We start from the raw sequence: 47,965 nt of genomic DNA, 5'->3' as shown, positions 1-47,965 counted from the left end.
CCTCAAGTCGCTGCAGCGGGGTCTGGGGGGCGTCCTCCGGGCGATGCAGCATTGCGATGCCGGCCGCGGCTTTGGTGGCCGCGGTGAGCTTCTGGATCGTGAACCTGGCGTTCGTCTAGCGGGAGCGGGCTTCCTGCTGGGGGTCCGGGGGTCGTCCCCCGGGCGATGCAGCATTGCGATGCCGGCCGCGGCCCTGGTGGCCGCGGTGAGCTTCTGGATCGTGAACCTGGCGTTCGTCTAGCGCGCAGAACGAGAGCGGGCCGGCTCCCCCCACCCAGGGGGAGCCGGCCCTTTCTTTCTTTCGCCTTGCGGTGGCACCGCCATGCAGCACCGCAGGACGTTTACGACATCTCTTTAGCCGAAGCGGCCGGAGATGTAGTCCTCGGTCGCCTGCACGGACGGGTTCGAGAAGATCCGGTCCGTGTCGTCGATCTCGACGAGCTTGCCGGGCTGGCCGACCGCCGCGAGGTTGAAGAAGGCGGTGCGGTCCGAGACGCGGGCCGCCTGCTGCATGTTGTGCGTCACGATGACGATCGTGAAGCGCTCCTTGAGCTCGCCGATCAGGTCCTCGATGGCGAGGGTGGAGATCGGGTCGAGGGCCGAGCAGGGCTCGTCCATCAGCAGGACCTGCGGCTCGACCGCGATGGCGCGGGCGATGCACAGGCGCTGCTGCTGACCGCCGGAGAGGCCGGAGCCCGGCTTGTTCAGGCGGTCCTTGACCTCGTTCCACAGGTTGGCGCCCTGGAGGGACTTCTCCACGATGTCCGTGAGCTCGGACTTCTTGAAGGTGCCGTTGAGGCGCAGGCCCGCCGCCACGTTGTCGAAGATCGACATGGTGGGGAAGGGGTTCGGACGCTGGAAGACCATGCCGACCGTGCGGCGGACCGCGACCGGGTCCACGCCGGGGCCGTACAGGTTCTCGTCGTCCAGGAGCACCTTGCCCTCGACGCGGCCACCGGGGGTGACCTCGTGCATGCGGTTGAGGGTGCGCAGGAAGGTGGACTTGCCGCAGCCGGACGGGCCGATGAAGGCGGTCACGGAGCGGGGCTCCACGGTCATCGAGATGTCATCGATGGCCTTGTGGGCGCCGTAGAAGGCGGACAGTCCGCTGACGTCGATTCGCTTTGCCATGAGGGGTCACTTCGCTTTCATGAGTCGCGTCAGCGACCGGTCTTCGGGGCCTTCCAGCGGGCTATGCCGCGGGCCACCAGATTGAGGATCATGACGAAGGCGATCAGGACGAGCGCCGCTGCCCATGCCCGGTCGTAGGAGGCTTCACTGCCGACCTTGTACTGCTCCCAGATGTAGAGGGGGAGCGAGGACTGGGCGCCTTCGAAGGGGTTGCCGTTGATCAGCTGGGAGCCGAAGACCAGCAGCATGATCGGCGCGGTCTCACCGGCGATGCGGGCTACTGCCAGCATGACACCCGTGGAGATGCCGCCGATGGCGGTGGGGAGCACGACCTTGAGGATCACGCGCCACTTCGGCACCCCGAGGGCCAGGGCGGCCTCGCGCAGCTCGTTCGGGACGAGCTTGAGCATCTCCTCGGTGGAGCGGACCACGACCGGCATCATCAGGATCGACAGGGCCATGGCGCCGGCGAAGCCGGAGGGGCCGAAGCCGAGCATCAGGTTCCAGGTCGTCAGGATGAACAGACCCGCGACGATGGAGGGGATGCCGGTCATGACGTCGACGAAGAAGGTCACGGCCTTGGCGAGCGAGCCCCGGCCGTACTCGACCAGGTAGACGGCGGTCAGCAGGCCGATGGGCGCCGCGATCAGGGTGGCCAGGGCGACCTGCTCGATGGTGCCGAGCAGCGCGTGGTAGACGCCGCCGCCCTGGTCGAAGCTGGTCACGCCGTTCATGGAGTGGCTGAGGAAGTTCCCGTTGAGGAGCTTCACTCCGCGGCTGATCGTGGTCCACATCAGCGACAGCAGCGGGACGACCGCGAGGACGAAGCAGACCCACACGACGGAGGTCGCGACGCGGTCCTTGGCCTGGCGGCGGTTCTCGATCACCGCGCTGGCGGTGTACGTGACGGCGACGAAGAGCAGGGCCGCGATCAGGCCCCACTGGACCTTGCTGTGGAGGTCGAAGGCGACGCCGATGCCGCTGCCGAGGGCGATCGAGAGGACCGCGATGCCGGCCGGGGCCCAGCGCGGCAGGCCGCCTCGGGTGAGGCTGGTGGGGGCGGCGGACTTGCGGGCCCGGACGGGGCGCTGGTCCTGGAGTGCGTGGCTCATCAGGCGTTCGCCCCCGAGAAGTCCTTGCGGCGAGCGATGATCAGACGAGCTGCACCGTTGACCAGCAGGGTGAGCAGGAAGAGGACCAGACCGGAGGCGATCAGCGCGTCCCGGCCGAACTCGTTGGCCTCGTCGAACTTCGCGGCGATGTTCTGCGCGAAGGTGCCGCCGCCCGGGTTCAGGACGTGGAGCGAGATCAGGAAGCTCGGGGAGAGGACGGTCGCGACGGCCATGGTCTCGCCCAGCGCGCGGCCGAGGCCGAGCATCGAGGCGGAGATGACGCCGGAGCGGCCGAAGGGCAGCACCGACATCCGGATGACCTCCCAGCGGGTCGCGCCGAGGGCCAGTGCGGCTTCCTCGTTCATGCGCGGGACCTGGAGGAAGACCTCGCGGCTGACGCTGGTCACGATCGGCAGGATCATGATCGCGAGCAGGATGCCGACGGTGAAGAGCGAGCGGGCGACGCCGACCTGGGTCTTCTCGAAGACGTACGTCCAGCCCAGGAACTCGTCGAGCCAGAGGTTCAGGCCGTTCAGCTGCGGGACGAGGAAGAGCGCGCCCCAGATGCCGTAGATGATCGACGGCACGGCGGCCAGCAGGTCGACCACGTACGCGAGGGGGGCGGCCAGCTTGCGCGGCGCGTAGTGCGAGATGAAGAGGGCGATGCCGACGGCGATCGGAACCGCGATGGCCATCGCGATGATCGAGCTGACGACGGTGCCGAAGAGCAGGACGGCTATGCCGAAGACGGGCGGGTTGGCCGACGCGTTCCAGTCGAAGGTGGTGAGGAAGTTCCCCTCGTTCTTCGACAGGGCGATCGAGGCGCGGTAGGTGAGGAAGGCGGCGATCGACGCCATGATCACCAGGAGCAGGATGCCGGATCCCTTGGAGAGCCCGGCGAAGATCTTGTCACCGGCGCGGCCGGTGGACCCCTCGCTCTTGGAGATGACTGGCGGAGCCGTGTCTATCTGGGTGGGTGTGAAAGCCATGGTCTTTCCGGTCTGTGTGGGGGGCGGGCCCCCTGGCGGCGGTGCACCGGATTCCCCCGGACTTCGTCCGGGGGGCCCCACCGGGTGGAGTGGGGGAGGGTCCCCGGGTGTCGGCTGCCCGGACGGGGGCGGCCGACACCTCGGGGGTCAGGATTTAGCCGAGGGTCTTGATGACTTCGCGGACCTTGGCGTTGATCTCGGCCGGGATCGGCGCGTAGCCGTTCTCGAGGAGGACCTTCTGGCCCGCGTCCGAGGCGGCGTAGTTCAGGAAGGACTTCACGGTCGGGAGCGTCTCGGCCTTGTTGCCCTTGTCGCAGACGACCTCGTACGTGACCAGGACCAGCGGGTAGGCGCCCTCGGCCTTGGTGGTGTAGTCGAGCTTCAGGGCCAGGTCGGAACCGGTGCCGGCGACCTTGGCGGCGGCGATGGCCTTGGAGGCGTTCTCACCGGAGGCCTTGACCGGGGCGGCGGCGCCCGTGTTCAGGTCGACGGTCCTGATGCTCTGCGAGCTGGCGAAGGAGAGCTCGAAGTAGCCGATCGCGCCGTCGACCTGCTTGACCTGCGCGGCGACACCGGCCGAGCCGGAGGCGGCCTGGCCACCCGGAGCGGCCCACTTCTTCGCGGCCTCGTACGGCCAGGCGTCGGGCGCGGTGGCCTTGAGGTACTTGGTGACGTTCTCGGTGGTGCCCGAGTCGTCGGAGCGGTGGAAGGCCTGGATGGCGGTGGAGGGAAGCGTGACGCCCGGGTTCAGCTTCTTGATCGCCTCGTCGTCCCACTTCTTGATCTTGTCGTTGAAGATGTTGGCGATCGTGGCGGCGTCCAGGTTCAGCTTGTCCACGCCGGAGACGTTGAAGCCGAGGGCGACGGGGCCGCCGACCATCGGCAGGTTGATGCCCTGGCCACCGGTGCAGACCTTCTTCGACTCCTCGACCTGCTCCGGCTTCAGCGCCGAGTCGGAGCCGGCGAAACCGACGGTGCCCTGGTTGAAGGCGACGATGCCCTCACCGGAGGAGGAGGACTTGTAGTTGACCTCGACGCCGGAGCAGGCGGCCATGTAGTTCTTGATCCACAGCTCGACCGCGTTCTTCTGCGCGGAGGAACCCGAGGCCAGGAGCTTGCCCTTGGCGTCGTCGCACTTGATGTCGCCCGCGGCGGCCTGCGAGGGCTTCGTCGTGCCGTCCGCCGTCTTGGTGTTGTCGTCCGAGCCGCACGCCGTGAGGACCAGGGCGCCGGACACGACGAGCGCCCCGAGGGCGGAGGCACGAAGCATGTTCTTGCGCTGAAGCTTCACTTTCGGGTGTTCCTTCCAGAAGCCGCCGGCCGCTTTCTGTATCGGGGCGGCGTGCGAAGAGGACTACTACGTCGGTGTGCCCGGTGCGCCGCTCGACTTGCGGGCGCTCGCTCCGTGCACCACCGAAATTAGGCAGAACAGGTGAAGCAGCCGACCGGGGAGAGTGAACGGACGGTGAACCGTGGCGGACGACCCGGTGCGTTCCGACCGGTACGTACACAGCCGTAAGCGTCCGTTATCCCGCCGTTACCGTTGCGTGACCGCCGCGGGCTCCGGGAGCCAGATGTCCTGGAAGGCTGCCCGCGCCGCCTCGACCTCATGGCGCTGGTCCGCGTGCAGCACGCCCAGGGCGTACGCCGTCGCCGGGGCGATGCGCGGGGTGCGGGCCGCCGTCGCCGAGGCCGTGGCGGCCTCGGCCGCGTCGCGGTGGCGGTCCAGGGCCTCGCCCGCGGCCGCCAGCCGGGCCACGTCCCCGCCCAGCGCCTCCCGCGCATAGCGGTGGACCCGCAGCAGGCGGCGTACCTCGTGCCAGAGCCCGTCGTGGTCGCAGTCGTACGGGTGCGCGTGGTCGACCGGCGGTAGCGCCGCGACCGCCGCCGAGAGGCGGTTTTCGGCCACCTCTGCCAGCGGAACCAGGACCTCCGACACCCCGCCCCGGGCCGCGACGAGATTAAGCGGGACCTCCGACGCCAGCACCGCCACCGCGTCCGCCACCGCGTGGAAGCGGGCGGAGCCGAGGGCCTGGAGGGTGGCCGAGTGGGCGCGCGTACGGGCCAGGGTCAGCTGCCGCTCCAGCAGCGCGCCCGCCCGGGCGGAACCCACCGTGAGCGAGCCGGCGCCGCCCCGCGGAGCCGGGACCTCCTGGGCCGCGGACCCCGACAGCCGGTGCAGCGCGTCCATCAGCCGCGCCAGCCTGGCCGCGTACGCGTGCTCGTCGGCCAGCGTCGTCGACAGCCACACCAGCTCGGTGCGCAGCCCGTCCGCCCAGGACGACTCCGTCACCCCCCGGAAGGTGGCCAGCGAGCCGCTGATCCGGCGCGCGGCCCCCCGCAGGCCGCGCGCCGCCTCGCCGCTCTCCGCGGAGTCCGACATGCCCGCCGCGCCCGCGTCGTGCAGGCGCAGCGCGCGCAGGAACGCGGTGGCTTGGGTCGTCAGGTAGACGCCGAGCACGTCACCTGCGGTCGGGTCATGGTTTGGCTGAGCCACGCCGGCGCCTCCGGGCGTCTATGAGCATCTCCTGTACGTGCCGCAGCGGCTGGCCCTCGGAGTCCGTGCTGTGCCGGGTCCATTCGCCGTCCGGTCCCAGGTGCCAGGAGGAGGTGAGGTCGGACATGCCGGTCTCCAGCATCCGGTCCAGTGCCGCGCGGTGGGCCGGGTCGGCGACCCTGACCAGTGCTTCGATACGGCGGTCGAGATTGCGGTGCATCATGTCGGCGCTGCCGATCCACACCTCGGGCTCGCCGCCGTTGCCGAAGGCGAAGACCCGGGAGTGCTCCAGGAAGCGGCCGAGGATCGAGCGGACCCGGACGTTCTCCGAGAGCCCGGGGACTCCGGGGCGTACGGCGCAGATGCCGCGGACCCAGATGTCGACGGGCACGCCCGCCTGGGCGGCCCGGTAGAGCGAGTCGATGAGCGCCTCGTCGACGATCGAGTTCATCTTCAGGCGCACGTACGCGGGCCGGCCGGCCTTGTGGTGGGCGGCCTCCTTGTCGATCCGCGCGATCAGCCCGTCGCGCAGCGAGCGAGGGGCGACGATCAGTCGGCGGTAGGTCTCGCGGCGCGAGTAGCCCGACAGGCGGTTGAAGAGGTCGGAGAGGTCCGCGCCGACCTGCGGGTCGGCGGTGAGCAGGCCGAGGTCCTCGTAGAGCCGGGCGGTCTTGGGGTGGTAGTTGCCGGTGCCCACGTGCGAGTAGCGGCGCAGCGTGTCGCCCTCCTGGCGGACGACGAGCGAGAGCTTGCAGTGGGTCTTGAGGCCGACGAGCCCGTAGACGACGTGGCAGCCGGACTCCTCCAGCTTGCGCGCCCATTTGATGTTGGCCTGCTCGTCGAAGCGGGCCTTGATCTCGACGAGTACGAGGACCTGCTTGCCTGCCTCGGCGGCGTCGATCAGGGCGTCCACGATCGGGGAGTCGCCGGAGGTGCGGTACAGCGTCTGCTTGATCGCGAGGACGTCCGGGTCGGCGGCGGCCTGCTCCAGGAAGGCCTGCACCGAGGTGGAGAAGGAGTCGTACGGGTGGTGCAGCAGGACGTCCCGCTCGCGCAGGGCGGCGAAGATGTCGGGCGCGGACGCGGACTCGACCTCGGCGAGGTCCCGGTGGGTGCCGGCGACGAACTTCGGGAACTTCAGCTCGGGGATGTCCAGCGAGGAGATCCCGAAGAGGGCGGTCAGGTCCAGCGGGCCGGGCAGCGGGTACACCTCGGAGGCGTTGACCTTCAGCTCCTGCACCAGCAGGTCCAGTACGCCGGGGTCGATGGACTCCTCGACCTCCAGGCGCACGGGCGGGCCGAAGCGGCGCCGCATGAGCTCCTTCTCCAGGGCCTGGAGCAGGTTCTCCGCGTCGTCCTCCTCCACCTCGAGGTCCTCGTTGCGGGTTACCCGGAACATGTGGTGCGCGAGCACCTCCATGCCGGGGAACAACTCCTCCAGGTGCGCGGCGATGACGTCCTCCAGCGGGACGTAGCGCTGCGGGGAGGCCTCCAGGAAACGGGAGAGGATCGGCGGGACCTTGACCCGGGCGAAGTGGCGGTGGCCGCTGACCGGGTTGCGTACGACGACGGCCAGGTTCAGGGACAGGCCGGAGATGTACGGGAACGGGTGCGCGGGGTCCACGGCCAGCGGGGTGAGCACCGGGAAGATCTGGTTCCGGAACAGTGTGAAGAGGCGCGCCTGCTCCTTCTCCGTGAGGTCCGGCCAGCGGATGAGGTGGACGCCCTCCTCGGCGAGGGCCGGGGCGACGTCCTGCTGGAAGCAGGCGGCGTGCCGGGCCATGAGCTCGCGCGAGCGGGTCCAGATCAGGTCCAGCACCTCACGGGGGTGCAGGCCGGACGCCGAACGGGTGGCGACACCGGTCGCGATACGCCGTTTGAGGCCGGCCACACGGACCATGAAGAACTCGTCGAGGTTGCTGGCGAAGATCGCCAGGAAGTTCGCGCGCTCCAGCAGGGGCGTGGTGGGGTCCTCGGCGAGCTCCAGCACGCGCTCGTTGAATGCGAGCCAGCTGCGCTCCCGGTCGAGGAACCGGTTCGGCGGGAGCTCGTCGCCGTCCTTGTCCTCGTACGCGTCCAGATCGGCGTCGAGGTCCGGGTCGAGACCGACGTGGGGCCGGTGCGCGGCTATGGACCCCAGGCGCGGGGGGCCGGCGAGCGCGCTGACGGCGGCGGAGGTGTGAGACGGGTGCTGGGCGGGGACCTCGGTGGGGCCTGCGCTGGGCTTGTGGCTCATGACTCCATTCTTCCGCGCACGCGGGAGGACAGGCGCGTCGGACGTGTCGGCCGTCAGTCGGAGTCGGGGCTGCCGGGGCTGCATTCACGGAGCGTCGCAAGCGCGTCTGAATGCGCGGTTAATGGCGTGTGGCTTCCCGGGTCCGGCTGGTGCACTTGCCGGTGCGGTGGCTGCGCGGCGGGGGCGGGTGTCGGGGCCGGTGTGGGTGCCGGTGTGGGTGCCGGTGGTGGGTGCGGGTGGTGGGTGCGGGGGCCGGTGCGGCGCCGTTGCCGGGGCGCTGCCCCGGACCCCGCTCCTCAAACGCCGGAGGGGCTGGGGGTTGCCGGAGGGGATGGAGATCGTCAGCTTTCCGTGCGGTACATCAGGTCCACCTCGTGGGTGGTGAAGCCGAGGCCCTCGTAGACGCGCAGGGCCGCCGGGTTGTCGGCGTCCACGTAGAGCATCGCCGTCGGGAGGCCCCGGGCCGCGAGGTGGCGCAGGCCGATCGCGGTGAGGGCCTTGCCGAGGCCGCCGCCCTGGGCGCCCGGGCGGACACCGAGTACGTAGACCTCGCCGAGCTCGTCCTTCGCATGGACCTTCGTCCAGTGGAAGCCGATCAGCTCGCCGTCGCGCTCGGCGAGGAAGAAGCCGTCCGCGTCGAACCAGGGCTGCGCGATCCGGTCGTTGAGGTCCCGCTGGGTGAGCGCGCCCTGCTCGGGGTGGTGGGCGAAGGCGGCCGCGTTCGCCGCGAGCCAGGCGGTGTCGTCGGAGCCGGGTACGAAGGTGCGGACGGTCACGCCGGGCGGGAGGACCGGCTCGGGCAGCGGGTCGCCCTCGGCCAGCGGGCGGCGCAGCTGGCGCAGTTCGCGGAAGAGGGTCAGGCCGAGCACCTGCGCGAGGTGCCGCGCGGCCGACTTGCCGCCGTGCGCCCATACCCGGATCCGCTTGCCGGAGGCGGCCAGCAGGGCCGAGCCCAGGGCCCGCCCGTGGCCGCGGCCGCGCAGCGCGGGGTGGATGACGAGCTCGGCGGCCGGGGCCTCCACCGGGTCGGTGTCCTCCAGTTGCCCGTATCCGGCGAGCCGCCCGCCCTCGGTGAGCAGGAAGTGCCGGATGCCCTCGCGCGGCCCGCCGCGCAGCTGGAGCCGGCCCTGCTCGGACACGGCGGTGGTGCCGTCCGTCCGGGCCGCGTCCTCGATCAGGGCGAGGACGGCTTCGGCCTGGTCCTCCGTCAGCTCGTCGAGGGTCTCAATCTGCCGTCCCGGCTCCAGGGCCGCTGCTGCGTCAGTCATGTCATGAGCCTAGGCCGTCCGGTTCGGGTCAGGGAGGATCAGCCCGACGCGGGCCCTCCCTGACCCGAACCAGACGGCCTGTGACCGTGCGGGGTGGGCGGTGGAGCGTGGGCGCGGGGTCGGTCCGTCTTCTACGTGTAACCAGCTCGATACCCGTTCCCCCCTGTCGTGCTACGCGCGTTGACAATAGGCTGCGGCGGACCTACCGAGCAGTATCGCTGTCCACAAAGGGGATTAAATGTCAGCGACGCCACAACGGCACCGCCGAGCCCGCCGGTTGACCCTCACCGCCCTCGCCGTCACGGCCGGGGCCGGGGCCATGGTCGCCGCCGCACTCCCGGCCGGAGCCGCGAGTGGTGGCGGTGCCGCCGCCAAGCACCGGACCGTAGACGTGCAGCTGCTGTCCTTCAACGACTTCCACGGCACGCTGGAGCCCCCGCAGGGCTCCTCCGGCACCGTGACCGAGCGTCAGGCCGACGGCACCACCAAAGCCATACCCGCGGGCGGGGTCGAGTACCTCGCGACCAGCCTGCGCGAGGCCCGCAAGGGCCACGAGTACTCCGTCACCGCCGCAGCCGGTGACATGATCGGCGGCAGCCCGATGCTGTCGGGCATCTTCCACGACGAGCCGACCGTCGAGGCGCTCAACAAGCTCGACCTGGACGTCACCAGCGTCGGCAACCACGAGTTCGACGAGGGCAAGGCCGAGCTGCGCCGCATGGTGTACGGCGGCTGCCACCCGGTCGAGGGCTGCTTCGAGTACGGCAAGGAGTTCACGGGCTCCGAGTTCAAGTACCTCGCCGCGAACGTCACGGACGAGAAGACCAAGCGTCCGATGCTGTCGCCCACCTTCATCTGGAAGAAGGGGGACGTGAAGATCGGCTTCATCGGCGTCACCCTGGAGGGCACTCCGGACGTCGTCACCGCCGAGGGCGTCAAGGGCCTGAAGTTCGGCGACGAGGTCGAGACGATCAACAAGTACGCCGCCGAGCTGAACAAGCAGGGCGTGAAGTCGATCGTCGCGCTGATCCACGAGGGCGGTCTGCCCGCGAGCGGCGCCTACAACTACGACTGCGACGTCCCGGGCGCCGGCGCCGGCGTCTCGGGCGCGATCGTGGACATCGCCAAGAACGTGGACCCGAAGGTCGACGCGCTGGTCACCGGCCACACGCACCAGGCCTACTCCTGCAACATCCCCGACCCGGCGGGCAACCCGCGCACGGTGACCTCCGCCGCCTCCTACGGCCGGCTGTTCACGGACACCACCCTCACCTACGACCGCGCGACCAAGGACATCGTCCGTACCCCGGTCACCGCGCCCAAGCCGGTCAACAAGGTCGTCACCCGGGAGCAGCCCAAGGCCCCGGACATGACCGAGCTGGTCGACCGCTGGAAGGCGCTGGCGGCCCCGATCGCCAACCGCCCGCAGGGCTTCATCTCCGCCGACATCCCGGGCCGCGGCCTGGACGCGCCGGAGAAGCCGCTGGGCGACCTGATCGCCGACGCGCAGCTGGAGGCCCTGGCCCCGGCGGACAAGGGCGGCGCGCAGCTGGCCATCATGAACCCGGGCGGCATCCGCGCCGACCTCGCCTACAAGGCGGCGGGCGACGAGGGCGACGGCGTCGTGACGTACGGCGAGTCCTACACGGTCCAGCCGTTCAACAACATGATGAACATCGTGGACCTGACCGGCGCGCAGCTGATCACCGCGCTCCAGCAGCAGGTCACGGGCCCGGTCAACGGGGCCAACCCGAAGATCCTGCAGGTGTCGAAGGGCTTCACGTACACCCTCGACCTGACGAAGACCGGCGCGGACCGCATCGTCGTCGACTCGGTCAAGCTGAACGGTGCGGCGATCGACCCCGCCAAGACCTACCGGGTCGCGATGAACGAGTTCCTCGCGGGCGGCGGTGACGGCTTCACCGTCCTGAAGGAGCACAAGAACAAGCTGGTCGGCCCGTCCGACCTGGACTGCTTCAACGCCTACCTGATGAAGTCCACGGCCGCGACCCCGATCGCCCCGCCGGCGGCGAACCGGATCACGGTCATCAAGTAGTACCGGCGGCACCGCGTCGCACAGTACGCCCGAAGGGGCGGCGGGCCTCGGCCCGCCGCCCCTTCGGCGTTGTCACTTGTGCCAGAACAGGTGGTGGGTCACTCCGCTCGGGCTGGGCACGATGTCGACGTGGAACCGGTCGAGCAGCTCGTCGGGTGATTCCCAGAGCCGCGCCCCGGATCCGAGCTTCACCGGCGAGACCGCCACGTGCAGGGTGTCGACGAGGTCGGCGTCGAGGAACTCCCGGATGGTGGTGGCCCCGCCGCCCAGTCGGACGTCCTTGCCCCGCGCCGCCTCCCGCGCCCGTTCGAGGACGGTGGCCGGGTCGGCGTCGACGAAGTGGAACGTGGTGTCGGAGAGCGTGAACGAGGGACGCTCGTGGTGGGTCATGACGAACACCGGAGTGTGGAACGGGGGCTCGTCGCCCCACCAGCCCTGCCAGTCGAGGTCCTTCCAGGGCCCGCGCTGCGGCCCGAACTTGTTGCGGCCCATGATCTCGGCGCCGATGTTGTTCCGGAAGTCCCGCGTGAAGTAGTCGTCGAGGCCGCGGCTGCCCCCGGGTTCCGTGCGGTTGGGCCAGCTCGCGGTGGCGCCCGCCCAGGCGAACAGCTCTCCGGGATCGGCGTGGCCGAACGGTCTCTCCAGACTCTGGCCCTCACCGGCACCGAATCCGTCGCTGGAGACGTTGAAGTTCTGGACCCTCAGCAGCTGGTTCATGCGTTTCCTCCTGCGCTGTCGACGTCGACAACCATGGAGACTGCCCGGACCGGCCGGACTCATCGCTGCGGACGCGCCCGGGTAACCCGGTCGGCGGGCAGGGCCTGGTGCTGTGACCGGAAAGGTTCACCGGGTCGCGGCGCTCGGCACGGCACCTCGCCGCGTTGTCGGACCGCGCGAGTACGTCCAGTACGAGCCGCGGCCCTCCGCCTCGCGATGCACCGCACCGAACACCGCGCCCCGGCAAACCTTTCCGGCCACAGCACTAGAGGCCGGCCAGGAACTTCCCCACCGCCTCGTGGAACCCCTGCGGGTCCTGGAAGGGCACGAAGTGGTCGCCGTCCAGGGGTGCGTACGAGGTCCCCGGGCGCCGGGTGACCATCGAGGTGGCCACCGCTTGCGGGAGTGCCTCGCTGCGGGTGCCGTGGACGAGCAGCGCGGGGCAGTCGCTCGCGAGCCAGGCTTCCCAGTGGTCTCCGCGGCAGCCTTCGATCGAGTCGAGCTGGTCCTGCGGGTGGAACGGCAGGCGCCAGCCCGACCCGTCGGCGAGCGGGCGCAGCGCCTGCCCGACGATCTGGGCGCCCAGCGGTCCGGCGGCCTCCAGGAGTTCCTCGGGGGTGGCGGCGGTGTAGCGCATGCCGTGGAGGAAGCCGAACCAGTCGGATTCCGCGGGGTGGATCTGCACGGTGGCGTCCACGTCGATGAGCGCGGCGACCCGGTGGGGGTGGGCGGCGGCCAGGTGGACGGCGTTGAGCCCGCCGAGGCTGTAGCCGAGGACGGCCACGGGGGCCTGGAGGCCGAGGTGGTTGAGCAGGGCTACGGCGTCGGCGACGTAGCCCTCGCGGCTGTAGTCGGGGGCCCGGTCGGAATCGCCGTGGCCTCGCTGGTCGGGGGCGATGACCCGCCACTCCTCGCCGAGGGCCTCGGCGAGCCCGGCGAAGGCGGCTCCTTCGGACATGCCGCCGTGCAGGGCGAGCAGCGGTCGGCCGGTGCCGCCGAAGTCCAGGTAGGACAGGGTGCGGTCGTCGATCTTCATCTCGTTGCGCATGGCTTTGCCTCCCGTGGGTCCGTGGATCTTTCCGATGGCTGAAGCGTGCCAGCATTTGGGCAAGCGCGCAATACGTATGTCTAGCGCGCTCGCCCAAGAGGAGGCGGCCGCGGCTACCATCCCCGTATGGGAAATCGCGAGGACCTGCTGGCCGGAGCCCGGCGCTGCCTGGAGGAGAAGGGCTATCTCCGGACGACCGTGCGCGATATCGCCACGGCGTCGAACGTGAGCATGGCCGCGATCGGCTACCACTTCGGATCGCGCGACGCCCTGCTCAACCAGGCGCTCTTCGACGCCATGGCGGAGTGGGCCGCCGGATCGGGACGGCTCCTCGGGCAGGGCGACACCGCCGAGGAGCGCTACGCCGACACCTGGGACCGCAAGATCCGGGACTTCGGCGAGATGCGCTGGCTCTGGACCGCGTCCGTCGAGGCCTTCGTGCACGCCCAGTCCCAGCCGGAGCTGCTCGCGATCCTGGCCGAGGGGCAGCGCCAGAACCGGCGCATGGTGGCCGCCGGCCTGGCCGGGATGCCCGAGGAGGAGGTCGGCGAGGAGGACGTACGGTCCCTGGGCTCGCTGCACATCGCGCTGCTGACGGGGGTGATGGTGCAGTGCCTGACCGACCCGGAGCAGGCCCCGAACGGCCGCGAACTCGCCCAAGGGCTGCGCAGGATGGCGCAGTTGCTGGACGGTTGACGCCTACCGGTGGGTAGTAAATTTGAGGTGTCCACGCCATAATCCGGTCCCATCCACTGGGTCGGCAAAGGGGCGGGCATGGGCATGGACCGACGGGCGTTTCTGGTCGGAGCACTGGCTACGGGCGCTGCCCTCGGGCTCGCGACACCACCCGCCGCGGCCACCGCGCTCGGCACCCAGGACTGGATGGCCGGCCTGTCCGACTCCACCGCCCTCCAGCGGATGACCATCCCCGGCACGCACGACTCCGGCGCCCGCCAGGGCGGGCTCTACGTCGCCTGCCAGAACATCTCGATCGCCGAGCAGCTCGACTCCGGCATCCGCTTCCTGGACGTCCGCTGCCGGGTGACGGGCGGCTCCTTCGCCATCCACCACGGGTCCTTCTACCAGGGCCTGATGTTCGGGGACGTCCTCGTCGCCTGCTGGAACTTCCTCGCCGCGCACCCCTCCGAAACCGTCCTGATGCGCGTCAAGCAGGAGTACTCGACGGACAGCGACGCGACCTTCCGCGCCGTCTTCGACGACTACCTCGATAACCGCGGCTGGCGCCCGCTGTTCCGGATCGCCGACACCCTGCCCTCGCTCGGGCAGGCCCGCGGGAAGGTGGTCCTGCTCGCCGACAACGGCGGACTGCCGGGCCTGCGCTACGGGGACGGGAACGTCTTCGACATCCAGGACGACTGGAACGCCGAGCCCTTCGCCAAGCGCGGCAAGATCGAGAACCACTTCCGCAAGGCCGTCCAGCAGCCCGGCAAGCTCTTCGTGAACTACACCAGCACCTCGGCCTACATGCCGCCGCGCTGGAACTCCGACCGGCTGGGCCCGCAGGTGCACGCCTTCGTGGACGGCGGGGAGATGGCGGGCCGCACCGGGCTCGGGATCGTCCCGATGGACTTCCCGAACACCCGGTCCGGCCTGGTCGCCTCACTGATCCGGCACAACTGACGGCGCTGAAGGCACCGACGGCGCCGACGGCGACTCGGACGGCGGCGGCGTCGGCGCCCCCGGGATGCGGAGCACCGCCTCCGTGCCCGGGCCGCCGTCGGCGGCCGCCCGCAGCTCGGCGCTGCCGCCCGCGCGTGCCACCGTACGGGCCACGATCGACAGGCCGAGCCCGCTGCCGGGCAGTGCGCGGGCCGACGGGGAGCGCCAGAACCGCTCGAAGACGTGCGGGAGCTCCTCGGCCGGGATGCCGGGCCCGTGGTCCCGTACGGTCAGCTCGCCCGCCCGCAGCGTCACCTCGACCGCGCCGCCCGGCGGGCTGAACTTCACCGCGTTGTCCAGGACGTTGACCACCGCCCGCTCCAGCGCGGCCGCCTCGCCCCGTACGTACCAGGACTCCAGGTCCGAGCCGAAGGACAGCTCCGGACCGCGCAGCCGGGCCCGGGACAGCGCCGCCCCGGTGATCTCGTGCAGGGCCACCACCTGGAGCGGGCTCCCGGTCCCGGCATCCGGCCGGGACAGCTCCTGGAGGTCCCCGATCAGCGCGGCGAGCTCCGTCATCTGCGCCTTGACCGAGGCCAGCAGCTCCCGCCGGTCGTCGGGCGGGATGGCCCGGCCGGTCTCCTCGCTGCGAGCGAGGAGCTCGATGTTGGTGCGCAGCGAGGTGAGCGGGGTGCGCAGCTCGTGCCCGGCGTCCGCGATCAGCTGCGCCTGCCGCTCCTGGGAGGAGGCGAGGGCCGCGGTCATCGAGTTGAAGGACCGCGACAGGCGGGCGATCTCGTCGTCGCCCTCGTCGGGGATGCGGACGGTGAGGTCCTCGGTACGGGCGATGTGCTCGACGGCGTCGGTCAGTTCGTCGACGGGCTGCAGTCCCGTACGGGCCACCCACAGGCCGGCCGCGCCCGCGCCGACGACTCCGACGCCGGAGACGAGGAGCAGCACCCAGGCCAGGGTGGACAGCGGCTTGTCGACATCGGCCAGCGGCTTCGCCACGATCAGCGCGGCGGGCAGCTGCTCCACCACGGCGGGTTGGGCGTAGACGCGGACCGCGATCCCGTCGGAGGTGGTCGAGTCGTACAGGGCGGGGCCGCGCCGGCGCTGGGCGACCTCCAGGTCGGTCTTGGTCACCTCCAGGGTGTTCTTGCCGTCGATCCAGCAGTGCCTGCCGTCCGCCAGCACGATCTGGACCTGGGCGCTGAGGTTGTTGGCGGGCCGGTCCGGCACGGCGCCGCCCGGCACGCAGCCGATCTGCCCGTACACCCGGTTGGCCTGGGCCTCCGCGTTGGTGGCGCGCAGCGAGCTGTCGAGCTGGTCGCGCAGCTGGGCCCGGACCATCACCCAGGACACGGCGGCCACCGCCGCGACGGCCACCGCCACCGCGGTCGCCACCAGCAGCGCGAGGCGCGAGCGCAGGGGGAGCGCGCGGAACCTGGCGGCCGGGCTCATTCGGCTCACTCGGGCCCGCTCTCGCCGGCGCGCAGTACGTAGCCCACGCCGCGCACGGTGTGGACCACGCGGGGCTCGCCGCCGGCCTCGGTCTTGCGGCGCAGGTACATCACGTACACGTCCAGGGAGTTGGAGCTGGGCTCGAAGTCGAAGCCCCAGACGGTCTTGAGGATCTGCTCGCGGGTCAGGACCTGGCGCGGGTGCGCCAGGAACATCTCCAGCAGCGTGAACTCGGTGCGCGTCAGCTCCACGGGCCGCCCGCCCCGGGTGACCTCGCGGGTCGCGAGGTCCATGCGCAGGTCCCCGAAGGTCAGCGCGTCCTCGTGGCCGTCCTCGCCGCCGGTCCGCGGGGCGGCGTACGCGCTGCGGCGCAGCAGCGCGCGGACGCGGGCGAAGAGCTCGTCGAGCTCGAACGGCTTGACGAGGTAGTCGTCGGCGCCCGCGTCGAGGCCGGTGACGCGGTCGCCCACGGTGTCCCGGGCGGTGAGCATCAGGATCGGGGTGACGCCGCCGGCGGAGCGCAGCCGGCGGGCCGCCGTCAGACCGTCCATCCGGGGCATCTGGATGTCCAGGACGATCAGGTCGGGGGCGTACGAGGCCACCTTGTCGAGGGCGTCGAGCCCGTCGACGGCGGTCTGCACGTCGTACCCCTCGAAGGCGAGGCTGCGGCGCAGGGCCTCGCGTACGGCGGGCTCGTCGTCGACGACGAGGATGCGCTGCGGGTCGCCTTCGGCGGGATGCATGGGTGGTCCCCCTGGGTGATGGTCCTCGGTGCGGGCGGGCGTCTCCCAGCCTCGCACGACCGGCTAGTACGAGGTGCCGTAGCCGTTGGCGGTGGAGTTTCCGGTGCCGGAGGAGCCGGTGCCGCCGGGGCCGCCCTTGCGGAGGGAGTCCAGGTCGGCCTTGATCGTGTTGACCGGGATGGCGAAGCCGAGGCCGACGCTGCCGGCGGTGGAGCTGCCGTTGGAGGGGGAGTAGATCGCGGAGGGCATGCCCACGATCTCGCCGTTCAAGCTGACGAGGGCGCCGCCGGAGTTGCCCGGGTTGAGGGAGGCGTCGGTCTGGATGGCCTTGTAGGTGGCGGTGTCCGAGCCGGTCTTCCCGTTGAACTGCTTGCCGCCGAAGGAGAAGGGCCAGCCGTCCGTGCCCTGCTGGGGTGACTGGCGCTGCTCGGACTTGTCCACGGTCACCTCGCGGTTCAGCGCCGAGACGATGCCGCTGGTGACCGTGCCGGTGAGGCGGTCGGGGGAGCCGATGGCGACGACCTCGTCGCCGACCTTGACGTTGTCGGAGTTGCCGAACGTGGCGGCCTTGAGGCCGCTCGCGCCCTGGAGCTTGATGAGGGCCAGGTCCTTGTCGGGGTCGGTGCCGACGATCTTGGCCTTGTACTTCTTGCCGTCGCTCATCGTCACCTCGATCTCGGAGGCGCCGTTCACGACGTGGTTGTTGGTGACGATCTCGCCGTCGGAGGTGACGACGATGCCGGAGCCGGTGCCTTGGCCGGAGGCGGTACGGGTGTCGATGCGGACCACGGAGGGGCTGACCTGCTCGGCGACGCCGGAGACGGTGCCGTTGTTGGACTGCGAGACGTTGGTGCCGTTGACGCCGCCGCCGGCGGTGTTCTGGGTGCCCATCAGCTGCTGCACGGCGGCCGCGGTGCCACCTCCGACCACGGCCGCGGCGAGTGCCACGGCGGCCAGCAGCGCGACGGGCCGCTTCGCGCGGGGGGCGGGGGAGGCGGCGTGGGCGGGGCCGTGGGGGGCGGCGCCGGCGCCGGAGCTGACCGCCGCGGGGACGGTCTCGCCCTGGATCACCGGAGGCTGGTGCGCCTCGTGCCAACCGGGCGCGGCGGGCGGGTAGGAGGGCGGCGGCGGGTAGGACCCGGCGGCGGTGTCCTGTGCGAGCCGGTCACGTCCGCGCTGCCAGTCCTCGCCGAAGGGGGCGGGCTGCTGGGGGCGGTGTTCCTGGGGGTACTCGCCTTCGCGGCGGAAGCTCTCGGTCATGGCCACGACTCTGGTCGCCGTTCATGAGAGCTTCCTGAGCCTGGCCTGAGAAGCCCGACAGAACCGCGTATGCCCGATATAAGGCCGAGTCTGTTGCGAGTGCGGCGCCGCCGTTTTGGCTGATGCCGTCCGCCTGGCGGGCTGGATTGCCCGGAGGGCAATTTCAGCCTCGCCGGCGATTGAGGCGCGGGGTCGGGGGCGGAGCCCCAGGAGGCCGGGCCGCAGGCGGGAACGGGCTGGGCCCGGGAGGGTGGATCCGCTGACCGCCGGAGGCTAGCGGCAGCCGCAGGACCGGCGGATCACCAGCGCCGACGGGAACTGCTTCAGCCGCTCGCGCCGGGAACCCGCCACGCGCACGGAGTCGTCCAGGACGAGGTCCACGGCCGCGCGGGCCATCGCCGGACGGTCCGAGGCGATGGTGGTCAGGGGCGGGTCCGTGAGGGCCGCCTCCTTGACGTCGTCGAAGCCCGCCACCGCCAGCTCCTCCGGCACGTCGATGCGCAGCTCGCGCGCGGCCCGGAGTACGCCGATGGCCTGGTCGTCCGTGGCGCAGAAGATCGCCGTCGGACGGTCGGGCCGGGCCAGGACCTCCAGGGCGACCTTGTACGCGTCGTAGCGGTTGTACGGGGCCTCGATGAGGCGGCCCTCCACCGAGCGGCCGGACTCCAGCATGGCCCGGCGCCAGCCCTCGACGTGGTCGGCCACCGGGTCGCCGACCGACGGGGTGTTCTCGACCCCGCCGATGCAGGCGACGTACGCGTGGCCGTGCTCCAGCAGGTGCCGGGTCGCCATCTGGGCACCGCCGATGTCGTCGGTGATGACGGCGACGTCGTCGATGGCCTCCGGGCGCTCGTGCAGCAGCACCACCCGGGCGTCCCAGGCCTCGATCTCGCCGGCCGCCTGCTCGCTCATGCCCTGGCTGACCAGGATCAGCCCCGATACCCGCATCCCGAGGAAGGCCCGCAGGTAGTGGACCTCGCGCTCGGTGCGGTAGTCGGAGTTGCCGACCAGCACCATCTTCCCGCGTTCGGCGGCGGCCTGTTCGACCGCGTGCGCCATCTCCGCGAAGAACGGCTGACGGGCGTCCGGGACGATCATGCCTATGAGGTCGGTGCGCCGCGAAGCCATCGCCTGTGCGACCCGGTCCGGGCGGTAGCCCAGCTCCTTGATCGCGGCGAGGACACGCTCGCGCGTGGCCGGGGCAACCGGCCGGGGTCCGTTGTTGATGACGTAGCTCACGACGGCGGTAGAGGTACCCGCAAGTCGCGCCACGTCATCCCGCGTCACCTTGGCCACGTGCCGGAGTCTACGCGGGGTGACCTACCTCTGGGCAGGGCGTCCTGCCGAGTGGATGCTCACAGGGTCTTCGGCCGACCGGGTGACGGCCGCCGAGGCGTGCGCGGTGGCCTGCGCGGAGGCCTGGGCAGCGGCCTTCGCGGCAGCCTGGGCCGCGGCTTCCGCCGCCGCCCGCTCCACCTTCTCCGGAGTCACGAAGCGGTAGCCGACGTTACGGACCGTGCCGATCAACGACTCGTGCTCGGGGCCGAGCTTGGCGCGCAGCCGCCGTACGTGCACGTCGACCGTACGGGTGCCACCGAAGTAGTCGTAGCCCCAGACCTCCTGGAGCAGCTGCGCGCGGGTGAAGACCCGGCCCGGGTGCTGCGCGAGGTACTTGAGCAACTCGAACTCCTTGAAGGTCAGGTCCAGGACCCGCCCCTTCAGCTTCGCCGAGTACGTCGCCTCGTCGACCGACAGGTCGCCGTTGCGGATCTCCATCGGGGAGTCGTCCGAGCCCAGCTGCTGCCGGCCGGTGGCCAGCCGCAGCCGTGCCTCGACCTCGGCGGGGCCCGCCGTGTCCAGCAGTACGTCGTCGATGCCCCAGTCGGCGGTGACGGCGGCCAGGCCGCCCTCGGTGACCACGAGGATCAGCGGACAACCGGGTCCGGTGGAGCGGAGCAGCTGACACAGCGACCGCACCTGCGGCAGGTCGCGGCGGCCGTCCACGAGGATCACGTCGGCACCCGGGGTGTCCACGAGCGCCGGACCCTCGGCCGGGGCCACCCGGACGTTGTGCAGCAGCAGGCCGAGGGCGGGCAGCACCTCGGTGGACGGCTGCAGGGCATTGGTGAGCAGCAGCAGGGAGCTCATGCCCGACCACCTGCCCGGGTCGGACGGTGCTGCACGGATCGCTGGTCCATCACGTCGGTTCCTCCTCGGTCCCGTCGAGGACGTGCGCGGTACTGCTTCGTACGGTGTCGTTCTCGGTCCCGCCGGCGTCCTCGCGGCCCCGCGCCCTGGGGCCCGCGGGGACATCCGGTGTTCCCGTTTCGTTCAACGTGCTGAAAGCACAAAAGGACCCGGGGGCAACGTTGCCCGGATCCTCTCGCCGCCAGAATAGCCCACCGGCCCTTTCCGGGCCGAGGCCTCTTCCGCTTCCGATTCTGTGGTTCCTGCCACGCCGGCGCCCTGCGTATGCCCCGGTTTCACCAGATCGGCGGCCCGCCGAGCGGTGAGGGCGATCGTTCGGGGGATGCCCGGGCGCACCCGGGGCGCGCGGAAGCACGCCGGGGTCGGGCGCGCGAGGGGCCATCATGGAGGCCGACGGTAGAGAGCCGACGATAGGAGCTGCAGTGGCAACCGGAACCATCCGCTACTGGGCGGCGGCCAAGGCCGCGGCCAAGACGGCGGAGGAGCCGTACTCGGCGCGCACACTGGCCGAGGCGCTCGACGCCGTGCGGGAACGCCACCCCGGGGAGCTGACCCGGGTCCTGCTGCGCTGCTCCTTCCTCGTGAACGACGAGCCCGTGGGCAAGCGCCCGCACGATGCCGTCCTGCTGACCGAGGGGGGCACCGTAGAGGTGCTCCCGCCGTTCGCGGGCGGGTGAGCGGAAACCGATGAGCACGCCCGAGGAACAGCAGCAGCAACAGCAGCACCAAGAGCGGCAGCAGTCGCACCAGGACCCGTACGGGACCCAGACCTGGCAGTCCGACACCTGGGACACCGGCTACCAGCCGGTGCACCCGCCGCTGGGCGCGGTCCCGGGCCAGCCGGTGGCCCCGGAGGGCTGGTTCCGCGACGAGGCCCCGGCCGGCTCCGCCGGCGGGAGCGCGACGGATGCCCCGTGGCCGCAGGCACAGGCGCAGGCCCCTGCTTCCGCCCAGGCTGCCGGTCCGTGGCCGGACGGAGCCGGAGCCGTCTCCGGTTCGGCTGCCGGTGCGGGCGTCCCGTGGCCCGAAGGGCCGGCCGCAGAGGCCTACCCGGCCCGGCAGGCCCAGGACCCGATGCCGTACCAGCAGGCTCCGGCGGGGCAGCCCGCCGCCCCCGAGGGCTGGTTCCGGGACGAGGTCCCGGCCCCGGCCCCCGCGCGGGACTGGTCCCGGTCCGCCGCCCCGGCGTCCGCCGACGAGACCGCCTACCTGCCGCCGTACCCGGGCCCGGAGCCGTCGGCCGCCCTCCTGAACCCGGACTTCCCGCAGCAGGCCGCGGCCCCGGCCTCCGCCGCCGAGACCGCGTACCTTCCGCCCTACCCGGCCCCGGAGGCCCCGGCCGCGCAGGCCGCCGCCCCGGCCTCGGCCGAGGAGACCGCGTACCTGCCGCCGTACCCCGGCCCCGAGGCCCGAGCAGCCGCCCCGTACTCGGACTTCCCGCAGCAGGCCGCCCCGGCGTCCGCCGAGGAGACCGCCTACCTGCCGCCGTACCCGGGTCCGCAGGCGCCGGCCGGCGGCCCGTACCCGGACTCCGCGCAGCTGCGGGCCGAGGGGTCGGCCGTGCCCGAGGGCTGGTTCCGGGACGAGGTTCCCGCTCCCGCTCCCGCTCCGGACTGGTCCCAGGGCGCCGGGACGGTCGTCTCGGCTGACGAGACGGCGTACCTCCCGCCCTACCCGGGCCCCGGCATGGCGGAGGAGCAGCAGGAAGCCGCCCCCACCGCCGAGCCCGCCGCAGACGACACGGCCTGGTCGCCCCCCACCCTCGCCGGGAACACCCTGCGCGCCGTCGACCCGGCCCAGGCCCGCGCCGAGGGCCGGTCGCCGATCATCGACCCCGGGCCGCAGTCGGCGATCCTGACCGCCGCCCTCGGCCTGCTGCTGGCCCTCGCGGCCGTCCTCGGCCACTACGCCGTCCTCGTGCCGCTGGTCGCCCTCCAGGGCCTCACCGCGGCCGGCTGGTTCCGCCTCAACGGCATGTGGCCGGCCCGCCAGGGCATCGCGCTCGCCTTCGCCGGAGCGCTCGTCGCCGACGCCGCCGTGCTCGCGGTGGACGACCCGTACGGCCCCGGCGCGATCATCGGCACCCTCGGCGCGTGGGTGCTGATCACCCTCGTCCTCCAGCTGCGCAGCCACGCCGATCCCGACGAGCGGATGTACGGGCTGATGGCCTCGGTGGCCTCCGCCGCCCTCGCCATCGTCTGCGCGGGCTGGCTCGCGGCCGACACCGCCGCCGTCTCCGCGGGCGCGGTGGCCGTCGCCGTGGCCGTGTTCACCCGCGCCCTGCCGCTGCCCACCGCCCCCTCGGTCGGCGTCTCGCTGGCCGCGGCCGCGGGAGCGGGCCTCGTCGTCGGTGGGCTCACCGACGTCGGCGTGGGCGGGGCCCTGGTCGGGCTCGTGTCCGGGGTGTGCGCCCTGATCGGGTTGCGCGTGGCGGCGTACGACTACCCGTCGAAGTTCGTCCACATGACGGCCGGTGTCGCGCTGCCGCTCGCGGTGGCCGCTCCCGCCGTGTACCTGATCGGTCGGGTGGTGAGCTGATCTCTGCCCGACAACGGGCGTGGTCAACTAGGTCGAACGGATCGACAACCAGGGGGAGGGGCGCGTGCGGATTCTGCGTGTCGTCGTGATCATCGCGGTGGTGCTGGGGGCCCTGTTCACCGGCGTGGACCGCTGGGCGGTCAACTACGTCGAGAACCGGCTGGCGGACCGGATCCAGGCCCGGCAGGGCCTGGCCGGCAGCTCGGAGGTGGAGATCCGCGGCTTCCCCTTCCTCACCCAGGCGCTCAGCCACGACCTGGACCGGGTGGACCTGAAGCTCCGCGGTGTCGACGTGACGGCCGACGGGCGCAAGACGCGCCTCTCGGAGCTCGCCGCGAGCTTCCACGGGGTGAAGCTCGACGGGGACTACGGCGGCGGTACCGCCAAGCGGGCGGAGGGCTCCGCGCTCGTCTCGTACGCGGACCTCACGGCGGCCTCGCAGACCGGCGCGGCCCTGTCCTACGGCGGGGCGCCGGGGAAGGTGAAGGTCACCGTGGCGGTGGACGTGCTCGGCAAGACCCTCACCCGCAGCGTGGTGTCGACCGTCACCCTGGTGGACGGGGAAGGCGGAAAGGGCGGCAAGGTCGTCCGGGTGCGCGCCGACGAGGTGCCCGGCGAGGGCATACCCGGCCTCGAACGGCTGGTCCGCAAGCGGACCGACTTCGACCGCAGTCTCGACGGCGGCCTGCCTGCCGGGCTCCAGCTCACCGCCCTGACCTCGGACGAAGCCGGTCTGCACCTCGAACTGGGCGGTTCGAACGTGGTGCTGGCCGGATCGTGAGACGGAGCGGTCCGATCCGCAGAAGGACGGGCCGCCCAAGGGCTCCCCGGGGCGGCGCGGCGGCCGCACGGGGGACTCGTATCCCAGCATACGGACCATCCTGTCTCGGAATATGACACACCGGTGACAGGGCGGCTGATTCGTCCCTACGATCCATGCCTATGAAGCATCAGCAGGCGGACCTCACGAAGCGGCGGGCAGTAGACCTGTGTCGCGTCGCCGCCATGCTCTGTCGATCCATGTGACTTGTGAGCGATCCCGCTCCATACGACCGGACGACGGCCGCCAGACCGGCCCTTCCCGCGTGACCGCACCCGCCTCCTGAGCCCTGACGCCTCCCCGCGCAGGTTCAGAAGCGCACCCGTACGCACGCAGCAGCACCGCAGCATCCGTACAGCCCCGCCGCACACTGCCCCGGAGGAGAACACCATGAGCCGCAGCGACGTCCTCGTAGACGCCGACTGGGTCGAGGCCCACCTGAACGACGCCAACGTCGTCATCGTCGAGGTGGACGAGGACACGTCCGCGTACGACAAGAACCACATCACCAACGCCGTCCGGATCGACTGGAAGACCGACCTCCAGGACCCGGTCCGCCGCGACTTCGTGGACCAGGAGGGCTTCGAGAAGCTCCTCTCCGCCAAGGGCATCTCCAACGACGACACGGTCGTCCTCTACGGCGGCAACAACAACTGGTTCGCGTCCTACGCCTACTGGTACTTCAAGCTCTACGGCCACCAGGACGTCCGCCTCCTCGACGGCGGCCGCAAGAAGTGGGAGCTCGACTCCCGCGACCTGGTCGACGGCAAGGACGTCCCGAACCGCCCGGCCACCGAGTACAAGGCCAAGGCCCAGGACACCTCCATCCGCGCCTTCCGCGACGACGTCGTCGCCGCGATCGGCGCCCAGAACCTGGTCGACGTCCGCTCGCCCGACGAGTTCTCCGGCAAGCTGCTCGCCCCGGCGCACCTCCCGCAGGAGCAGTCGCAGCGTCCCGGCCACGTGCCGAGCGCCCGCAACATCCCGTGGTCGAAGAACGCCAACGACGACGGCACCTTCAAGTCGGACGAAGAGCTGACCGCCCTCTACGAGGCCGAGCAGGTCGACCTGGCGAAGGACACCATCGCCTACTGCCGCATCGGTGAGCGCTCCGCGCTCACGTGGTTCGTGCTGCACGAGCTCCTGGGCCAGGAGAACGTCAAGAACTACGACGGCTCGTGGACCGAGTACGGCTCGCTGGTCGGCGTGCCGATCGAGCTCGGCCCCAACAAGTAATCCCGCGGGCACGCGACGCCCTCGTAGTACGACCTCTCTAGGACAGGACAGAGAACATGTGTGGAGCACAGATCGGCGGGCCCGACCTCGCGACGCTGAAGCCCGGTGAGACCGCGATCCAGGGCCAGATCACCCAGGGCGGGGAGCCGGTGTCCGGCTACGTCCGCCTGCTGGACTCGACCGGTGAGTTCACCGCCGAGGTCCCGACCTCGGCCACCGGCCAGTTCCGCTTCTACGCGGCCCCCGGCTCGTGGACGCTGCGCGCGCTCGTCCCGGGTGCCAAGGCGGACCGCGCCGTCGTGGTCGCCGAGGCCGGCGGCGTGACGGACGTGGCGATCGCGGTCTGACGACCGTGCTCGCGCACTGAATGACCGGCCGAAGGGCCGCACCCCAGGGGGTTGGACGCCACTGGAACGGGGTGCGGCCCTTCGTGCCGTCCACGGCCTTGCCTTCGCCGGGGCCGGCTCTACGCTGGAGACATGTACGCCAGGCGCCGGCGCGTGTACTTCCTGCTCATGGGCGGATGCCTGTTCCTCTTCGTCTCCGCCTGGTCCTTCGTGCGCCTGCTGTCGGTGGAGGCCGCCGTGGCGCTGTGCGTGGTCGCCATGGTCATCCCGCCGGTGGCCGCCGTGATCGCCAACCGGCGCGGCCCGGACGACCGGTGGTGGGACGACCCCTCGGGCGATCCGAAGTCCGACGAGTGGTGGGACGAGTTGGATGGAAAACGGCGCCACGAGGAATGACGAGATAAGAATGTAATAAGCATTCATACAACCGCGTCCCCCTGGAACGGGTCATGGGTACGCACGGGTAATCAACCTGTGCCTCCAGTCCTGTGGGGGACTCCTTTGGAACACGAACAGACCATCCCCGAGCAGCGGAAAGAGGCGGAGAACGCACCGGAAACAGACACTCCGGACCAGCTCTCCACCCCGGCCGCCGGCCCCGAGGCCGATGTCGATGCCACCACTGCCGGTGCCGCCGGAGCAGTCCCGCGCCGTCGGCGCGGTCGTACGACGCTCCTGATCGCGGGCGCGGCCGTCCTCGGCGTCCTCGCCGGCGCGGTCACCGGCTACGCGGTCCAGTACCACCGCGAACCGACCGCGCTGCCGCCGCTGGCCCAGCAGAAGCTGGTGACGCCGAAGGCGCTCGCGCCGGACGACGCGACGACGAACAAGACGATCAACGCCAACCGCTGGCACAAGACCGACGACGACCTCAGCAAGCTGCTGATCGAGGCACCGAGCGGGGCCAAGGCGGTGGGCGCCGGCTACGACACCCTCGACTCGTTCTCGACCACCTTCGAGCGGCCGGACGGAGCCCTCCGCGGGTTCGCGAACGACGGCTTCCGGCGGATCGCGACGACGATGTGGCAGGACGACCGGGTCCTCGTCGAGGTCCGGCTGATCCAGTTCGACGACTTCTCCGGCGCCGACGACTACCAGAAGGAACAGGCCGGCTACATGCCGGAGAAGAAGTTCGCGGGCAACGACGGTGTCGCCATTCCCGGCATCTCCGCGGACCTCGGGCACGTGTGGGTCAACTCCGAGACCCACGAGAAGCCGGGCTACTACCCGGTCCGCGAAGCCCGGGCCCTCGTGCGCCGGGGCGACGTGGTCGTGGACATCTTCTACTACGACAACCGCGGCAAGATCGCCGAGGGCGATGTCATCGACCTGGCCAAGCGACAGCTGGAGCGACTGTGACCGAGCCGCAGAACGACAACACCCCGGCGCCGGTCCCGACGACCGAGGTCGCGGCCCCGGCCTCGGCCCCGGCCCCGGAGACGCCCGTGGCCCCCGTGGCCCCCGTGGCCCCCGCGGCTCCCGAGGTCCCCGAGGTCCCCGAGACCCCCGAGGCCCCCGTGGCCCCGGTCGAGGCCGGACCGGAGGCGGCCGCGCCGGTGAAGTCCGCGCGCGGGGTCAACCGCAAGAAGGCCGCCCTCATCGCCGCGGGCGTGGCCGTCGTCGTCCTCGCGGGCGCCGGCGTCTGGGGGGCCACCGCGATCGCGGACGCCGACCGGACCGCGCCCACGGCCTACTGGAACCCCCACGGCGTGACGTCGCAGGAGAAGGAAGAACCGGGACCCGTCCCCGCGAACGCCCTCTCGGGCAAACTGCTGCCCCTGCCGAGCGGGTTCTCGCTGGGCCCCGACCTCGGTGGCGACGGCAACAACTTCTTCGTCTCGGGCGAGAAGGCCGTCGAGGGCTTCAAGGAGGCCCGCAAGGGCCTGTCGAGCTCGGAACGCAAGAAGCGCGACGACATGCTGGCCGACCTCAAGCTCAAGGGCCTCGCAGGGCGCAGCTACACCAAGGGCAACGGCGACATGGTCACGGAGGTCCGCATCATGCAGGCCGACCCGCAGGCCCTGGGAACCTTCTCCGAGGTCTCCAAGAAGCTGATCGACCTCATGGCCGGCGACCGCGACGCACCGAAGGTGGACGGCTTCCCGGACGCCAAGTGCTCGCTGCTGCCCGTCGGCGAGGAGAAGGAGGAGAAGATCGACTCCCTCTACTGCGTTTCGGTCGAAGGCGACGTGATGGTCAACTTCCGTGCGTACGGGCCCAAGCCCGCCTTCAAGGCATCCGATGCCACCGCGTTCCTCAAGAACCAGCTGAGCCACCTGAAGTCCCCCGGGGAGTCCGCGTGACCGAGCAGAACACCACCGGACCCGCTCCGGAGGCTGTCGAGATCGTCGAGGCCCCGGCCCCGCAGGACGCCGTGCCCGCGCAGCAGCAGCCGCAGGCGCCGGCCCCGCAGGACGCCGTGCCCGCGCAGCCGCAGCAGCAGCCGCAGGCGCCCGGGACCGCCCCGCAGGACGCGGTGCCCGCCGAAGCCCCGCCGGGGGGCGACGCCGCCGAAGCCCCGCCGGCCCCGGCGCCCAAGGACCGGCGCAAGCTGTTCGCCTTCCTGCGTTGGACGGCCGCCGTGGTGGTCTTCGGAACCGTCGGCACGGGTGTCGCGTACGGGATCGCCCAGCCCGAGCGCACCGACATCCCCGGCCTGTCCACCAAGGACGACGGCCGCTGGGTCTACCCGGCTCTGGTCAAGCCCACCCTGCCGCCCGGCGCCGCCCTGCCCTTCGCCAAGGACAACCCGGACGGCATCCACTACGCCGGCCTGACCGAGCTGCTCCTCCCGGCCCCGCAGGGATCGAAGCCCGACTCCACGCTGAAGCTGGAGAAGGACTCGGTGGTGTCCGTGGACACCTTCCTGGAGGAGTACGAGCCCTCCACGCGCGAAAAGATGAAGCAGGGGTTCACGGACGACGGCCTGCGCCAGATCGTCGCGCGCGGCTGGACCACGCCCGACGGCACTCGTACCCGGATCTACCTGCTGCGTTTCCACGCCTCGGGATTCACCGACGCCTTCGAGGGCTGCGGCGGCGACATGAACCTGAACGGGGTCAACCGCATCGAGGCGGACGCCACCTGGACCAAGGCCAAGATGAACCAGTCCGGCCCGGACGCCACCGGAGTCACGGTCCACGAGGAGTCCACCCCGTTCGGCGACGAGCAGATCAAGGCCGGATGCGTCCAGTCCGGTGACGTCCAGGCCGTGATCCTCCAGACCCGCAAGGGCCAGGTGGCCACCGTCCCCCTGCACCAGACGGTGATCCTCCAGCACCAGCTGCTGAGCTGACCGGCGGTACGGCCCACCTCGCACAGTGCGCCGGTCCCCGGGCCAGTAGGCTTGGGGACCGGCCCCGTACAGCCCCAGAAACGAATTCCGAGGAGCACCCCGTGCTTGAGGCAGTCTTCACCTCCCTGCTGGTCCTGGTCTGCGTCGGCGTCATGGCCTTCACCGGCCTGGCGGTCAAGAAGCTGTACCAGGGTCAGCGCTGAGCCTCGGCTCGTCAGCCCGGCCCAGCAGACCGCCCGGAACCCCTCCCACAGATCGCCTGAGCAGCCATTCATGATCCAGATCCCGTCCGACCTGAACCCCGGCCTCGTCCCCCTGGCCTTCCTCCTCGGTACCTGGGAGGGCGCGGGAGTCTTCGACTTCCCCGGTGAGGAGAAGTGCAACTTCGGCCAGGAGGTCGTCTTCGGCCACGACGGCCGGGACTTCCTGGAGTACACCTCGCACACCTGGGCCCTCGACGCCGAGGGCAACAAGGTGCGGCCGCTGGAGTCCGAGTCCGGCTACTGGCGCATCGACAAGGACCGCAAGGTCGAGGTCGTCATGGTCCGCGACCAGGGCGTCGTCGAGGTCTGGTACGGCGATCTCGCCGACCAGAAGCCGCAGATCGACCTGGTCACCGACGCCGTCGCGCGCACCGCGGCCTCCGGCCCGTACAGCGGCGGCAAGCGGCTCTACGGCTACGTGAAGAGCGACCTGATGTGGGTCGGCGAGAAGGCCACGCCGGACGTCGAGCTGCGCCCGTACATGTCGGCCCAGCTGAAGAAGGTCGTCACGCCCGAGGAGGTCGCCGAGATGGCGCGCAACCTCCCGGACATGCCGGACGACGGCATCGCCTTCTTCCGCTGATCCGCGGATCGAAGCCGTGCGCGGAGGGGACGACGGGCCGACCCGCCGTCCCCTTCTCGCGTCTACACTGGCCACGTGGTCAGCACTGAGGGCACCGAAGGCACCGACTGGAAGAGCGACCTGCGGCAGCGCGGTTACCGGCTGACACCGCAGCGCCAACTCGTGCTGGAAGCGGTCGACGCACTGGAACACGCCACCCCGGACGAGATCCTCGCCCAGGTGCGCAAGACCGCATCCGGGGTCAACATCTCCACCGTCTACCGCACGCTGGAGCTCCTGGAGGAGCTGGCGCTCGTCTCGCACGCGCACCTCGGCCACGGCGCCCCCACGTACCACCTCGCCGACCGGCACCACCACATCCACCTGGTCTGCCGCGAATGCGAAGACGTCATCGAGGCGGACGTGGACATCGCCGCCGAATTCACCGCCAAGCTCCGTGGCACCTTCGGCTTCGAGACCGACATGAAGCACTTCGCGATCTTCGGCCTCTGCAAGAAGTGCGCCGCCAAACACCGTGACGGCCACGCGTAGCCGAGTCGTACGCTTGGTCCCATGACCAGCAGCCCCTTGCTCCACCTCCCCGGCGCCGTGCAGGCCGAAGGCCGCGACGAGGGCGTCGCCGCCCACTACGGCGAGCTGTACGGCGAACAACGCGCCCTCGCCGACGGCCGAGGGTTCGTCGACCTCTCGCACCGCGGAGTCGTCACCGTCAGCGGACCGGAACGGCTGAGCTGGCTGCACCTGCTGCTCACCCAGCACCTCACCGAACTGCCCGCCGGGCAGGCCACCGAGGCGCTGATCCTCTCCGCCAACGGCCACATCGAGCACGCGCTCTACCTCGTCGACGACGGCGAGACCACCTGGGCGCACGTGGAGCCCGGCACCCAGGAGGCGCTGATCGCCTACCTGGAGGCGATGAAGTTCTTCTACCGCGTCGAAGTCGCCGACCGCACCGACGAGTTCGCCGTCGTGCACCTGCCGGCCGGTTCCATCGCCGAGGTCCCCAAGGAGCTCGTCGTCCGGGAGACCGCGCACGGCCGCGACGTGTTCCTGCCCCGCGCCGAGCTGGAGGCCTTCGCCGCCGCGCACGGCCCGGCCGCCGGGCTGCTCGCGTACGAGGCCCTGCGCGTCGAGGCGCACCGGCCGCGGCTCGGCCTGGAGACCGACCACCGGACCATCCCGCACGAGCTGGGCTGGATCGGCACCGCCGTCCACCTCCAGAAGGGCTGCTACCGCGGCCAGGAGACCGTCGCCCGCGTCCACAACCTGGGGAAGCCCCCGCGCCGCCTGGTCTTCCTGCACCTGGACGGCTCCGAGGTGCTCCTCCCGGCGCACGGCACGCCCGTCCGGCTCGCCGCCGACGGGGAGGAGGGCCGGCAGCTGGGCTTCGTGACCACGGCCGTCCGCCACCACGAGCTGGGCCCGATCGCCCTCGCGCTGGTCAAGCGGAACGTGCCGGTGGACGCGCCGCTGCTGGTCGGCAAGACGGCCGCCGCGCAGGAGGTCGTCGTAGCGCCGTAGCCCTGGGCGGCTAGATGTCGATGACGATGGTGAACGGGCCGTGGTTGGTCAGCGAGACCCGCATGTCCGCGCCGAACCGGCCCGTCTCCACCGTCGCGCCCAGCGCCCGCAGCTGGGCCACGACCTCGTCCACCAGCGGCTCGGCCACCGGGCCGGGCGCCGCCGCGTTCCACGTGGGGCGGCGGCCCTTGCGCGCGTCCCCGTACAGCGTGAACTGGGAGATCACCAGCAGCGGGGCGTTCACGTCGCTGCAGGACTTCTCGGCCTCCAGGATCCGCACCGACCACAGCTTGCGCGCCAGCAGCGCCGCCTTCTCCGGGGTGTCGTCGTGGGTCACCCCCACCAGCACGCACAGCCCCTCGCCGACGATCTCGCCCACGGTCTCGCCGCCCACGACGACGCTCGCGCCGTCCACCCTCTGCACCACAGCTCGCATACCACCTGTGTACCAGGAGTGCACCGTTGCTAGAGATGTGGGCCGGAATTGGCCACATCTCTACCTACCGGACTTGCCGGTTGTCCCCCCGAACGGTCTTGGGAGACGGGGAACAGCGCGAGCTGGTCGCCTCGGCCCCGGCAGGTCTTGGTGCCCCGGTGGGGCGTGCCTGTGGTCCTTGGCGGGCTCGCGGTCCCGCGTGCCCTCGGGCGGGGGACGGTCTGGCCGGTAGCTCTCCGCACAACGATCCTCTGGTCGTGTGCGGTCACACCTGACCGACGCCGTAGCCCGTGTCCGAGGGCGCGCCTGCCGATCGCCACAGCGGCCGCGTGGTGGCCGGTGACGGCGGTGGTCTTGGATTGGGATTGCTGCTGGAGTGGGGTCTGCCAGTGCTGGGTGCCCCAGCGTGAGGTGTAGGCGGGATCGACCGCGACGAGAACGAGTCCGCAGTGGTGGGCCATGCCGCGCAGTCGTTCCCGGAACCGCGCGGTGGGGAGCCCAGCGACGGTGCGGCGGAAGGCCTTTCCGCGTTTGCCGCGTCCCATGGTTTCCCGACCGGTGGCACGGGCGTCGGTAAAGCCCAGGTTCTCGATCGCCAGACCGGCACAACCGTGTTTGCGGGCGAAGTTGATCAGTGCGGTGATCGCGGCCCGCAGGCGCCCGTCTCGCTGGGATGCGGGTCCCGTCAGCTCGGTGGGCATGGTGACCGGCTCACCGACCGGATTGCCGTGAGTGTCCACCACGCACGCGGCGAAATGGTCCGCGTTGAGGTCCACGGCCAGCAGCCGGACGCCTGCGGCGGCCAGCTCGACGGGCGTGGGCAACATGGTCTTCTCGGTGGACCAGGAAGCATCCAGATACCAGCGGCCACGCACGGCGTCGTAGGTGATGTCGTAGCGCACGGACCTGTTGGCCATGGCACGGTCCAGCCACTGATCGCGGCGGTGGTTGAACGTGACGGTGTAGGCGAGCCGGTAGCGACCACGGGGTGCGTTTGCGAGGTGCCGCAACGGTTGGGGCAGGACGATCGTGACCGTCCCGTCGGCCGGGTCCACATTGATCGTGTAGTTCCCGTGGGGTGCGCCGGACTCGCCGTCGGCGGTCAGGAACAGGCGAGCCGCGTCCCAGCGCTCCCGCCAGCCGGTCTCGGTGAGACCGGCGTCGGCGAGGTTGTGTCGCACCTTCGCGAGCCGGCGGCCGCCGACGACGATCGCCGGATGCCCGGCCTCGATACGCGCCTCCACCTCGGCCAGGCGGGCGGTGAGCACCTGCAACCGGCACTGCTTCCGCGCACGCTCGACCTGGCTCGGATAGCCGCGAACGCCACCCACGCGCCGGCCGCACGGCACCCCCAGACGGGTACGGATCTTCGCGACGGCCCGGCGCAGCGAGGTTCGCTCATCGAACAGGCAGCGCAGCGAAAGCTGGTACTGGTCCTCGGACGCACGGGTGATCGCACCCGCCCACCGCGACGACGACACCCGCGTCAGTACGCGCTTGCGCTCCGCCCGACGATTCTCTTTGACCGGCACCATGCCGATCCGCACCCGCTCGGCCAGATCAGCACGCGCATACCCACCGAGGTGGTCACCCACGACCCGCATGACCTCGGCATCGCGGGTGGACAGGCGCAGGCGATCACGGATACGCGCACCTGCGGGCGCCGGAACAGTGAACGGACCGGTCAGCGCGCGCAGCGGACGCTTGTGCCTCCGACTCCCCCCGCCGCGCCACAGGATCCCCCCTCCCCATCACCGACAACAGCACGGATGTTCTCCCCTGAGACTGACGTCTCTGCGAAGGCCGCGTGCCCGCACCACTTCCTTTCACCCATACGAGGTATTGGCTGGGCGGCGACGGCCGACAGCCGAATCAGTTGGTCCGTCCGGGGCCGATCGGGTGGAGTGGGACTGCGTCGGGGCCACGGAGAGTGGCACGATGCACGCAGGCGGTGCGGGTGCGCCGCACCGGTCGAGGGGACGGACTCGTTCGTATGAATACTTCTGGTACCTCCGTACCTGCATCACCCGCATCCATCGCAGCTGCCGCGGTCCGACCTCCCGCGCAGCGCACCGGCGACCTGCCGGGGCCGGAGCAGCCGGGGCCGGAGGCCCGCACCACCGCGCTCGGGCTGCCGGAACTGCGCGCGCTGCGCCGCGACGCGCAGCGCGACGAGGCCGATCTGAGCTACGTACGCCGGCTGCTCCAGGGCCGCATCGACATCCTGCGGGCCGAACTCGCGCGGCGTGCGGACCCCGAGGCGCCGGTGGCGGACCGGGTGGACCGGCTCTCGGAGATCCTCGCCGACGCCCCCTCCAGCCGTAGCGCGTCCGCCCGGCACGTCACGCTCGGCACCCCGCACGGCGAGGAGTACCGGCTGCTGGCGGCGGAGATGCTGTCCGACGTGGAGCTGTCCGACCTGAGCGCGCGCACGGACGGCGAGCTGTACGACGGGATGGGCCGGCTGGTGCGCTACGAGCAGCAGGTCTCGCGGCGCCGACAGCAGCTCCAGCGGACGGTCGACGACTGCAGCGCGGAGATCACCCGGCGGTACCGGGAGGGAGAGGCGCAGGTGGACGACCTGCTGGCCTGAAGGGGCAGCGGGCGCGGGTCGCAGGCGGCCGGAAAATCGGGCGACCGGGCATCGGTCGGGAGATTAGCGTGGGCGGCTATGAGTGCTGACGTCCGGCCGATCGCCGAATCCGAGCTCCCCGACTGGCTGCGAACCGTGAACACGGGTTTCCTGACCGCGGCCGGAGTGACCGACTCCGACGTGGCCCAGCGGGCCAAGTACAACGACCTCGCCCGCACCTTGGGCGCGTTCGACTCCGAAACCGGCCGCTGCGTCGCGGCCTTCCGCTCCTTCGCGCAGCAACTGACCGTGCCCGGTGGGGCGTCCGTCCCCTCCAGCGCGGTCTCCAACGTCGGCGTGCTGCCCACGCACCGCCGCCAGGGACTGCTGTCGCGGATGATGGCGAGTGAGCTCGCCGCCGCCAAGGCGCGCGGTGACGTGCTGTCGACGCTGATCGCCGCCGAGTACCCGATCTACGGGCGGTACGGGTACGGGCCCGCGGCCTCCCTCGCGGAATGGGAGATCGACGTACCGCGCACCGGGCTGGACCGGCGGTTGGCGGCGCCCGTGGACGGCGGGCGGATCGACCTGGTGGACGCGGCCGAGGCCCGGCGTGTCGGCCCGGAGCTCCACGAGCGGCTGCGGGCGCGCACGCACGGCGCCGTGAACCGGGACGAGCGCTGGTGGAGCCTGGCGACCGGCTTGGAGCAGATCTCGTACCGCCCGTACAAGGAGAAGTTCTTCGCGGTGTACCGCACGGCGGCCGGCGAGGTGGCCGGGCTGGCCGCGTACGGGGCCGACGACCACTGGACGGACGCGAAGCTCCCGCAGAACACCGTGCAGGTCCACGACCTGCTGGCGCTCACCCCGCAGGCGGAGCGGGCGCTGTGGCGGTTCCTGTGCTCCATCGACTGGGTGACCAAGGTCCGCACCGGCTACCGGGCGCCCGACGACCTCGTCGCCCAGCTGCTGCCCGACCCGCGCTCGGCCCGGATCGTCACGGCCGCGGACTTCCTGTGGGTGCGGCTGCTGGACGTCGCGGCTGCCCTGCGCGCGCGGACGTACGCCGTGCCGGGGATCCTCGTACTGGAGGTCACGGACGCGGCGGGGTTGTCGGACGGCCGCTACCGGCTGGACGCGGGCACCGGCGCGTGCGAGCGGACCGAGGAGCCGGTGGACCTGAGCCTGGACGTGTCCGTGCTGGGCTCGCTGTACCTGGGCGACGAGTCCGCGGTACGGCTGGCGGCGCTGGGCCGGGTGACGGAGCTGCGGCCGGGGGCGGTGGCGCTGGCGGACGCGGTGTTCCGCACGGCCCGCCGACCGTGGTGCCCGGACGTCTTCTGAGGCGGCTTCCGATCTGTCACATCCGTCGGCTCCGAGCGGTCGGTGGAACAACGGGCGAGAGGAGCCGGGGCGATGGCGGTGGCGAGCGGCACGAGCGACGGCGAGTACCTCGCGGCGCGGTTCGAGGAGCGACGCGAGCAGCTGCACGCGGTGGCGGTCCGGATGCTCGGCTCGGCGACCGAGGCGCAGGACGCGCTCCGGGAGGCCCGGCGGCTCCTGGACCACGCCGACGCCGGCTGGCTGACCGGTGTCGTCGCCCGGGTCTGCCTGGACCGGCTGCGGGCGCGGGTCGGCGTGCCCGTCGTCCCGTCCGGCCGCCCGGAGCGGGACGGGCCGCTCGCGGACTCGGTCGGGCTCGCGCTGCTCGTCGTACTGGACCAACTCGCGCCCGAAGAGCGGCTGTCGTTCGTCCTGCACGACCTGTTCGGGCTGCCCTTCGAGGAGGTCGCGCCGATCGTGGAGCGCGGTCCGGAGGAAGCCCGGCAGTTGGCGATCAGGGCCCGGGGGCGGCTGCGGGGTCGGGCGACGGCCGTATCGTCGACCGGGCCATGACCAATGACCAATGACCAATGACAAATGACCGATGAGCACTGAAGACCGAGATCTGAGGACTGAGCTGTTTGACGCACTCGATGTCACTGGTGGAAGCCCTGCGCGCGGCGGGCTGCGTCTTCGCGGAGGAAGAGGCGGAGCTGCTGGGCGGGGCCGCCCGGGACGACGCCCACCTGGCGGAGCTGTTGGCCCGTCGGGTGGGCGGTGAGCCGCTGGAACACGTCGTGGGGTGGGCGGAGTTCTGCGGGTTGCGCATGGAGGTGGGCGAGGGGGCCTTCGTGCCGCGCCGGCGCACCGAGTTCCTCGTGGACCAGGCGGTGGCGCTGGCCCGGCCCGGCGCGGTGGTGCTCGACCTGTGCTGCGGAGTCGGCGCCCTGGGCGCGGCGGTGGCGGCGCGGACCCCGGGCGGGGTGGAACTCCACGTGGCGGACATAGACCCGGCCGCGCTGGCGTACGCGCGGCGCAACGTGGCCCCGTACGGCGGCACGGTGTGGGAGGGCGACCTGTACGAGCCGCTGCCCGCCTCCCTGCTCGGACGGGTGGACGTGCTGGTGGTCAACGCCCCGTACGTGCCCACGGAGGAGATCGACCTCATGCCGTCCGAGGCGCGGGACCATGAGCCGCTGGTCTCCCTCGACGGGGGCGAGGACGGCCTGGACATCCACCGCCGGGTCGCGGCGGGCGCCCCGCGCTGGCTGGCCCCGGGCGGCCGCCTCCTGATCGAGACGAGCGCCCGCCAGTGCCCGTCGACGGCGGCGGCCCTGACCGCGGCGGGACTCACGACCCGGGTGGTCACCTCGGAGGAGCTCTACGCGACGGTGGTCATCGCCGAGGCCTGAGCCGGCCGCGAAACAGGGAGGTGGTCGAGATGGCCGAGGCGAAGAGCACCGAGACCGACTGCGACCGTCTGAGCCGGCTCGTGCCGCCGCCGGCCGTCCCCGTGGACGCCCACGGGGACTGGGCCGCCGCGGAGAGCGCGATCGGCACCCGGCTGCCCGACGACTACAAACGACTCGTCGAGATCTACGGCTGGGGAGAGTTCCGCGATTTCCTCTACCTCCAGACGCCGTTCGGTACGAGCAGGCACAACGGCATCGCATGGCAGAGGGCCCATCTCACGGGCTCTCCGGAACGGGACCGTGAGCGTTACCCGTACCCGCTGCACCCGGATCCCGGGGGACTCCTCGTCTGGGGCACCACCATGGACGCCGACCGGCTGTGTTGGCTCACCAGCGGCTCCCCGGACCGCTGGCCCGTCGTGGTGTGGGGCCGGGACGGCTGGTACGAGACCCATTCCATGGGCGCCGCCGCATACATCGAGGGGTGGGCCGCCGGACGGGTCGGCTCCCGTCTGCTCATGCAGGCGCAGCCCGGGCTCGCGCCCTGGTTCAACACCTTCCGTCCCCGTGTCGACCGGTGTCTGCGCCTGTCGGAAGGGCCCCTGACCCACGCCGAGCGCCTGCGGCTGCTGCGCGAGGCACTGGCGCCCGTCGCGGACCGGGGTTCGTGGCGCTGCGAGCACGACGGGACGCGACAGGACCACCTCGCCACCGTCGACACCGACTGGCTGCTCACCTACGACGAGTCCAACCCTCATACGATCCGCATCGGCTTCCCGCCGGAAGACCGGGAACGGGTCCGGCAGCGGCTCTTCGCCGCTGTTCGGCTCATGAGGTGCGAGATCCTCGAGATCACGACCGCGGCCGGCACCCCCTTGCCGACCTGGGACGCGGTCACGGACGAGGACGACGACGAGTAGCCCGGGCAGCCCGATCGGCTCGGACCGGGTGGGAGATGTTGCAAGCAGCTGCTTGCAAAAGTTAGCAAGGTGCGGCAGGATTCAGGCATGGCATCGCTCAACGTCGGAAATCTCGGCGAATACCTCCGTGAGCAGCGTCGGCAGGCCCAGCTCTCGCTGCGGCAGCTGGCCGACGCGGCGGGGGTGTCGAATCCGTACCTGAGTCAGATCGAGCGCGGGCTGCGCAAGCCGAGCGCGGACATCCTGCAGCAGCTGGCCAAGGCGCTGCGGATCTCCGCGGAGACGCTGTACGTGCAGGCCGGGATCCTGGACGAGCGGGACCGGGACGAGGTGGAGACGCGGGCCGTCATCCTCGCCGACCCGTCCATCAACGAGCGGCAGAAGCAGGTGCTGCTCCAGGTCTACGAGTCGTTCCGCAAGGAGAACGCGCTCGATGCGCCCGCCGCACCCGATGCGCCTGATGCACCCGCTGCACCCGACGTGCCCGAAGGGCCCGCCGACGAGATGCCGTCGAAGACGAACCGAACCTGATCCGGGAGGACCCGCACATGGCCATCGCCGATGACCTGAAGAAGACCCTCACCGACCCCACCCCGCTCTACTTCGCCGCCGGCACCGCCGACCTCGCCGTGCAGCAGGCGAAGAAGGTGCCGGGTCTCATCGAGCAGCTGCGCGCCGAGGCCCCCGCGCGCATCGAGGCCGTGAAGAACACCGACCCGAAGGTCGTGCAGGAGAAGGCCAAGGAAGCCGCCAAGGAGGCGCAGGAGGTCGTCACCGCCAAGGTCGCCGAGGTGCTCGGCGCGATCGACCCGAAGAAGCTCGGGGAGACCGCCCAGGACCTGGCGCTGCGCGGGGTCGGCGTGGCCGCGGAGTACGCCGTGCGCGCCAAGGAGACGTACGACAAGGTCGCCGAGCACGGTGAGCAGGCCGTCCGCGCCTGGCGGGGCGAGGTCTCCGAGGAGATCGTCGACATCGCCGTGGCCGTGGAGCCGGAGCCCGAGGCGGAGCCGGAGGCGACGTCGGAGCCGGTGGCCGAGGCCGCCCCCAAGAAGACCTCCGCGCGCAAGAGCGCCGCGAAGAAGGCCGCGGCCGCGCCGGCCGAGGAGAGCTGAGGCGTACGAGTGCGACGGGCCGGTCACCTGGAAGGTGTCCGGCCCGTTGTGGTTGATGTGGGCGCCTGTGCCGGTAGCTTGGAATGGGAAGTGGAAGCGCAGGCATGTGAACGCATGCGAACACGTATGAGAAGGCGGTCGCGCGATGCTGATGAACGGGTTCGATAACGGGGTGCTCCCGTTGCTCGGGTTCGCCATGCTGGCGCTCGCCGTCGTGGCCTTCGTGTTCGCGCTGCTGGCGCGCGAGGACGCCTACCGGGCGGCCGAGAAGCAGACCAAGACCTTCTGGCTGGTCATCCTCGGCATCACCGTCCTCGTGGACGCCTTCCTCGGGATGCTGTTCCTGCAGATCGCGGGCCTGGTCGCGACCATCGTGTTCTTCGTCGACGTGCGTCCGGCCCTCAACCAGGTCTCGGGCGGTGGCCGGCGCAGCGGTGGCAGCAGCAGTGACGGGCCGTACGGGCCCTACAACGGCGGACGGTAGTCCCTGCGGTGGTCCTCAGCTCTCGGCGCGCGAGAGCAGGACCACGGCCACGTCGTCGGTGAGCTCGCCGCCGTTGAGGCGGCGGGCCTCGGTGACGGAGGCCTCCAGCAGGCCTTCGCCGCTCAGGCCGCGGTCCAGGTGGCGGTTGATCATCTCGACCATGCCGTCCTGGCCGAGCCGCTCCTTGCCCTCGCCGATCCTGCCCTCGATCAGGCCGTCCGTGTAGAGCATCAGGCTCCAGGTGCCGCCGAGCTCGACCTGGCGGCGGGGCCAGCGGGCGCGCGGCAGCAGTCCGAGTGCCGGGCCGCTGTTCTCGTACGGGAGCAGCCGCGCGGCTCGGCCCGGCCTGGAGATCAGCGGGGCCGGGTGGCCGGCCAGGCACAGGCCCGCGCGGCGGCCGTCGGGGGCGATGTCGACCGTGCAGAGCGTCGCGAAGATCTCATCGCACGGCCGCTCGACTTCGAGGACCTCCTGGAGGGTGGCCAGCAGGTCGTCCCCGCACAGCCCGGCCAGGGTAAGGGCCCGCCAGGCGATGCGGAGCTCGACGCCGAGGGCGGCTTCGTCGGGGCCGTGGCCGCAGACGTCTCCGATCATGGCGTGGACGGTTCCGTCGGGCGTGCGGACGGTGTCGTAGAAGTCGCCGCCGAGCAGGGCCCGGCTGCGGCCGGGGCGGTAGCGGGCGGCGAAGCGTAGGTCGGAGCCTTCGAGGAGGGGAGTGGGGAGCAGGCCGCGTTCCAGGCGGGCGTTCTCCTGGGCGCGCAGTTTCGATTCTGCGAGCTTGTACTGGGCGATGTCCGCCCGTTTTCTCTCCACCGCGTAGCGGATGGCGCGGCTCAGCAGCCGGCCGTCCAGCTCGTCGCGGAACAGGAAGTCCTGGGCGCCGACCCGGACGGCCTCGGCGGCGCGCTCGGCGTCGGCCTCGGAGGTGAGGACGAGTACGGCGTGCCGGGGCGCGAGGCGGAGTACCTGGCGGAGGGTGGTCAGCCGGTCGACGGCCACGGTGGCGGCGCCGGCGCGGGAGCCCGTCTCGGGGAGGGACAGGTCGAGCAGGATGCAGTGCACGTCGGGGGTGAGCAGCCGCTCGGCCTCGACGAGGTTGCGGGCGGTGCGGAGCCGGATGCGGTGTCCGTCGGCGTCGAGGATCTCGGGGACCGTGAGTCCGCCGGCCGGGTCGTCCTCGATGACGAGGAGGGTCAGCGGGGTCGTGTGCGGGGTCGCCGACGAGGGGGTGGGGGCCGATGAGGGCGTCGCGGCCGGGGCCGTGCCCATGGCTGTGCCCATGGCCGTGGTGCTGGTGCCGGTGGCACCTGTGGCGGTGTGCAGAACGGCCTGACCGCTCGCCTCGGCAGGGGTCTCCCGCTGCCTCGGTACGGGTACGGGCATCGTCTCCGGTTCCTTCCCTCCCCCCGAGGGTGGTGCGCTCGTCCGGCAGACCCTAGCGGCCGGGCCGGGCGAGCGGAATGCCGTTGTGGGGCGGGGCCTCCGGCATATGCCGTTATCGCGGGGGAAATTCGGCCTCACTGGATGACAAACGTCACGGCGGGGGCGACTTCCGTCCCGCCTGGCGAGACGTCCGGCGCGACGCTTTGGTTGCCTTTGGACTCCGTCGGCGAGGTTGGATGCGCCCGCGCGCCGCTGCGGGGCTCCGCCCCGAACCCCGCTCCTCAAACGCCGGAGGGGCTGAAATCGCGCTCCGCGCAACCCAGCCCTCCGGTGCGAGGGTGCGGGCGCTGAGCACACGTGCGGGGCCCGGGGCGCAGCCCCGCACCGGACGGGGCCCGGTCCCGCCGGGGCCACCCCCGCCGAGCAACCCCGCAGGGGGCTACGCGTCCGGGCGGACGACCGCCTTGATCGGCATCGAGCCCGCGCCGGCGATCGTGACATTGCGGCCGGGGCGGGGGGCGTGGACCATCGCGCCGTCGCCGATGTACATCCCGACGTGGCTCGCGTCGTCGAAGTAGATGATCAGATCGCCGGGGCGCATGTCCTTGACCGCGACCTTCGGCAGCAGCCGCAGCTGCTCCTGCGAGGTGCGCGGGATGCCCTTGCCCGCCGCCCGCCAGGCCTGTGAGGTCAGCCCCGAGCAGTCGTACGAGCCCGGGCCCTCGGCGCCCCAGACGTACGGCTTGCCGATCTGCGCGGTGGCGAACTGCACGGCCCGCTTGCCGGCGTCCGTCGCGGCGCCGTTGACGTCCTTCATGGCGCCCGTCGACAGCCACGCCGTCTGCGCCTTGTACTGGGCTTCCTGCTCCAGCTGGATCAGCCGGGCCTTCTCCTCGGCCTGCAGCTTGTTCTCCAGCTCCTCCGCCGCCTTGATCTTCCCCTCGATCTCCTTCTTGGCGGCTTCCTGCTTGACCCGGTTGGCCTCCAGGATCGCCCAGCGCGCGCTCGCGTCGGCCGCGTACTGGCGCAAGTCGTTCTGGGTGCGGTCCAGTTCCGAGAGCATGTCCGAGGTGGCCTTCTCGCCCTGGCGCAACCGCTTGGCACCGTCGAGGAACTGGCTGGGGTCCTCGCTCAACGCCAGCTGCGCGCCGGGCGGCAGGCCGCCGGAGCGGTACTGGGCGCGGGCCGCGGCGCCGGCGCGGCTCTTGAGGGTGTCGATCCGGTTCTGCCCGGCCACGATCAGATTGGCGAGCTCCACGATCTTTTCCGACTGGGCCTTGGTCTCGGCCTCGGCCTGGTTGTAGGCGTCCGTGGCGGAGCCGGCCTGGTGGTAGAGGTCCTCTATCTCCTTGTGGACCTGCTCCAGGGACTTCACGCCCGGCTCCGGCGCCGCCGGTGCCGCGGGCGTCGCGTACGCCGTGCCCGTCGCAAGGCCCGGCGCCGTCAGAATCGCCATCGCGCACAGCAGTACGAGGGCGCTCGCGCCCCGCCTTTGCCTTCCGGCCCCCATGGTCCCCCCAGGCATCCTGAACTGACTATCCATCAGTAACTTCTTACTGCCTCCGGGATGGTGCCACGACTGGATGAAATCCAACACCCTTGCGGGTGTCTTCCGATCTTGCCCGCGTCGTCCGAGCCGCCGAACGACCGTCAGTCGGCGTGCCCGCGCCCCATTTCAGCGCCCCGTCCCCGACGACTCAACGGGCCACCCCCACCACCGGTTCCCCAGCGCGCCGTTTTCACCCCACCGGGCGCAAAGCCTCCCAGCGCACCGTCAGTTCCCCCTGCCGCCAGCGCCCCGGGCCGTCCGCCAGCGGCCAGTCGCCCGCCAGCGCCCGCGCCGTCCGGATCCAGCGCTGCCGCGCCCCGTAGGAGGCGTACGGAGCCGCCGCGGCCCACGCCCGGTCGAAGTCCCGCAGGAACGCGTGCACCGGCTCGCCCGGCACGTTCCGGTGGATCAGCGCCTTCGGCAGCCGCTCCGCCAGGTCCGAGGGCCGCTCCAGGGAGCCGAGCCGGGTCGCGAACGTCACCGTGCGCGCCCCCTCCGGGCCCAGCGCCACCCACACGTGCCGCCGCCCGATCTCGTCGCAGGTGCCCTCCACCAGCAGCCCGTCCGGAGCCAGCCGCGCGCACAGCCGCGCCCACACCTCCGCGACCCGCTCCTCGTCGTACTGGCGCAACACGTTCGCCGCGCGGATCAGGGAAGGACGCGCCCCACCGTCCAGCGGCACCTCGAAGCCGCCGTGCCGGAAGCTCAGCCCCTCCCGCTCGTACGGCTTCGCGCCCGCGACCCGCGCCGGCTCGATCTCGATGCCGACCACCCGCACCCGGGGCGCCGCCTCCCGCAGCCGCGCCAGCAGCTCGACCGCCGTCCACGGCGCGGCCCCGTAGCCGAGGTCCACCGCGACCGGCGCCTCGGCCCGGCGCAGCGCCGCCCCGTGGGTGGCCGCGATCCAGCGGTCCATGCGGCGCAACCGGTTCGGGTTGGTCGTCCCGCGCGTCACCGAGCCCACAGGGCGGCCGTGGGCACGGCTGGGGGAGGGGGACGAGGTGTTGCGGGAGGCCATGAGCCGAGGGTAAGCGGAGGGTCCGCGCGGCCGAAAAAATCGCCGGGCGCCGGGCGGGCGGTGAGAAAAGTCGAGGAAAACCGGACTCCCCGGAATGCGCGGGACGGCCATTCGGGTTGCACTCCTTGCAGGGCGCCCACCGCGCCCTCGCCGTCATGCCCACCCGCATGCCGTGTGATGTCCGTCCTGCCAGACCTGTCCCGCCGTCCGAGCGCCGTGAGCACCGTCCTAGCCGAGAGGAACTGCTCCCTTGAGCCAGTACGTGTCCCGCCTCAGCGGCCGCCTCGCCGCCGCCCGCGCCACCCGCCACGAGCCGCCGCGGCTGCGCCTGCCGGCCGCGGTCGGAGGCCACCGCAAGCCGCGCCGCGTCGCCATGCTCAGCGTGCACACCTCGCCGCTGCACCAGCCCGGCACCGGTGACGCCGGCGGGATGAACGTCTACATCGTGGAGCTGGCCCGCCGCCTCGCCGCGATCAACATCGAGGTCGAGATCTTCACCCGGGCCACCACCGGCGGGCTGCCGCCCGTGGTGGAAATGGCACCCGGGGTGCTCGTCCGGCACGTGGACGCGGGACCGTACGAAGGCCTCGCCAAGGAGGAGCTCCCCGCCCAGCTGTGCGCCTTCACCCACGGCGTCATGCAGGCCTGGGCCGGCCACCGCCCCGGCTACTACGACCTCGTCCACTCCCACTACTGGCTCTCCGGCCACGTCGGCTGGCTCGCCGCCGAACGCTGGGGCGTGCCGCTCGTGCACGCCATGCACACCATGGCCAAGGTCAAGAACGCCGCGCTGGCCGAGGGCGACACCCCCGAGCCCGCCGCCCGCGTCATCGGCGAGACCCAGATCGTGGCCGCCGCCGACCGGCTCATCGCCAACACCGCCGAAGAGGCCGACGAGCTCGTACGGCACTACGAGGCCGACCCCGGCAAGGTGGCCGTCGTCCACCCCGGCGTGAACCTCGACCGCTTCACCGTCGGCGACGGCCGCGCCGCCGCCCGCGCCCGCCTCGGCCTGCCGCAGGACGCCGTCATCCCGCTCTTCGCCGGCCGCATCCAGCCGCTCAAGGCCCCCGACATCCTGCTGCGGGCCGTCGCCGTCCTGGTCGACCAGGACCCCTCGCTGCGCCGCCGTCTCTTCGTCCCCGTCGTCGGCGGCCCCAGCGGGAGCGGCCTGGCCAAGCCGGAGGGGCTCCAGAAGCTCGCCGCGAAGCTCGGCATCGCCGACCTCGTGCACTTCCACCCGCCGGTCGCGCAGGACGGGCTCGCCGACTGGTTCCGGGCGGCGTCCGTCCTCGTCATGCCCTCGTACAGCGAGTCCTTCGGGCTGGTCGCGATCGAGGCCCAGGCCACCGGCACGCCGGTGCTGGCCGCCGCCGTCGGCGGACTGCCCGTCGCCGTCGACGACGGGTCCACGGGGATCCTCGTACCCGGCCACGACCCGGTGGACTACGCGAGGCAGCTGCGGCGCTTCATCGACCGGCCGGAGCTCACCGACCGGATGGGCGCGCAGGCCGCACGGCACGCGCAGTTCTTCGGCTGGGACACCGCCGCGAGCGCCACGGCCGACGTGTACACGGCAGCGATGCACGATCACCGCCGTCGCGTACGCTCCCACCATGGCTGACACCGCCGACACCGCCGCGATCATCGAAGGCGCCCTGACCGGCGCCGAGCTGAGCTGGGAGAGCCCCGAGCCGGGCTCGTACGTCGTCCAGCTCCCCGGCACCCGCAAGCTGAGCACCACCTGCTCGCTCCGGGTCGGCCGGCACTCCCTGTCGGTCAACGCCTTCGTGATCCGCCACCCCGACGAGAACGAGGCCGGCGTCCACCGCTGGCTGCTGGAGCGCAACCTCAAGCTGTACGGCCTGAGTTACGCCGTCGACCGCCTCGGGGACATCTACCTAACGGCCCGGCTGCCCCTCTCGGTGGTGAACCCGGAGGACCTGGACCGGCTGTTGGGCACCGTTTTGGAGGCTGCGGACGGTGCCTTCAACACCTTGCTGGAGCTGGGCTTCGCGAGCGCGATCCGCCGCGAGTACGAGTGGCGCGTCTCCCGCGGCGAACCGACCTACAACCTCGACGCCTTCAAGCACCTGACGCAGCCGACGCGCTGACGGGCGCGGCCTGCGGCGTGGCATCCACCGCGGCCTGCGGCGTGGCATCCACCGCGGCTTCCGGCGCGGCATCCATCGCGGCTTCGGCCGCGGCTTCCGGGGCCTGCGGTTCCGCGTCCGGGGTCGGCGGAAGGTTCCGCATCAGCATCCAGTACCCCACCCCCGCGACCGTTCCCAGGACCGCCGTCGTGCCCCACAGCCACTCCGCCCCGTACCGGTCGATGACCGCACCGGCCAGCAGCGGGGCGATCAGCGAGGCCACCGCCCACGACATCGTGTACATGCCCTGGTAGCGGCCCCGTCCGTGCAGCGGCGAGAGGCGCACGACCAGGCTCATCTGGGTCGGCGAGTTGATGATCTCGGCAAGCGTCCACACGCACACCGTCAGCGCGAGCGCCCCGACGGACCCGCCGAAGGCCGTCAGACCGAACCCGTACCCCGCCAGCAGCGCGGAGACCACCAGCAGCCTCTGCGGGTCCCGGTGCTCGATGAACCGCGTCAGCGGGATCTGCAGCAGCACGATCATCACACCGTTCACCGCGATGACCAGGCCGTAGTCGCCGGTGGTGAACCCCGCGGACCCCATCGCCAGCGGCAGGCCGAACGAACCCTGCATGAAGATCAGCGAGATCAGGAACGACAGCCCCACGACCCCCATGAACCGCCCGTCGCGCAGCACCGTCCCCAGCCCGATCTCGGGCTCAGCGGCCGCCGACGCGGCGTCACCCTTCTCGGGCCGGGACTCGGGCAGCTTCAGGTACACCAGGACCGCGCAGAGCAGCGTCAGCGCCGCCTCGCCCAGGAAGCCGGCGAGGTAGCTGTACTCGGCGATGAAACCGGCGACGGTCGCGGAGACGGCGAAGCCGAGGTTGATCGCCCAGTAGTTCAACGCGAAGGCCCGTACCCGGTCCTCGGGACGCACGATGTCGGCCATCATCGCCTGCACCGCCGGCCGGGACGCGTTCGAGGCCATGCCGACCAGCAGGGCCACCGCGGCGATGGCCGCCGGACGCTCCATGAAGCCCAGCAGTGCCACCGAGAGCGCGGTCGCGACGTTCGCCGCCAGCAGCGTCGGCCGCCGCCCGAGCCGGTCGGTCATCACGCCCGCGACGAGGGAGGAGATCACCCCGCCGAGTCCGTGAAGGGCGACCACAAGTCCCGCGAAGGAGGCCGAGTAGCCCCTGTCCAGGGTCAGGTACAAGGTCATGAACGTGGCGACGAAGGCCCCGAGCCGGTTGACCAGGGTGCTCGTCCACAGCCACCAGAACTCCGTCGGCAGACCCGACACGCTCTCCCGGGCGGCCCGTCTCATGCTCTCAACGGACATAAGGAATCCCCCCGGAGGCGTAAGTGTCACTCGACCGGTACGCACGTTACGAGTGGTTGCCTCGGGCGCGCTACTCGATTGACGCGGACAGTCAATCGACGCCCCCGGACACCGCGCGCGGGCGCCCCCGCACGTCCATTAGGCTCGTACGCATGGCCGACGCACCGTACAAGCTGATCCTCCTCCGCCACGGCGAGAGCGAGTGGAACGCGAAGAACCTGTTCACCGGCTGGGTGGACGTCAACCTCAACGAAAAGGGCGAGAAGGAGGCGGTCCGCGGCGGTGAGCTGCTCAAGGACGCCGGCCTGCTCCCCGACGTGGTCCACACGTCCCTCCAGAAGCGCGCGATCCGCACCGCGCAGCTCGCCCTGGAGTCCGCGGACCGCCACTGGATCCCGGTCCACCGCTCCTGGCGCCTGAACGAGCGCCACTACGGCGCCCTCCAGGGCAAGGACAAGGCCCAGACGCTCGCCGAGTTCGGCGAGGAGCAGTTCATGCTGTGGCGCCGCTCCTACGACACCCCGCCGCCGGCCCTCGAGGACGGCACGGAGTTCTCGCAGTCCGAGGACCCGCGCTACGCGTCGATCCCGCCGGAGCTGCGCCCGCGCACCGAGTGCCTCAAGGACGTCGTCGTCCGCATGCTGCCGTACTGGTACGACTCGATCGTCCCGGACCTGCTGGACGGCCACACCGTGCTGGTCGCCGCGCACGGCAACTCCCTGCGCGCGCTGGTCAAGCACCTCGACGGCATCTCCGACGCCGACATCGCGGGCCTGAACATCCCGACCGGCATCCCGCTCTCCTACGAGCTGGACGCCGACTTCAAGCCCCTCAACCCGGGCGGCACCTACCTCGACCCGGAGGCCGCCGCGGCCGCCATCGAGGCCGTCAAGAACCAGGGCAAGAAGTAACACCGCTCCACGAAACAGCCCCCTACCCGCGGTTTCCCCGCGGGTAGGGGGCTTTTCGCTGCCCGGGGGCCTCTGCGCCACGCGCGCGAACGAGCCACCCGACCTGCGGTTTCACCCGCGGGGCAGGGCTCGTCGTACGTCGGTCCGATGCGCGGGCCAGACGGGGGGATCGGTAGGGCCAAACGGGCGACGGACGGGCGGGAGCGGTGACCGGGGGCGGCGGCCGGGCGTTTCCCCGGCATGAAGATCAATCGATTCTCCGCGGTCGGCGCCCTCGCCGGCGTAGTCCTGCTGGCCGGTGGCGCCCCCGCGCAGGCGGATCCGCTGCTCGACCTCATCGACAACCTCAACATCTCGGACCTCAACGTCTCGCGGGTCCTCAGCAACCCGGCGGTCGTCGTGACCAACGGCGGCTCGACCACGCTCCAGCAGGCCGAGCCGCTGCTGGCGCC

Annotated in this window: 49 protein-coding genes; 29 read left to right on the top strand and 20 right to left on the bottom strand. The window is 71.5% G+C overall.

Annotated elements, in window-relative coordinates; genetic code table 11:
- Positions 1 to 241 (top strand): hypothetical protein (locus tag ACFV9H_RS30240; protein WP_385404369.1); only part of this gene is annotated, 241 nt, incomplete at its 5' end.
- Positions 242 to 354: 113 nt separating this feature from the next.
- Here ACFV9H_RS30240 and pstB read toward each other — a convergent pair.
- From pstB to mshD, 7 genes are all read right to left on the bottom strand, one after another.
- Positions 355 to 1,131 (bottom strand): phosphate ABC transporter ATP-binding protein PstB, encoded by a 777-nt coding sequence (gene pstB, locus ACFV9H_RS30235; protein ID WP_385404366.1) that lies wholly within the window; start codon positions 1,129 to 1,131, stop codon positions 355 to 357.
- Between the two features lie 29 nt (positions 1,132 to 1,160).
- Positions 1,161 to 2,243 carry a phosphate ABC transporter permease PstA gene (pstA, locus tag ACFV9H_RS30230; RefSeq protein WP_385404363.1) on the bottom strand — a complete coding sequence of 361 codons (1,083 nt, stop codon included), beginning with the start codon at positions 2,241 to 2,243 and terminating at the stop codon, positions 1,161 to 1,163.
- A complete protein-coding gene (gene pstC / locus ACFV9H_RS30225; RefSeq protein WP_385404360.1) occupies positions 2,243 to 3,232 on the bottom strand; it encodes a phosphate ABC transporter permease subunit PstC in 990 nt (329 codons plus the stop codon). The genes pstA and pstC overlap by 1 nt, the downstream gene beginning before the upstream one ends.
- A gap of 154 nt (positions 3,233 to 3,386) precedes the next feature.
- The gene (gene pstS, locus ACFV9H_RS30220) at positions 3,387 to 4,523 is read right to left on the bottom strand and encodes a phosphate ABC transporter substrate-binding protein PstS (RefSeq protein ID WP_385404358.1); all 1,137 of its coding nucleotides are present in this window, start codon (positions 4,521 to 4,523) and stop codon (positions 3,387 to 3,389) included.
- Between the two features lie 246 nt (positions 4,524 to 4,769).
- Entirely contained in the window at positions 4,770 to 5,729 is a 960-nt protein-coding gene (locus tag ACFV9H_RS30215) for a CHAD domain-containing protein (protein ID WP_385404356.1), read from the bottom strand.
- Complete coding sequence (locus tag ACFV9H_RS30210; RefSeq protein WP_385404355.1) at positions 5,710 to 7,965, bottom strand: RNA degradosome polyphosphate kinase; 2,256 nt, start codon at positions 7,963 to 7,965, stop codon at positions 5,710 to 5,712. The genes ACFV9H_RS30215 and ACFV9H_RS30210 overlap by 20 nt, the downstream gene beginning before the upstream one ends.
- A gap of 341 nt (positions 7,966 to 8,306) precedes the next feature.
- Positions 8,307 to 9,233: a mycothiol synthase gene (gene mshD, locus ACFV9H_RS30205; RefSeq protein WP_385404353.1), complete on the bottom strand. Its 927-nt coding sequence runs from the start codon at positions 9,231 to 9,233 to the stop codon at positions 8,307 to 8,309.
- 238 nt (positions 9,234 to 9,471) lie between these two features.
- Here mshD and ACFV9H_RS30200 point away from each other — a divergent pair, with 238 nt between their 5' ends.
- On the top strand, positions 9,472 to 11,289 hold the full coding sequence (locus ACFV9H_RS30200) for a bifunctional metallophosphatase/5'-nucleotidase (RefSeq protein ID WP_385404350.1): 1,818 nt from the start codon (positions 9,472 to 9,474) through the stop codon (positions 11,287 to 11,289).
- A gap of 72 nt (positions 11,290 to 11,361) precedes the next feature.
- Here ACFV9H_RS30200 and ACFV9H_RS30195 read toward each other — a convergent pair whose 3' ends face one another.
- Positions 11,362 to 12,006, bottom strand: a complete 645-nt coding sequence (locus ACFV9H_RS30195; protein ID WP_385404347.1) for a dihydrofolate reductase family protein — start codon at positions 12,004 to 12,006, stop codon at positions 11,362 to 11,364.
- A gap of 265 nt (positions 12,007 to 12,271) precedes the next feature.
- Positions 12,272 to 13,054, bottom strand: coding sequence for an alpha/beta fold hydrolase (locus tag ACFV9H_RS30190; RefSeq protein ID WP_385404344.1), 783 nt, complete (start codon positions 13,052 to 13,054; stop codon positions 12,272 to 12,274).
- A 126-nt stretch (positions 13,055 to 13,180) separates the two neighbouring features.
- Between ACFV9H_RS30190 and ACFV9H_RS30185 the strand changes: the two genes are divergently transcribed.
- Entirely contained in the window at positions 13,181 to 13,750 is a 570-nt protein-coding gene (locus ACFV9H_RS30185; RefSeq protein ID WP_385404342.1) for a TetR/AcrR family transcriptional regulator, read from the top strand.
- A gap of 84 nt (positions 13,751 to 13,834) precedes the next feature.
- Positions 13,835 to 14,695, top strand: a complete 861-nt coding sequence (locus tag ACFV9H_RS30180; RefSeq protein ID WP_385404375.1) for a phosphatidylinositol-specific phospholipase C — start codon at positions 13,835 to 13,837, stop codon at positions 14,693 to 14,695.
- Here the strand turns inward: ACFV9H_RS30180 and ACFV9H_RS30175 are convergent.
- The 5 genes from ACFV9H_RS30175 to ACFV9H_RS30155 form a co-directional block, all read right to left on the bottom strand.
- Complete coding sequence (locus ACFV9H_RS30175) at positions 14,675 to 16,138, bottom strand: ATP-binding protein (RefSeq protein ID WP_385404340.1); 1,464 nt, start codon at positions 16,136 to 16,138, stop codon at positions 14,675 to 14,677. The two genes, ACFV9H_RS30180 and ACFV9H_RS30175, sit on opposite strands and share 21 nt — an antisense overlap.
- Positions 16,139 to 16,143: 5 nt before the next feature.
- Complete coding sequence (locus ACFV9H_RS30170) at positions 16,144 to 16,881, bottom strand: response regulator transcription factor (RefSeq protein ID WP_385404338.1); 738 nt, start codon at positions 16,879 to 16,881, stop codon at positions 16,144 to 16,146.
- A gap of 63 nt (positions 16,882 to 16,944) precedes the next feature.
- Positions 16,945 to 18,141 carry a S1C family serine protease gene (locus tag ACFV9H_RS30165; protein ID WP_385404335.1) on the bottom strand — a complete coding sequence of 399 codons (1,197 nt, stop codon included), beginning with the start codon at positions 18,139 to 18,141 and terminating at the stop codon, positions 16,945 to 16,947.
- Between the two features lie 273 nt (positions 18,142 to 18,414).
- Positions 18,415 to 19,437 (bottom strand): LacI family DNA-binding transcriptional regulator, encoded by a 1,023-nt coding sequence (locus tag ACFV9H_RS30160; protein WP_385404332.1) that lies wholly within the window; start codon positions 19,435 to 19,437, stop codon positions 18,415 to 18,417.
- 24 nt (positions 19,438 to 19,461) lie between these two features.
- Complete coding sequence (locus ACFV9H_RS30155) at positions 19,462 to 20,289, bottom strand: response regulator transcription factor (RefSeq protein ID WP_385404330.1); 828 nt, start codon at positions 20,287 to 20,289, stop codon at positions 19,462 to 19,464.
- A 482-nt stretch (positions 20,290 to 20,771) separates the two neighbouring features.
- Here ACFV9H_RS30155 and ACFV9H_RS30150 point away from each other — a divergent pair, with 482 nt between their 5' ends.
- From ACFV9H_RS30150 to ACFV9H_RS30090, 13 genes are all read left to right on the top strand, one after another.
- Complete coding sequence (locus ACFV9H_RS30150; protein ID WP_030718384.1) at positions 20,772 to 21,026, top strand: MoaD/ThiS family protein; 255 nt, start codon at positions 20,772 to 20,774, stop codon at positions 21,024 to 21,026.
- 10 nt (positions 21,027 to 21,036) lie between these two features.
- On the top strand, positions 21,037 to 22,887 hold the full coding sequence (locus ACFV9H_RS30145) for a hypothetical protein (protein WP_385404328.1): 1,851 nt from the start codon (positions 21,037 to 21,039) through the stop codon (positions 22,885 to 22,887).
- A gap of 64 nt (positions 22,888 to 22,951) precedes the next feature.
- On the top strand, positions 22,952 to 23,668 hold the full coding sequence (locus tag ACFV9H_RS30140) for a DUF2993 domain-containing protein (RefSeq protein ID WP_385404326.1): 717 nt from the start codon (positions 22,952 to 22,954) through the stop codon (positions 23,666 to 23,668).
- A 155-nt stretch (positions 23,669 to 23,823) separates the two neighbouring features.
- Entirely contained in the window at positions 23,824 to 23,913 is a 90-nt protein-coding gene (locus ACFV9H_RS30135) for an Ms5788A family Cys-rich leader peptide (RefSeq protein ID WP_353962230.1), read from the top strand.
- A gap of 184 nt (positions 23,914 to 24,097) precedes the next feature.
- The gene (locus tag ACFV9H_RS30130) at positions 24,098 to 24,943 is read left to right on the top strand and encodes a sulfurtransferase (RefSeq protein ID WP_385404325.1); all 846 of its coding nucleotides are present in this window, start codon (positions 24,098 to 24,100) and stop codon (positions 24,941 to 24,943) included.
- A gap of 56 nt (positions 24,944 to 24,999) precedes the next feature.
- Positions 25,000 to 25,290: a DUF1416 domain-containing protein gene (locus ACFV9H_RS30125; protein WP_329381595.1), complete on the top strand. Its 291-nt coding sequence runs from the start codon at positions 25,000 to 25,002 to the stop codon at positions 25,288 to 25,290.
- Between the two features lie 132 nt (positions 25,291 to 25,422).
- Positions 25,423 to 25,686 carry a DUF3099 domain-containing protein gene (locus ACFV9H_RS30120; RefSeq protein WP_385404322.1) on the top strand — a complete coding sequence of 88 codons (264 nt, stop codon included), beginning with the start codon at positions 25,423 to 25,425 and terminating at the stop codon, positions 25,684 to 25,686.
- Positions 25,687 to 25,791: 105 nt separating this feature from the next.
- Positions 25,792 to 26,649 carry a hypothetical protein gene (locus ACFV9H_RS30115; RefSeq protein ID WP_385404319.1) on the top strand — a complete coding sequence of 286 codons (858 nt, stop codon included), beginning with the start codon at positions 25,792 to 25,794 and terminating at the stop codon, positions 26,647 to 26,649.
- Entirely contained in the window at positions 26,646 to 27,593 is a 948-nt protein-coding gene (locus tag ACFV9H_RS30110) for a hypothetical protein (RefSeq protein ID WP_385404316.1), read from the top strand. The genes ACFV9H_RS30115 and ACFV9H_RS30110 overlap by 4 nt, the downstream gene beginning before the upstream one ends.
- Positions 27,590 to 28,585 carry a hypothetical protein gene (locus ACFV9H_RS30105; protein WP_385404314.1) on the top strand — a complete coding sequence of 332 codons (996 nt, stop codon included), beginning with the start codon at positions 27,590 to 27,592 and terminating at the stop codon, positions 28,583 to 28,585. The genes ACFV9H_RS30110 and ACFV9H_RS30105 overlap by 4 nt, the downstream gene beginning before the upstream one ends.
- 273 nt (positions 28,586 to 28,858) lie before the next feature.
- Positions 28,859 to 29,431 (top strand): FABP family protein, encoded by a 573-nt coding sequence (locus ACFV9H_RS30100; RefSeq protein WP_385404312.1) that lies wholly within the window; start codon positions 28,859 to 28,861, stop codon positions 29,429 to 29,431.
- Between the two features lie 75 nt (positions 29,432 to 29,506).
- Positions 29,507 to 29,962, top strand: a complete 456-nt coding sequence (locus tag ACFV9H_RS30095; RefSeq protein ID WP_385404310.1) for a Fur family transcriptional regulator — start codon at positions 29,507 to 29,509, stop codon at positions 29,960 to 29,962.
- Positions 29,963 to 29,983: 21 nt separating this feature from the next.
- Entirely contained in the window at positions 29,984 to 30,952 is a 969-nt protein-coding gene (locus ACFV9H_RS30090; protein WP_385404307.1) for a YgfZ/GcvT domain-containing protein, read from the top strand.
- 10 nt (positions 30,953 to 30,962) lie between these two features.
- On the opposite strand, the gene dtd is transcribed toward ACFV9H_RS30090, so the two are convergent.
- Complete coding sequence (gene dtd, locus ACFV9H_RS30085) at positions 30,963 to 31,388, bottom strand: D-aminoacyl-tRNA deacylase (RefSeq protein ID WP_376659489.1); 426 nt, start codon at positions 31,386 to 31,388, stop codon at positions 30,963 to 30,965.
- A 29-nt stretch (positions 31,389 to 31,417) separates the two neighbouring features.
- On the bottom strand, positions 31,418 to 32,992 hold the full coding sequence (locus ACFV9H_RS30080; RefSeq protein WP_385404305.1) for a hypothetical protein: 1,575 nt from the start codon (positions 32,990 to 32,992) through the stop codon (positions 31,418 to 31,420).
- A 389-nt stretch (positions 32,993 to 33,381) separates the two neighbouring features.
- On the opposite strand from ACFV9H_RS30080, the gene ACFV9H_RS30075 reads away from it, so the two are divergent.
- The 8 genes from ACFV9H_RS30075 (at position 33,382) to ACFV9H_RS30040 (ending at position 39,211) form a co-directional block, all read left to right on the top strand.
- The gene (locus tag ACFV9H_RS30075; protein ID WP_385404303.1) at positions 33,382 to 33,981 is read left to right on the top strand and encodes an AmfC protein; all 600 of its coding nucleotides are present in this window, start codon (positions 33,382 to 33,384) and stop codon (positions 33,979 to 33,981) included.
- 78 nt (positions 33,982 to 34,059) lie between these two features.
- On the top strand, positions 34,060 to 35,304 hold the full coding sequence (locus ACFV9H_RS30070; RefSeq protein WP_385404301.1) for a GNAT family N-acetyltransferase: 1,245 nt from the start codon (positions 34,060 to 34,062) through the stop codon (positions 35,302 to 35,304).
- 72 nt (positions 35,305 to 35,376) lie between these two features.
- Positions 35,377 to 35,856, top strand: a complete 480-nt coding sequence (locus ACFV9H_RS30065) for a hypothetical protein (protein WP_385404298.1) — start codon at positions 35,377 to 35,379, stop codon at positions 35,854 to 35,856.
- 80 nt (positions 35,857 to 35,936) lie between these two features.
- Positions 35,937 to 36,695 carry a putative protein N(5)-glutamine methyltransferase gene (locus ACFV9H_RS30060; protein WP_385404372.1) on the top strand — a complete coding sequence of 253 codons (759 nt, stop codon included), beginning with the start codon at positions 35,937 to 35,939 and terminating at the stop codon, positions 36,693 to 36,695.
- A gap of 29 nt (positions 36,696 to 36,724) precedes the next feature.
- A complete protein-coding gene (locus ACFV9H_RS30055; protein ID WP_385404296.1) occupies positions 36,725 to 37,615 on the top strand; it encodes an SMI1/KNR4 family protein in 891 nt (296 codons plus the stop codon).
- An 87-nt stretch (positions 37,616 to 37,702) separates the two neighbouring features.
- On the top strand, positions 37,703 to 38,146 hold the full coding sequence (locus tag ACFV9H_RS30050; RefSeq protein WP_385404294.1) for a helix-turn-helix domain-containing protein: 444 nt from the start codon (positions 37,703 to 37,705) through the stop codon (positions 38,144 to 38,146).
- A 17-nt stretch (positions 38,147 to 38,163) separates the two neighbouring features.
- On the top strand, positions 38,164 to 38,727 hold the full coding sequence (locus ACFV9H_RS30045) for a hypothetical protein (RefSeq protein ID WP_385404292.1): 564 nt from the start codon (positions 38,164 to 38,166) through the stop codon (positions 38,725 to 38,727).
- A 145-nt stretch (positions 38,728 to 38,872) separates the two neighbouring features.
- A complete protein-coding gene (locus ACFV9H_RS30040; RefSeq protein ID WP_385404289.1) occupies positions 38,873 to 39,211 on the top strand; it encodes a DUF2516 family protein in 339 nt (112 codons plus the stop codon).
- Positions 39,212 to 39,226: 15 nt separating this feature from the next.
- Here the strand turns inward: ACFV9H_RS30040 and ACFV9H_RS30035 are convergent, their stop codons facing one another.
- The 3 genes from ACFV9H_RS30035 to ACFV9H_RS30025 all read right to left on the bottom strand — a co-directional run bounded on the left by ACFV9H_RS30035 (position 39,227) and on the right by ACFV9H_RS30025 (position 43,161).
- Positions 39,227 to 40,594: a PP2C family protein-serine/threonine phosphatase gene (locus tag ACFV9H_RS30035; RefSeq protein WP_385404286.1), complete on the bottom strand. Its 1,368-nt coding sequence runs from the start codon at positions 40,592 to 40,594 to the stop codon at positions 39,227 to 39,229.
- Between the two features lie 439 nt (positions 40,595 to 41,033).
- Positions 41,034 to 42,050: an NlpC/P60 family protein gene (locus ACFV9H_RS30030; RefSeq protein ID WP_385404283.1), complete on the bottom strand. Its 1,017-nt coding sequence runs from the start codon at positions 42,048 to 42,050 to the stop codon at positions 41,034 to 41,036.
- A 283-nt stretch (positions 42,051 to 42,333) separates the two neighbouring features.
- Entirely contained in the window at positions 42,334 to 43,161 is an 828-nt protein-coding gene (locus ACFV9H_RS30025; protein ID WP_385404280.1) for a class I SAM-dependent methyltransferase, read from the bottom strand.
- Positions 43,162 to 43,411: 250 nt separating this feature from the next.
- On the opposite strand from ACFV9H_RS30025, the gene mshA reads away from it, so the two are divergent.
- Together mshA and ACFV9H_RS30015 are read left to right on the top strand one after the other, a co-directional pair.
- Positions 43,412 to 44,785 (top strand): D-inositol-3-phosphate glycosyltransferase, encoded by a 1,374-nt coding sequence (gene mshA, locus ACFV9H_RS30020; protein ID WP_385404277.1) that lies wholly within the window; start codon positions 43,412 to 43,414, stop codon positions 44,783 to 44,785.
- Positions 44,778 to 45,275 (top strand): YbjN domain-containing protein, encoded by a 498-nt coding sequence (locus ACFV9H_RS30015; RefSeq protein ID WP_385404275.1) that lies wholly within the window; start codon positions 44,778 to 44,780, stop codon positions 45,273 to 45,275. Before mshA ends, ACFV9H_RS30015 begins: the two co-directional genes overlap by 8 nt.
- On the opposite strand, the gene ACFV9H_RS30010 is transcribed toward ACFV9H_RS30015, so the two are convergent.
- Positions 45,247 to 46,602: an MDR family MFS transporter gene (locus tag ACFV9H_RS30010; RefSeq protein WP_385404272.1), complete on the bottom strand. Its 1,356-nt coding sequence runs from the start codon at positions 46,600 to 46,602 to the stop codon at positions 45,247 to 45,249. The genes ACFV9H_RS30015 and ACFV9H_RS30010 overlap by 29 nt on opposite strands.
- A gap of 152 nt (positions 46,603 to 46,754) precedes the next feature.
- Here ACFV9H_RS30010 and ACFV9H_RS30005 point away from each other — a divergent pair, with 152 nt between their 5' ends.
- Together ACFV9H_RS30005 and ACFV9H_RS30000 are read left to right on the top strand one after the other, a co-directional pair.
- The gene (locus ACFV9H_RS30005) at positions 46,755 to 47,513 is read left to right on the top strand and encodes a phosphoglyceromutase (RefSeq protein WP_385404269.1); all 759 of its coding nucleotides are present in this window, start codon (positions 46,755 to 46,757) and stop codon (positions 47,511 to 47,513) included.
- Between the two features lie 240 nt (positions 47,514 to 47,753).
- The coding region (locus ACFV9H_RS30000) for a hypothetical protein (RefSeq protein ID WP_385404266.1) at positions 47,754 to 47,965 on the top strand (212 nt) is incomplete at its 3' end.

The organism is Streptomyces sp. NPDC059874 (assembly GCF_042731135.1).
GTDB lineage: Bacteria > Actinomycetota > Actinomycetes > Streptomycetales > Streptomycetaceae > Streptomyces.
Note: the sequence above shows the minus strand (reverse complement) of the source record. Positions and strands in the feature narration are given on the sequence as shown.

Coding starts and splice junctions, on each gene's coding strand:
- pstB (WP_385404366.1), bottom strand. CDS start 1,131: ATGGCAAAGCGAATCGACGTCAGCGGACTGTCCGCCTTCTACGGCGCC.
- pstA (WP_385404363.1), bottom strand. CDS start 2,243: ATGAGCCACGCACTCCAGGACCAGCGCCCCGTCCGGGCCCGCAAGTCC.
- pstC (WP_385404360.1), bottom strand. CDS start 3,232: ATGGCTTTCACACCCACCCAGATAGACACGGCTCCGCCAGTCATCTCC.
- ACFV9H_RS30210 (WP_385404355.1), bottom strand. CDS start 7,965: ATGAGCCACAAGCCCAGCGCAGGCCCCACCGAGGTCCCCGCCCAGCAC.
- mshD (WP_385404353.1), bottom strand. CDS start 9,233: ATGACTGACGCAGCAGCGGCCCTGGAGCCGGGACGGCAGATTGAGACC.
- ACFV9H_RS30200 (WP_385404350.1), top strand. CDS start 9,472: ATGTCAGCGACGCCACAACGGCACCGCCGAGCCCGCCGGTTGACCCTC.
- ACFV9H_RS30195 (WP_385404347.1), bottom strand. CDS start 12,006: ATGAACCAGCTGCTGAGGGTCCAGAACTTCAACGTCTCCAGCGACGGA.
- ACFV9H_RS30190 (WP_385404344.1), bottom strand. CDS start 13,054: ATGCGCAACGAGATGAAGATCGACGACCGCACCCTGTCCTACCTGGAC.
- ACFV9H_RS30185 (WP_385404342.1), top strand. CDS start 13,181: ATGGGAAATCGCGAGGACCTGCTGGCCGGAGCCCGGCGCTGCCTGGAG.
- ACFV9H_RS30180 (WP_385404375.1), top strand. CDS start 13,835: ATGGACCGACGGGCGTTTCTGGTCGGAGCACTGGCTACGGGCGCTGCC.
- ACFV9H_RS30175 (WP_385404340.1), bottom strand. CDS start 16,138: ATGAGCCCGGCCGCCAGGTTCCGCGCGCTCCCCCTGCGCTCGCGCCTC.
- ACFV9H_RS30170 (WP_385404338.1), bottom strand. CDS start 16,881: ATGCATCCCGCCGAAGGCGACCCGCAGCGCATCCTCGTCGTCGACGAC.
- ACFV9H_RS30165 (WP_385404335.1), bottom strand. CDS start 18,141: ATGACCGAGAGCTTCCGCCGCGAAGGCGAGTACCCCCAGGAACACCGC.
- ACFV9H_RS30155 (WP_385404330.1), bottom strand. CDS start 20,289: ATGAGCTCCCTGCTGCTGCTCACCAATGCCCTGCAGCCGTCCACCGAG.
- ACFV9H_RS30145 (WP_385404328.1), top strand. CDS start 21,037: ATGAGCACGCCCGAGGAACAGCAGCAGCAACAGCAGCACCAAGAGCGG.
- ACFV9H_RS30135 (WP_353962230.1), top strand. CDS start 23,824: ATGCCTATGAAGCATCAGCAGGCGGACCTCACGAAGCGGCGGGCAGTA.
- ACFV9H_RS30130 (WP_385404325.1), top strand. CDS start 24,098: ATGAGCCGCAGCGACGTCCTCGTAGACGCCGACTGGGTCGAGGCCCAC.
- ACFV9H_RS30125 (WP_329381595.1), top strand. CDS start 25,000: ATGTGTGGAGCACAGATCGGCGGGCCCGACCTCGCGACGCTGAAGCCC.
- ACFV9H_RS30120 (WP_385404322.1), top strand. CDS start 25,423: ATGTACGCCAGGCGCCGGCGCGTGTACTTCCTGCTCATGGGCGGATGC.
- ACFV9H_RS30100 (WP_385404312.1), top strand. CDS start 28,859: ATGATCCAGATCCCGTCCGACCTGAACCCCGGCCTCGTCCCCCTGGCC.
- ACFV9H_RS30090 (WP_385404307.1), top strand. CDS start 29,984: ATGACCAGCAGCCCCTTGCTCCACCTCCCCGGCGCCGTGCAGGCCGAA.
- dtd (WP_376659489.1), bottom strand. CDS start 31,388: ATGCGAGCTGTGGTGCAGAGGGTGGACGGCGCGAGCGTCGTCGTGGGC.
- ACFV9H_RS30080 (WP_385404305.1), bottom strand. CDS start 32,992: ATGCGGGTCGTGGGTGACCACCTCGGTGGGTATGCGCGTGCTGATCTG.
- ACFV9H_RS30075 (WP_385404303.1), top strand. CDS start 33,382: ATGAATACTTCTGGTACCTCCGTACCTGCATCACCCGCATCCATCGCA.
- ACFV9H_RS30070 (WP_385404301.1), top strand. CDS start 34,060: ATGAGTGCTGACGTCCGGCCGATCGCCGAATCCGAGCTCCCCGACTGG.
- ACFV9H_RS30065 (WP_385404298.1), top strand. CDS start 35,377: ATGGCGGTGGCGAGCGGCACGAGCGACGGCGAGTACCTCGCGGCGCGG.
- ACFV9H_RS30060 (WP_385404372.1), top strand. CDS start 35,937: ATGTCACTGGTGGAAGCCCTGCGCGCGGCGGGCTGCGTCTTCGCGGAG.
- ACFV9H_RS30055 (WP_385404296.1), top strand. CDS start 36,725: ATGGCCGAGGCGAAGAGCACCGAGACCGACTGCGACCGTCTGAGCCGG.
- ACFV9H_RS30050 (WP_385404294.1), top strand. CDS start 37,703: ATGGCATCGCTCAACGTCGGAAATCTCGGCGAATACCTCCGTGAGCAG.
- ACFV9H_RS30045 (WP_385404292.1), top strand. CDS start 38,164: ATGGCCATCGCCGATGACCTGAAGAAGACCCTCACCGACCCCACCCCG.
- ACFV9H_RS30040 (WP_385404289.1), top strand. CDS start 38,873: ATGCTGATGAACGGGTTCGATAACGGGGTGCTCCCGTTGCTCGGGTTC.
- ACFV9H_RS30035 (WP_385404286.1), bottom strand. CDS start 40,594: ATGCCCGTACCCGTACCGAGGCAGCGGGAGACCCCTGCCGAGGCGAGC.
- ACFV9H_RS30030 (WP_385404283.1), bottom strand. CDS start 42,050: ATGGCGATTCTGACGGCGCCGGGCCTTGCGACGGGCACGGCGTACGCG.
- ACFV9H_RS30025 (WP_385404280.1), bottom strand. CDS start 43,161: ATGGCCTCCCGCAACACCTCGTCCCCCTCCCCCAGCCGTGCCCACGGC.
- ACFV9H_RS30015 (WP_385404275.1), top strand. CDS start 44,778: ATGGCTGACACCGCCGACACCGCCGCGATCATCGAAGGCGCCCTGACC.
- ACFV9H_RS30010 (WP_385404272.1), bottom strand. CDS start 46,602: ATGTCCGTTGAGAGCATGAGACGGGCCGCCCGGGAGAGCGTGTCGGGT.
- ACFV9H_RS30005 (WP_385404269.1), top strand. CDS start 46,755: ATGGCCGACGCACCGTACAAGCTGATCCTCCTCCGCCACGGCGAGAGC.